The sequence below is a fragment of the Pseudomonas borbori genome (assembly GCF_900115555.1).
GTDB lineage: Bacteria > Pseudomonadota > Gammaproteobacteria > Pseudomonadales > Pseudomonadaceae > Aquipseudomonas > Aquipseudomonas borbori.
Map to the genome: position 1 here is coordinate 1 of NZ_FOWX01000027.1, position 57,671 is coordinate 57,671.

46 protein-coding genes (1 of these 46 running past the window's edge) are annotated in these 57,671 nt (G+C 65.0%); 29 read left to right on the forward strand and 17 right to left on the reverse strand.

Annotation, left to right across the window (positions count from 1 at the left end):
- Together BM315_RS17810 and BM315_RS17815 are read right to left on the reverse strand one after the other, a co-directional pair.
- Positions 1-653: carboxyl transferase domain-containing protein (locus tag BM315_RS17810; RefSeq protein WP_280140430.1), on the reverse strand; the 653-nt coding region annotated here is incomplete at its 3' end.
- Positions 654-737: 84 nt separating this feature from the next.
- Entirely contained in the window at positions 738-1,901 is a 1,164-nt protein-coding gene (locus BM315_RS17815; protein ID WP_090503572.1) for an isovaleryl-CoA dehydrogenase, read from the reverse strand.
- Between the two features lie 162 nt (positions 1,902-2,063).
- Between BM315_RS17815 and BM315_RS17820 the strand changes: the two genes are divergently transcribed.
- The 9 genes from BM315_RS17820 to BM315_RS17860 all read left to right on the forward strand — a co-directional run bounded on the left by BM315_RS17820 (position 2,064) and on the right by BM315_RS17860 (position 11,775).
- A complete protein-coding gene (locus BM315_RS17820; protein ID WP_090503575.1) occupies positions 2,064-3,746 on the forward strand; it encodes an AMP-binding protein in 1,683 nt (560 codons plus the stop codon).
- Positions 3,747-3,804: 58 nt separating this feature from the next.
- Complete coding sequence (locus BM315_RS17825) at positions 3,805-4,395, forward strand: peroxidase-related enzyme (protein WP_090503577.1); 591 nt, start codon at positions 3,805-3,807, stop codon at positions 4,393-4,395.
- Positions 4,396-4,774: 379 nt separating this feature from the next.
- Complete coding sequence (locus BM315_RS17830; protein ID WP_090503580.1) at positions 4,775-5,551, forward strand: ABC transporter ATP-binding protein; 777 nt, start codon at positions 4,775-4,777, stop codon at positions 5,549-5,551.
- Positions 5,548-6,270 (forward strand): ABC transporter ATP-binding protein, encoded by a 723-nt coding sequence (locus tag BM315_RS17835; RefSeq protein ID WP_090503582.1) that lies wholly within the window; start codon positions 5,548-5,550, stop codon positions 6,268-6,270. Before BM315_RS17830 ends, BM315_RS17835 begins: the two co-directional genes overlap by 4 nt.
- A gap of 103 nt (positions 6,271-6,373) precedes the next feature.
- Complete coding sequence (locus tag BM315_RS17840; protein WP_090503584.1) at positions 6,374-7,588, forward strand: ABC transporter substrate-binding protein; 1,215 nt, start codon at positions 6,374-6,376, stop codon at positions 7,586-7,588.
- Between the two features lie 73 nt (positions 7,589-7,661).
- Entirely contained in the window at positions 7,662-8,549 is an 888-nt protein-coding gene (locus BM315_RS17845) for a branched-chain amino acid ABC transporter permease (protein WP_090503586.1), read from the forward strand.
- Between the two features lie 2 nt (positions 8,550-8,551).
- Entirely contained in the window at positions 8,552-9,556 is a 1,005-nt protein-coding gene (locus tag BM315_RS17850; RefSeq protein WP_090503589.1) for a branched-chain amino acid ABC transporter permease, read from the forward strand.
- 207 nt (positions 9,557-9,763) lie between these two features.
- Complete coding sequence (locus BM315_RS17855; RefSeq protein WP_212632972.1) at positions 9,764-11,098, forward strand: DcaP family trimeric outer membrane transporter; 1,335 nt, start codon at positions 9,764-9,766, stop codon at positions 11,096-11,098.
- Positions 11,099-11,385: 287 nt separating this feature from the next.
- Positions 11,386-11,775: a MerR family transcriptional regulator gene (locus tag BM315_RS17860; RefSeq protein WP_090503591.1), complete on the forward strand. Its 390-nt coding sequence runs from the start codon at positions 11,386-11,388 to the stop codon at positions 11,773-11,775.
- Positions 11,776-11,793: 18 nt separating this feature from the next.
- Here the strand turns inward: BM315_RS17860 and BM315_RS17865 are convergent, their stop codons facing one another.
- The 7 genes from BM315_RS17865 to BM315_RS17895 form a co-directional block, all read right to left on the reverse strand.
- Positions 11,794-12,396 carry a TetR/AcrR family transcriptional regulator gene (locus tag BM315_RS17865; RefSeq protein WP_090503594.1) on the reverse strand — a complete coding sequence of 201 codons (603 nt, stop codon included), beginning with the start codon at positions 12,394-12,396 and terminating at the stop codon, positions 11,794-11,796.
- 106 nt (positions 12,397-12,502) lie between these two features.
- Positions 12,503-13,654 carry an acyl-CoA dehydrogenase family protein gene (locus BM315_RS17870; RefSeq protein ID WP_090503596.1) on the reverse strand — a complete coding sequence of 384 codons (1,152 nt, stop codon included), beginning with the start codon at positions 13,652-13,654 and terminating at the stop codon, positions 12,503-12,505.
- A gap of 26 nt (positions 13,655-13,680) precedes the next feature.
- Positions 13,681-14,772, reverse strand: coding sequence for an enoyl-CoA hydratase/isomerase family protein (locus tag BM315_RS17875; protein WP_090503599.1), 1,092 nt, complete (start codon positions 14,770-14,772; stop codon positions 13,681-13,683).
- 2 nt (positions 14,773-14,774) lie between these two features.
- Positions 14,775-15,665: a 3-hydroxyisobutyrate dehydrogenase gene (gene mmsB / locus BM315_RS17880; protein ID WP_090503600.1), complete on the reverse strand. Its 891-nt coding sequence runs from the start codon at positions 15,663-15,665 to the stop codon at positions 14,775-14,777.
- A gap of 27 nt (positions 15,666-15,692) precedes the next feature.
- Entirely contained in the window at positions 15,693-16,466 is a 774-nt protein-coding gene (locus BM315_RS17885) for an enoyl-CoA hydratase (RefSeq protein ID WP_090503603.1), read from the reverse strand.
- Positions 16,467-16,509: 43 nt separating this feature from the next.
- Complete coding sequence (locus BM315_RS17890; RefSeq protein ID WP_090503605.1) at positions 16,510-18,021, reverse strand: CoA-acylating methylmalonate-semialdehyde dehydrogenase; 1,512 nt, start codon at positions 18,019-18,021, stop codon at positions 16,510-16,512.
- 93 nt (positions 18,022-18,114) lie between these two features.
- A complete protein-coding gene (locus BM315_RS17895) occupies positions 18,115-19,818 on the reverse strand; it encodes an AMP-binding protein (protein ID WP_090503608.1) in 1,704 nt (567 codons plus the stop codon).
- A gap of 275 nt (positions 19,819-20,093) precedes the next feature.
- On the opposite strand from BM315_RS17895, the gene BM315_RS17900 reads away from it, so the two are divergent.
- The 6 genes from BM315_RS17900 (at position 20,094) to BM315_RS17925 (ending at position 27,062) form a co-directional block, all read left to right on the forward strand.
- Positions 20,094-21,044, forward strand: coding sequence for a LysR family transcriptional regulator (locus BM315_RS17900; protein WP_090503612.1), 951 nt, complete (start codon positions 20,094-20,096; stop codon positions 21,042-21,044).
- Between the two features lie 40 nt (positions 21,045-21,084).
- Entirely contained in the window at positions 21,085-22,107 is a 1,023-nt protein-coding gene (locus BM315_RS17905) for an AraC family transcriptional regulator (RefSeq protein ID WP_090503615.1), read from the forward strand.
- 111 nt (positions 22,108-22,218) lie between these two features.
- Positions 22,219-23,850, forward strand: coding sequence for an acyl-CoA synthetase (locus BM315_RS17910; protein WP_090503617.1), 1,632 nt, complete (start codon positions 22,219-22,221; stop codon positions 23,848-23,850).
- 16 nt (positions 23,851-23,866) lie between these two features.
- Positions 23,867-24,634, forward strand: coding sequence for a 3-hydroxyacyl-CoA dehydrogenase (locus BM315_RS17915; RefSeq protein WP_090503620.1), 768 nt, complete (start codon positions 23,867-23,869; stop codon positions 24,632-24,634).
- A gap of 98 nt (positions 24,635-24,732) precedes the next feature.
- Positions 24,733-25,920 carry an acetyl-CoA C-acyltransferase gene (locus BM315_RS17920; protein WP_170862253.1) on the forward strand — a complete coding sequence of 396 codons (1,188 nt, stop codon included), beginning with the start codon at positions 24,733-24,735 and terminating at the stop codon, positions 25,918-25,920.
- A 14-nt stretch (positions 25,921-25,934) separates the two neighbouring features.
- On the forward strand, positions 25,935-27,062 hold the full coding sequence (locus tag BM315_RS17925; protein ID WP_090503627.1) for an acyl-CoA dehydrogenase family protein: 1,128 nt from the start codon (positions 25,935-25,937) through the stop codon (positions 27,060-27,062).
- A 51-nt stretch (positions 27,063-27,113) separates the two neighbouring features.
- Here BM315_RS17925 and BM315_RS17930 read toward each other — a convergent pair whose 3' ends face one another.
- The 3 genes from BM315_RS17930 to BM315_RS17940 form a co-directional block, all read right to left on the reverse strand.
- Positions 27,114-27,761 (reverse strand): DUF502 domain-containing protein, encoded by a 648-nt coding sequence (locus tag BM315_RS17930; RefSeq protein ID WP_090503630.1) that lies wholly within the window; start codon positions 27,759-27,761, stop codon positions 27,114-27,116.
- Positions 27,762-27,844: 83 nt separating this feature from the next.
- Positions 27,845-28,519: an RES family NAD+ phosphorylase gene (locus BM315_RS17935; RefSeq protein WP_090503633.1), complete on the reverse strand. Its 675-nt coding sequence runs from the start codon at positions 28,517-28,519 to the stop codon at positions 27,845-27,847.
- Positions 28,516-28,920, reverse strand: a complete 405-nt coding sequence (locus BM315_RS17940) for an MbcA/ParS/Xre antitoxin family protein (protein ID WP_090503636.1) — start codon at positions 28,918-28,920, stop codon at positions 28,516-28,518. The genes BM315_RS17935 and BM315_RS17940 overlap by 4 nt, the downstream gene beginning before the upstream one ends.
- 252 nt (positions 28,921-29,172) lie before the next feature.
- Between BM315_RS17940 and BM315_RS17945 the strand changes: the two genes are divergently transcribed.
- The 4 genes from BM315_RS17945 (at position 29,173) to gntR (ending at position 33,837) form a co-directional block, all read left to right on the forward strand.
- Positions 29,173-30,309, forward strand: coding sequence for a gluconokinase, GntK/IdnK-type (locus tag BM315_RS17945; protein WP_244527325.1), 1,137 nt, complete (start codon positions 29,173-29,175; stop codon positions 30,307-30,309).
- Between the two features lie 63 nt (positions 30,310-30,372).
- Positions 30,373-31,650, forward strand: coding sequence for a TRAP transporter large permease subunit (locus BM315_RS17950; RefSeq protein WP_090503638.1), 1,278 nt, complete (start codon positions 30,373-30,375; stop codon positions 31,648-31,650).
- A 73-nt stretch (positions 31,651-31,723) separates the two neighbouring features.
- On the forward strand, positions 31,724-32,737 hold the full coding sequence (locus tag BM315_RS17955; RefSeq protein WP_090503641.1) for a TRAP transporter substrate-binding protein: 1,014 nt from the start codon (positions 31,724-31,726) through the stop codon (positions 32,735-32,737).
- Positions 32,738-32,817: 80 nt separating this feature from the next.
- Positions 32,818-33,837 (forward strand): HTH-type transcriptional regulator GntR, encoded by a 1,020-nt coding sequence (gntR, locus tag BM315_RS17960; RefSeq protein WP_090503643.1) that lies wholly within the window; start codon positions 32,818-32,820, stop codon positions 33,835-33,837.
- Between the two features lie 57 nt (positions 33,838-33,894).
- Here gntR and BM315_RS17965 read toward each other — a convergent pair whose 3' ends face one another.
- Positions 33,895-34,827, reverse strand: coding sequence for a LysR family transcriptional regulator (locus tag BM315_RS17965; RefSeq protein ID WP_090503646.1), 933 nt, complete (start codon positions 34,825-34,827; stop codon positions 33,895-33,897).
- Positions 34,828-34,984: 157 nt separating this feature from the next.
- On the opposite strand from BM315_RS17965, the gene BM315_RS17970 reads away from it, so the two are divergent.
- The gene (locus BM315_RS17970) at positions 34,985-36,193 is read left to right on the forward strand and encodes an acyl-CoA dehydrogenase (protein ID WP_090503649.1); all 1,209 of its coding nucleotides are present in this window, start codon (positions 34,985-34,987) and stop codon (positions 36,191-36,193) included.
- Positions 36,194-36,442: 249 nt separating this feature from the next.
- Complete coding sequence (locus tag BM315_RS17975; RefSeq protein WP_090503651.1) at positions 36,443-39,691, forward strand: DUF1631 family protein; 3,249 nt, start codon at positions 36,443-36,445, stop codon at positions 39,689-39,691.
- A 59-nt stretch (positions 39,692-39,750) separates the two neighbouring features.
- Here the strand turns inward: BM315_RS17975 and BM315_RS17980 are convergent, their stop codons facing one another.
- The 4 genes from BM315_RS17980 to xthA all read right to left on the reverse strand — a co-directional run bounded on the left by BM315_RS17980 (position 39,751) and on the right by xthA (position 43,545).
- Positions 39,751-39,936 carry a hypothetical protein gene (locus BM315_RS17980; RefSeq protein WP_090503654.1) on the reverse strand — a complete coding sequence of 62 codons (186 nt, stop codon included), beginning with the start codon at positions 39,934-39,936 and terminating at the stop codon, positions 39,751-39,753.
- A gap of 14 nt (positions 39,937-39,950) precedes the next feature.
- Complete coding sequence (locus BM315_RS17985) at positions 39,951-40,931, reverse strand: TerC family protein (RefSeq protein WP_090503656.1); 981 nt, start codon at positions 40,929-40,931, stop codon at positions 39,951-39,953.
- Between the two features lie 264 nt (positions 40,932-41,195).
- On the reverse strand, positions 41,196-42,578 hold the full coding sequence (locus BM315_RS17990) for a substrate-binding domain-containing protein (protein ID WP_090503659.1): 1,383 nt from the start codon (positions 42,576-42,578) through the stop codon (positions 41,196-41,198).
- 154 nt (positions 42,579-42,732) lie between these two features.
- Positions 42,733-43,545 (reverse strand): exodeoxyribonuclease III, encoded by an 813-nt coding sequence (gene xthA, locus BM315_RS17995; protein ID WP_090503661.1) that lies wholly within the window; start codon positions 43,543-43,545, stop codon positions 42,733-42,735.
- 145 nt (positions 43,546-43,690) lie between these two features.
- Between xthA and BM315_RS18000 the strand changes: the two genes are divergently transcribed.
- From BM315_RS18000 to BM315_RS18035, 8 genes are all read left to right on the forward strand, one after another.
- Entirely contained in the window at positions 43,691-44,332 is a 642-nt protein-coding gene (locus tag BM315_RS18000) for a GNAT family N-acetyltransferase (protein ID WP_090503665.1), read from the forward strand.
- 160 nt (positions 44,333-44,492) lie between these two features.
- The gene (locus BM315_RS18005) at positions 44,493-46,220 is read left to right on the forward strand and encodes an autotransporter assembly complex protein TamA (RefSeq protein WP_090503668.1); all 1,728 of its coding nucleotides are present in this window, start codon (positions 44,493-44,495) and stop codon (positions 46,218-46,220) included.
- A complete protein-coding gene (locus BM315_RS18010; protein WP_090503670.1) occupies positions 46,217-49,888 on the forward strand; it encodes a translocation/assembly module TamB domain-containing protein in 3,672 nt (1,223 codons plus the stop codon). The genes BM315_RS18005 and BM315_RS18010 overlap by 4 nt, the downstream gene beginning before the upstream one ends.
- Positions 49,889-50,172: 284 nt before the next feature.
- Entirely contained in the window at positions 50,173-51,549 is a 1,377-nt protein-coding gene (locus tag BM315_RS18015; RefSeq protein WP_090503673.1) for an alanine/glycine:cation symporter family protein, read from the forward strand.
- 147 nt (positions 51,550-51,696) lie between these two features.
- Positions 51,697-52,197, forward strand: coding sequence for a thiol peroxidase (tpx, locus tag BM315_RS18020; RefSeq protein ID WP_090503676.1), 501 nt, complete (start codon positions 51,697-51,699; stop codon positions 52,195-52,197).
- A 158-nt stretch (positions 52,198-52,355) separates the two neighbouring features.
- Positions 52,356-53,567: an MdtA/MuxA family multidrug efflux RND transporter periplasmic adaptor subunit gene (locus tag BM315_RS18025; protein WP_090503680.1), complete on the forward strand. Its 1,212-nt coding sequence runs from the start codon at positions 52,356-52,358 to the stop codon at positions 53,565-53,567.
- Entirely contained in the window at positions 53,564-56,656 is a 3,093-nt protein-coding gene (locus tag BM315_RS18030; protein ID WP_090503682.1) for an MdtB/MuxB family multidrug efflux RND transporter permease subunit, read from the forward strand. The genes BM315_RS18025 and BM315_RS18030 overlap by 4 nt, the downstream gene beginning before the upstream one ends.
- 211 nt (positions 56,657-56,867) lie before the next feature.
- Positions 56,868-57,671, forward strand: the beginning of a protein-coding gene (locus tag BM315_RS18035) for an efflux RND transporter permease subunit (RefSeq protein ID WP_090503685.1). 2,304 nt of this gene lie beyond the right edge of the window; the window shows 804 of its 3,108 coding nt (coding positions 1-804); the start codon lies at positions 56,868-56,870; its stop codon lies off the right edge, out of view.

A 57,671-nucleotide genomic window follows, 5' to 3' on the forward strand; every position in this document is an offset into this window, starting at 1 on the left:
AGCGGCGGGCCGGCGAGGAAGATGGTCGCCTGGTTGCGCACCATGATCGCCTCGTCGGCCATGGCCGGCACATAGGCGCCGCCGGCGGTGCAGGAGCCCATGACCACGGCGATCTGCGGGATGCCCATCGCGGACATATTGGCCTGGTTGAAGAAGATCCGGCCGAAGTGCTCGCGGTCGGGGAACACCTCGTCCTGACGCGGCAGGTTGGCGCCGCCGGAATCGACCAGGTAGATGCACGGCAGGCGGTTCTGCTGGGCGATGGCCTGGGCGCGCAGGTGCTTCTTCACCGTCAGCGGGTAGTAGCTGCCGCCTTTTACCGTGGCGTCGTTGGCCACGATCATGCACTCGACACCCTCGACCCGGCCGATGCCGGCGATCACCCCGGCCGCGGGCACCTCTTCGCTGTAGACGCCATGGGCGGCCAGTTGGCCGATCTCGAGGAACGGCGAGCCGAGATCCAGCAGGCGGTTGATGCGTTCGCGCGGCAGCAGCTTGCCGCGCGAGCAATGCCGATGCTGGGCCTTCTCGCCGCCGCCTTCATGGACGCGGGCGAGCAGGGCGCGCAGGTCGCCCACCTGGGCGAGCATGGCCGCGCTGTTGGCGGCGAACTCCGGTGAGCGGGTGTTGATCTGGGTGTGCAGGGTGGTCATGGTTGCTTCCTGTAGGGTGCGCCGTGCGCACCATGGCGATATTTGCGGTGCGCGCGGCCTAGGCGGCCCCGCACACCCTACGGGTCACTTGGTTTCGTTGAACAGCTCGCGGCCGATCAGCATGCGCCTGATCTCGCTGGTACCGGCGCCGATCTCGTAGAGCTTGGCGTCGCGCAGCAAACGGCCGGTGGGGAATTCATTGATGTAGCCATTGCCGCCGAGGATCTGGATCGCCTCCAGGGCCATCTGGGTGGCACGCTCGGCGCTGTAGAGGATCACCCCGGCGGCGTCCTTGCGCGTGGTCTCGCCGCGGTCGCAGGCCTGGGCCACGGCATACAGGTAGGCGCGGCTGGCGTTGAGCTGGGTGTACATGTCGGCGACCTTGCCCTGGATCATCTGGAACTCGCCGATGCTCTGGCCGAACTGCTTGCGGTCGTGGATATAGGGCAGCACCACGTCCAGGCAGGCCTGCATGATGCCGATCGGCCCGCCGGCGAGGACCACGCGTTCGTAGTCGAGGCCGCTCATCAGCACCTTCACTCCGCCGTTTTCCTTGCCGAGGATGTTCTCTTCCGGCACCTCGACGTCATCGAAGAACAGTTCGCAGGTGTTGGAGCCGCGCATGCCCAGTTTGTCGAACTTGCTGCCGCGGGAAAATCCCTTCCAGTCGCGCTCGACTATAAAGGCGGTGATGCCGTGCGCGCCCTTGTCCAGGTCGGTCTTGGCGTAGATCACATAGGTGTTGGCGTCCGGACCGTTGGTGATCCAGGTCTTGCTGCCGTTGAGCACGAAGCGGTCGCCGCGGCGCTCGGCGCGCAGTTTCATCGACACCACATCGGAGCCGGCGTTCGGCTCGCTCATGGCCAGGGCGCCGACGTGCTCGCCGCTGATCAGCTTGGGCAGGTACTTGGCCTTCTGCGCGGCCGTGCCGTTGCGGTTGATCTGGTTGACGCAGAGGTTGGAGTGGGCGCCGTAGGACAGGCCGACCGACGCCGAGGCGCGGCTGATCTCCTCGATGGCGACCACGTGGGCCAGGTAGCCGAGGCCGGCGCCGCCGTATTCCTCGGACACGGTGACGCCGAGCAGGCCCATGTCGCCGAACTTCTTCCACATGTCGGCGGGGAACAGGTTGTCGCTGTCGATGGCGGCGGCGCGCGGCGTCAGCTCGGCGGCGACGAAGGCCTGGACCTGCTCGCGCAGCATGTCGATGGTTTCGCCGAGGGCGAAGTTGAGGGACGGATAGCTCATGGGGGCACCTTGTTGTCGTTGTCGTGGCAGGTTTGGGTGGAGGCTTGTCAGTCTGCATACCTTTACGTTAACGTAAAGCTGGCTTAGCGCGCTGTCAAGTCTCCGATAGCGGGCGCAGCCCGGACGCCAGACCTCAGAACAAGCAAAAGAATCGAGGAACTCATGACATCACCTAGTTACACACGCGGATTGCAGGACAAGCCCCTGTTGGCCATGACCATAGGCGCGGCGTTCGATCAGGCGGTGGCGCGTTTCGCCGGGCGCGAGGCGCTCGTCGTTCGTCATCAACACCTACGTTATAGCTGGGGCGAGCTGGGCGAGGCGGTGGATCGCTGTGCCCGTGCCTTGTTGGCCATCGGCATGCAGCCTGGCGAACGCCTCGGCATCTGGGCGCCGAACTGTGCCCAGTGGTGCATCGCCCAGTTCGCCAGCGCCAAGGTTGGTGTGGTGCTGGTCAATATCAATCCGGCCTACCGCCTCAGCGAACTCGAGTATGCGCTCAAGCACTCCGGCTGCCGCTGGCTGATCTGCGCCGATGCGTTCAAGAGCAGCGACTACCACGCGATGCTCGGTGAACTGTTGCCGGAGCTCGCCGGCTGCGCCGTCGGTGCACTGCAAAGCCGCCTGCTGCCCGAGTTGCGTGGGGTGATCAGCCTCGGCCAGCAACCGCCCGTGGGTATGTTCGACTGGTCGGCGTTCCTGACCAGGGCGGATGAGGTCGGTCCGGAGCAGTTGCGCGCCTGCAGTGCCCAGCTGCAGTTCGACGACCCGATCAACATCCAGTACACCTCGGGCACCACCGGCTTCCCCAAGGGCGCGACCCTCAGTCACTACAACATCCTCAACAACGGCTATATGGTCGGCGAGAGCCTGGGCCTGACCGAGCATGATCGGCTGGTGATCCCGGTGCCGCTGTACCACTGCTTCGGCATGGTCATGGGTAACCTCGGCTGCGTGACCCATGGCAGCACCATGATCTATCCGGGCGCCGCCTTCGAACCGCTGGCCACGCTGCAGGCGGTAGCCGAGGAGCGGGCCACGGTGCTCTACGGCGTGCCGACCATGTTCATCGCCGAGCTGGATCTGCCGGAGCGCGCCGACCTGGACCTGTCCAGCCTGCGCAGCGGAATCATGGCCGGCGCCACCTGCCCGATCGAGGTGATGAAGCGGGTGATCGGCGAGATGCACATGGCCGAGGTGCAGATCGCCTACGGCATGACCGAGACCAGCCCGGTGTCGACCCAGACGGCCGGCGATGACGATCTGCAATGCCGGGTCAGCAGTGTCGGCCGGACCCAGCCGCATCTGGAGAGCAAGGTGATCGACGAGCAGGGCCGTATCGTCCCGCGCGGGCAGGTCGGCGAGCTGTGCACCCGCGGCTACAGCGTGATGCTCGGCTACTGGAACAACCCGGCGGCCACCGCCGAGGCCCTCGATCCGGCGCGCTGGATGCACACCGGCGACCTGGCGGTGATGAACGAACAGGGCTACCTGAGCATCGTCGGGCGCAACAAGGACATGATCATCCGCGGTGGCGAGAACGTCTATCCACGGGAGATCGAGGAGTTCCTGTTCAATCATCCGGCGGTGGCCGACGTGCAGGTGGTGGGTATTCCCGACGACAAGTACGGCGAGGAGATCGTCGCCTGGGTCAAGTGCCACCCTGGCCACCAGGTGGCTGCGGCGGAACTGGCCGAGTTTTGCAAGGGACGCATCGCCCATTTCAAGGTGCCGCGCCATTTCCTCCTGGTCGACGAGTTCCCCATGACGGTAACCGGCAAGGTGCAGAAATTTCGCATGCGCGAACTCAGCATCGAGCAGCTGGCACTCACCGCGAAACCCTAGGCTTTGGCACCTGCGGCGTCCGTCAGTCGGGCGCCGCCGCAGATCATGGAGTAATCCGATGTCCCAGCAGATCAGCCGTTTTGCACTGCCCGACAACCTCGAACAATTACCTGACGACCTGCGCCAGCGGATACTCGCGGTGCAGGAGAAGGCCGGCTTCGTGCCCCATGTGTTCCTCATGCTGGCCCACCGTCCGGACGAGTTTCGCGCCTTCTTCGCCTACCACGATGCCCTGATGGAGCGCGAATCCGACAGCCTGACGCCGGCGGAAAAGGAGATGATCGTGGTCGCCACCAGTGCCCGCCACGGCTGCCTGTATTGCGTGGTAGCGCATGGCGCGGTGTTGCGCATCTACAGCAAGGATCCGCTGCTCGCCGACCAGGTGGCGGTCAACCACCGCACGGCGCCGATCGGCGTGCGCCAGCGCCTGATGCTCGACTTCGCCTTTCACGTCGGGCTCGAGCGTGGCGGCCTGGATGCTGACTGGCAGGCACGCCTGCAGGCGGTCGGCTTCAGCCTCGACGACATCTGGGACATCGGCGCCATCACCGCGTTCTTCAGTTTGTCCAACCGCCTGGTATCGCTGGCCGGCACGCCACCCAATGCCGAGTTCTATCTGATGGGTCGCGTGCCCAGGGCGGCACGTTGAAGCTGCGCCGATAGCTGCAGCGCAAGCTCCCCTGGTCATGCCGCTGGAGCCGGGCATGACTTCTTCGCACGTCCAGGGGGCGGGCAGGGCTGTGCGCGGCGAATGCGGCGCTTCCCAGTGGTGCGATATTTATGCATAACGCACCTGATTTATTGCTCGTTATTATTTTATTAACGCATGCATATACTCGATTTCAGCGCAGTGACCGGAGGCAGCGGGCAAGCAAGGCCTGACATCATTCAGGCGGATCTCGCATTTTCAGTCGGATTGCGGCTAGTCAGTCGAAATTAGACTTTTGTATAGTGTTGTCGTTTACGTAAAGGTAATAGTGTCAGCAGCGCCATAACCAATAACAACAAACAAGGTTAGAGGGCTCCACATGTCACCCGAATTCGTGTTGGAAACACGCGGATTGACCAAGGAATTTCGCGGCTTCACCGCAGTGGATTCGGTCGATCTCCGTGTGCAGAAGGGGCATATCCATGCCTTGATCGGGCCCAACGGGGCCGGCAAGACCACGGTGTTCAACCTGCTCAGCAAGTTCCTCGCACCCAGCAGTGGCGAGATCATCTACCAGGGCAAACCCATCACCGGCCTGCAGCCGAACCAGATCGCCCGACTCGGTCTGGTGCGTTCCTTCCAGATTTCCGCGGTCTTCGGCCACATGAGCGTGCTGGAGAACGTGCGTGTGGCGCTGCAGCGCAAGCTGGGCAACTCCTTTCACTTCTGGAAGTCCGAGCGCAGCCTCGAGGCCCTCAACGAGCGCGCCCTGCAGATGCTCGATGAGGTGGGCCTGCTCGAATTCGCCGACACCCTGACCATCGAGCTGCCCTACGGCCGCAAACGCGCGCTGGAGCTGGCCACCACCCTGGCGCTGGACCCGGCCGTGCTGCTGCTCGACGAGCCGACCCAGGGCATGGGCGGCGAGGACGTGGAGATGGTCATCGGCCTGGTGCGCCGCGCTGCGGTGGGGCGCACGGTGCTGATGGTCGAGCACAACCTCAGTGTGGTCAGCCAGCTGTGCGACCGCATCACCGTGCTGGCTCGCGGCGCGATTCTCGCCGAGGGCGACTACGCCAGCGTGTCCGCCAACCCCCTGGTGCGCGAGGCCTACCTGGGCAGCGAAGCGGCCGTCCTCGAGGAGGGCCACGCATGACCAGCCTACACTCCCCGGATTACGAACAGCTGCGGGTCAGCGACCTGCACGCCTTCTACGGCGAATCGCACATTCTGCACGGCATCGACCTGCTGGTTCGGCGTGGCGAACTGGTGACCCTGCTTGGGCGCAACGGCTCGGGACGCTCCACCACCCTGCGCGCGATCATGAACATGGTGGGTCGGCGTACCGGCTCGATCGTGATCAACGGCAACGAGACCCTGGGTATCGCCGCGCACCTGATCCCGCGTCTGGGCGTCGGTTTCTGCCCCGAAGAGCGCGGCATCTTCGCCAGCCTCAACGTCGAGGAGAACCTGCTGCTGCCGCCGATGGTGCGTAGCGGCGGCATGAGCCTCGATGAAATCTACGAGATGTTCCCCAACCTCTATGAGCGGCGTTTCAGCCAGGGCACCCGGTTGTCCGGCGGCGAGCAGCAGATGCTGGCCATGGCGCGCATCCTGCGCACCGGCGCCAACCTGCTGCTGCTCGACGAGATCACCGAGGGCCTGGCCCCGGTGATCGTGCAGAAGCTCGCCGAGGTACTGATCAAGCTCAAGAACAAGGGCCTGACCATCGTGTTGGTGGAACAGAACTTCCGCTTCGCCGCACCGCTGGCCGATCGGCACTACCTGATGGATCACGGCCAGATTGTCGAGGAAATCGGCGCCGCCGAGCTGTCGTCCAAGCAGGAACTGCTGCACCGCTGCTTAGGCGTTTAAACCGGGTTTCACCCCTCGCAACATGCAGTACGACGTGGCCCAGGTCCGTCGTGTCGGGATTGCTTTGCCCGCTACAACAACAATAACTGTGGAAGGTAACGAGATGAATCTGTTCCAGAAGACTGCAAGCACCATCTTTGCCACCAGCCTGATCGCCAGCGCCGCCCAGGCGCAGTTCAGCGACGATGAAATCCGTATCGGCTACCTGGCCGACATGTCCGGCACTTACCGCGACCTTTCCGGCCCGGGTGGCCTTGAAGCGCTGAAAATGGCGGTCGAGGACTTCGGTGGCCAGGTCGATGGCAAGAAAATCGTCATCTTCAGTGCCGATGACCTGAACAAGCCGGATGTCGGTGCCAATACCGTGCGTCAGTGGGTCGATGAGCGCAACGTCGACATGGTTACCGGCATGGTCGCCTCTTCGGTGGTACTGGCGGCGAGCAAGGTGGTGGAGCAGGCCGGCAAGCTGGCGCTGATTTCCGGTGCGGCGGCCTCCAGCCTGACCAACGAATACTGCTCGCCCAATCATATCCACTGGACTTACGACTCCTACGCCCTGGCCAACGGCACGGCCAAGGCGGTGCTGGCCAATGGCGGCAAGAGCTGGTTCATCCTCACCGCCGACTATGCCTTTGGCCACGCGATGGAAGCGGACATCACCAAGGTGGTCGAGGCCGATGGTGGCAGCGTCGTCAGCAAGGTTCGCCACCCGTTCCCCAGCAGCGACTTCTCGTCCTACATCTTGCAGGCTCAGGGTTCCGGTGCCGATGTGATCGCCCTGGCCAACGCCGGTGCCGATACGGTGAACTCGCTGATGACCGCCAGCCAGTTCGGTGTCGCCCAGTCCGGGCAGCAGCTGGCCGGCATGGTGGTATTCCTCAACGACATCCACGCCCTGGGCCTGGACGTGACACAGGGGCTGATGCTCACCACCGGCTGGTACTGGGACATGAACGAAGACGCCCGCGCCTGGGCCCAGCGCTACCACGCGCGCTTCGGCAAGATGCCGGGCATGGTGCCGGCGGGCATCTACTCGGCCACCATGCACTACCTCAACGCGATCAAGGCCAGCGGCAGCGACGACGCGCAGACCGTGCGTGCGCAGATGATGGCCACCCCGGTCAACGACATGTTCGCCAAGAACGGCAGCATCCGCGCCGACGGGCGCATGGTCCACGACATGTACCTGGCCCAGGTCAAGACCCCGGCCGAGTCGAAGGGGGAGTGGGACCTGTACAAGATCGTGCGCACCATCCCCGGGAACGAGGCCTTCCGCCCGCTGGCCGCGAGCCAGTGCTCGCTGCTGTCGCAGAACTGATCGGCAATCAACCCCAGCTATTCACCCGGCCGCGCACGGCCGGGTGTCACGGACTTTCAGCGGGTGGTAAATCATGACTATGCTATTCGGCATTCCCCTGAGCGTGCTGTTCGGCCAGTTGCTCCTGGGTCTGATCAACGGGGCTTTCTATGCCTTGCTCAGCCTGGGCCTGGCGATCATCTTCGGCCTGCTGCGGATCATCAACTTCGCCCATGGCGCGCAGTACATGCTCGGCGCCTTCGCCGCGGTGCTCGGCCTCAACTACCTGGGCGTCAACTACTGGGTCGCGCTGGTGCTGGCTCCGTTGCTGGTCGGCGCCCTCGGCATGCTGATCGAGCGGGGTCTGCTGCGGCGCATTGCCGGCGAGGATCACCTCTACGGCCTGCTACTGACCTTCGGCCTGGCGCTGATCGTCGAGGGCAGCTTCGTCAAGCTGTTCGGTGTGTCGGGCCTGTCCTACCCGATGCCGGAGCAGCTCAAGGGCGGCTACAACCTCGGCTTCATGTTCCTGCCCACCTACCGCGCCTGGGTGGTGGTGGCCGCACTGGTGGTGTGCCTGGCCACCTGGTTCATGATCGAGCGCACCCGACTCGGTTCCTACCTGCGTGCCGGCACCGAAAACCCCAGGCTGATGCAGGCCTTCGGCATCAACGTGCCGCTGCTGATCACCCTGACCTACGGCTACGGCGCGGCCCTGGCGGCCTTCGCCGGCGTGCTGGCGGCACCGATCTACTCGGTGACGCCGACCATGGGTGCCAACCTGCTGATCGTGGTGTTCGCCGTAGTGGTCATCGGCGGCATGGGTTCGATCATGGGGGCCATCGTCACCGGCCTGGCCATGGGCCTGATCGAGGGGCTGACCAAGGTGTTCTACCCCGAGGCGGCCAACACCGTGGTGTTTCTGGTCATGGTGATCGTGCTGCTGGTCCGTCCCGCGGGACTCTTCGGTAAGGAGGCATAAAGATGACGAGTCTGGAAATCAAAGCCGGGGCCCGGGTCCTGCAAACGCAGGTGGTGCAGCAGCGCGAGCAAGCCGCCGTAAGGCGCAAGCGCTGGTTCTACCTGGCCCTGTTCGGCGTGGCGCTGGTCGCGCCGTTGGCGGTGTATCCGGTATTCCTGATGAAGCTGCTGTGCTTCGCCCTGTTCGCCTGCGCCTTCAACCTGTTGCTTGGCTACGCGGGGCTGCTGTCGTTCGGTCACGCGGCCTTCCTCGCCACCGGCGGCTATGTCACCGGCTTTCTGCTCAGTCACTACAGTGGCCTGGGCACCGAACTGGGGATTCTCGCCGGTACCCTGGCCTCAACCCTGCTGGGGCTGGGCTTCGGCCTGCTGGCGATCCGCCGTCAGGGTATCTATTTCGCCATGATCACCCTGGCGTTGGCCCAGCTGGTGTTCTTCATCTATATGCAGGCACCGTTCACCGGTGGTGAGGATGGGCTGCACGGTGTGCCCCGTGGTCAGTTGCTCGGCCTGTTCGACCTGAACGACAACCTGACCCTGTACTACTTCGTCCTCGCGGTGTTCATGCTCGGCTTCGCCATGATCCAGCGCACCATCCACTCGCCCTATGGGCAGGTGCTCAAGGCGATTCGCGAGAACGAGCCGCGGGCCATCTCCCTCGGTTACAACGTCGATGCGCACAAGTTGCTGGCCTTCGTCATCTCGGCGGCACTGACCGGCCTGGCCGGCTCGACCAAGACCGTGGTGTTCCAGTTGGCCTCGTTGACCGACGCCCATTGGCACATGTCCGGCGAGGTGATCCTGATGACCCTGCTCGGCGGGGTCGGCACCGTGATCGGTCCGTTCGTTGGCGCCACCGTGGTGGTCACCCTGCAGAGCTATCTGTCCAACGGCCCGCTGGGCGAGTGGGTACACGTGATACTCGGCGTGATCTTCGTCCTCTGTGTGTTGCTGTTCCGGGTTGGCATCGTCGGCTGGGTGCTCAAGCTGGCGCGACGCAACTTCTAACCCCCCCCTTAGTCGCTCACGGCGCGGACCTCGGTCCGCGGCGCGGGTTGCTGTTTGCCAAATTCACCCTGCCGAGTCGGCAGGGGTGTCTAGCACCCACGGGAAATCCTGTGGGGAACTGGCCGGTTGTGCCGGCCTTCGCCGGGTATTGCGCCGCAGTGGGCTGTTTGGGGTTGGTGCATTACCCACCTACAAGAAGAGAGACCTATGTACGTTGAACACTCGACCACCAAGCCGGTCAAGGCCAAAGTCCTATGCGTGGCAATCGCCGCCAGCCTTGCGGGCTTCATGGCGCCCGCCAGCGCCGACACCGCGTCCGACCTGGAGGCGTTGAAGGCGCAGATCGCAGCGCTGCAGAAGAGCATTGCGGCGCTCGAGCAGAAACAGAGCGAAACCGCCAAGGCCGTCGCGCCTGCCAATACCGTGACCGCGGGCACCAGCCCGGGTTCGTTCAAGCTGCCCGGCTCCAATACCTCGGTCAAGTTCGGCGGTTACGTCAAGGCCGACCTGCTGTTCAGCGACAGCAGCGCAGGCGCAGGCAGCACGGCTGACCAGTTGCTCCTGCCGGGTTCGATTGCCCTGGACAACGACACCGAAGACGGTCAGGTAACCCTCCATGCCCGCCAGACCCGTCTGAACTTCGCCACCAGCACCCCGACCGCCTGGGGCGAACTCAAGACTTTCGTCGAGGCCGACTTCTTCGGCTCGAACGGCAACGAGGTCGTCAGCAACTCCAACGGCCCGCGCACTCGCCACGCCTTCGGCAGCCTCGGCGGCCTGCTCGCTGGCCAGACCTGGTCCACCTTCATGGACGCGGGCTCCCTGCCCGAGACCCTGGACTTCGGCGGGCCGGTCGGTGAACTCTTCATCCGCCAGACCCAGGTGCGCTGGACCGAGGGCTTCGACGGCGGCTCCTGGTCGATCGCGGCGGAAAGCCCCGAGTCCTTCCTGACCACCGCCGATGCACAAGGTGGTGCGAACAGCGTGACCGATGACGACAAGGTGCCCGATCTGGTTGCCCGACTGGATTTCAACACCTCCGCCGGCCGCTATGCCCTGGCGGCGATGGCGCGCGACATTCGCGTCGATAAGGACACGGGGGCCGACAACCAGTGGGGGGGCGCGCTCGCCGCTTATGGCGTGGTGCCGACCGTCGGCAAGGACACCTTCCAGTTCTCGCTCACCGCCGGCAACGCGCTCGGCCGCTACATGGGCCAGGCCGTGTTCTCCGACGGCACCGTCGATACCTCTGGTGAACTCGAGCTGAACAACCAGTGGGGCGCGATCCTCGCCTACCGCCACTTCTGGAGGGACGACCTGCGCTCCACGCTGGCGCTGTCGACCGCCCGCGCGAGCAACCAGAGCGATGCGACGACGGCGAACATGAACGAAAGCGCCGACACCGCTCACCTGAACCTGTTGTGGAGCCCGGTCGCCAACACGACCTTCGGCTTCGAACTGATTCACGCCCGGCGTGAAACGGAAGATGGCCGCAAAGGCGAGTTGAACCGCTTGCAGACCTCGGCGCAGTACAACTTCTGATCGCCCGTGTCGTCTGACGGGCTACCCGCTTAATCCGATTGCTCTGTGGTGTGAAGTTTGCCGGGCCCCGTGGCCCGGCTTTTTTATCCTCCGTCCACGCGTAGCTCCGAGCGCATAGCGCCAGGCCATTGCCATGTCTGGCGGACGGCCGTTCATGTGGGCATGGGCGAGCTGCTGCGTTGACGTTAACGTAATGAGTTGTTAGCGTTCCCAGGCTAATAGCCATGAACCCATGCCGTGCGAGACCCGCGCGGGGTTGCTTGTGGCAACCAGACCAAGGATCAAGCATGACCGCCAAGACCTACAGCATTTCCGAGCTGGCGCGCGAGCTGGATGTGACCACCCGCACCATTCGTTTTTATGAAGAGCAGGGCATGCTGTTACCGACCCGTCGCGGTCAGGAGCGGATCTACACGGCCAAGGACCGGGTCGCGCTAAAGCTGATCCTGCGCGGCAAACGCATTGGTTTCTCCCTGGCCGAATGCAAGACCCTGATCGAGTTGTACGACCCGCAGGGCGACAACCGTAATCAGCTCGAGATCATGCTGGGCAAGATCGCCGAACGGCGTCTGCAGCTGGAGCAACAGTTGCTCGATATCCAGCAGATGCAACTGGAGCTGGACACGGCCGAAGAGCGTTGCCGCGCCGCCTTGCTGGAAGTCCCCGAAACCCGTTGAAGCCCTGGCCGCCGTCGCTCAATCCGGGAGCGCGCGCAAGGCGCTCTGCAGGGTGCTCAACACCATGTCGCGTAACAAGTCGAGGCGTGCCGGGGCGCTAAGCTGCGGCGTCTCGACCCAGGCTGGCAACTGGTTGAGCAGGGTAACGATGCCACTCAAGGCCGCGCGCTGGCTGTTGCCGACCGGCTGGCCGGTGAAGCACTCGACGCATGCCACCAGCTGCTGTTCATAGCGAGCGCGAAGTTCGCGGATTTGCGCCTGTTGCTCGCTGGTCAGGCAGTGGCTGTCGTACTCGGCAAGACGGAAATGCGCGGCCATGCTCGCGTGCAGGCGCAGGTGCGCATCGAGCAGCCCGTGCAGGCGCTCGGCTGGCGTCACAGCCTGCCGACAGACTTGGCGGGCACCATGCAACAATTCGTCGTAGAGCTCTTCGATCAACTCGAACAGCAGCGCTTCCTTGCTCTCTATGTGGTTGTAGATCGACCCGGGCCTGATGCCCAGGTAGTCGGCCAGCTCACGCATGCTGACCCGGCTGAAACCGCGCTCGGCGAACAGGCGCAGGGCCTGGTTGCGGGTGGACTGATAGCGTGATGGGTCGGAGCAGGGCAGGGTGGCGGGCATGGCGGTGTTCGGCACGTGGTGGGCGAGCGCCGAGCATGGCGCCCCGGGCGATGAAAACCCAGGTCGCCAGCGCTCGGTTAACCTGAGCGATTTGGCCAATGGCCGTCTACAGCGGGTAGTGCGCCAGCTCGCGGGCGATCAGCAGGCGCTGGATTTCGCTGGAGCCTTCGTAGATCTGGGTGATGCGCGCGTCACGGTAATAGCGCTCTACCGGGTAGTCCTCCAGGTAGCCGTAGCCGCCGTGGATCTGCACGGCCTTGGAGCACACGCGCTCGGCCATCTCCGAGGCGAACAGCTTGGCCTGCGAGGCCTCCGACAGACAGGGATGTCCGGCGCTCTTCAGGCGCGCGGCGTGCAGGATCAGCAGGCGCGCGGCATTCAGCTGGGTGTGCATGTCGGCGAGCAGGTTGGCGATGCTCTGGTGCTCGCCAATCGGTTTGCCGAACTGCACGCGCTCGCGGGAATAACCCAGGGCGGCGTCGAAGGCCGCGCGGGCGATGCCCAGGGCCTGGGCGGCGATGCCGATGCGCCCGCCTTCCAGGTTGGACAGGGCGATGGCCAGCCCCTTGCCACGCTCGCCGAGCAGGTTCTCGGCGGGGATGCGGCAATCGCTGAGGGTCACCGCGCAGGTATCGGAGGCGCGGATGCCCATCTTGTGTTCGCTGCGGTCGACGGTGAAACCCGGGGTGTCGGTCGGCACCAGGAAGGCCGACAGGCCCTTCTTGCCCAGCTGCGGATCGGTGACGGCGAAGACGATGGCCAGCTTGGCGCGTTTGCCGTTGCTGACGAACTGCTTGGCGCCATTCAGCACCCATTGGCCATCGCGCAGTTCGGCACGGGTGCGCAGGTTGTTGGCTTCGGAGCCAGCCTGTGGCTCGGTCAGGCAGAAGCAGCCAAGCGCCTGGCCGCTGGCCAGATCCGCCAGCCAGAAATCCTTCTGCGCCTGGCTGCCGAAGTTCAGGATCGGACCGCAACCCACTGAGTTATGAATACTCATCAGCGCACCGACGGCGCCGTCGCCGGCGGAGATTTCTTCCACGGCCAGGGCATAGGCGACGTAATCGATGTAGCTGCCGCCCCATTCTTCGGGCACCACCATGCCGAGCAGCCCCAGCTCGCCCATCTGCGCCACCAGGGCGTCATCGATCCAGCCGTCCTTCTCCATGGCCTGGGCCTTGGGCGCGATCTCGCGACGGGCGAAGTCGCGAGCCAGGTCGCGGATCATGCGTTGCTCTTCACTCAGTTGGAGGTCGTGCATCGGGCATCTCTCTTGTGCTGTTGGGCTCAGGCGCTGAGGGTGCGCCGGGATTTAGCGGCAGGCTTGAAGCCGGCGAAGAAGGCCTGCACCCGCGCCGGGTCGAGTTCCGCCAGGGTCGCCGGGTTCCAGCGTGGCTTCTTGTCCTTGTCGATGATCAGCGCGCGCACGCCTTCCATCAGGTCGCCCTTGGCGAACCACTGGTAGTCCAGGTGCAGTTCCTGGGCGAAGCAGTCGGCCAGCGGCAGGTTGCGGCCGCGGCGCAGCAGTTTCAGGGTCACGGCCATGGCCAGCGGCGAGCGGCTGTCGAGCACCTTGACGGTTTCCTCGGCCCAGTCCTGAAACTGCGGACGGCTTTCTGCCAGCAGCGCCGCGCGTATCGACGCCAGGTCGGGCAGGGCGAAATGCGCGTCGATGGCCGGACGCATCGCCTTCAGCTCCGAGCCCGGTAGTGTGCTCACCGCGAGGGTGGCGAGCAGGGTGCGCAAGGCTTCCCGGGGATGGCTGGTCCAGCTCATGCGGTCGAGGCAGCGATCCAGTTCGGCGATCTGCTCGCTCGGCAGGCACCAATCCGCGAGCTGCGCATAGAGCGCATCGGCAGCGCGTACCTGCAGGCCGCTGACGCCCAGGTAGATGCCCAGCTCGCCCGGCAGACGCGGCAGAAAATAGCTGCCGGCGACATCCGGGTAGAAGCCGATGGCCACTTCCGGCATGCCCATGCGCGTGCGTTCGGTGATCACCCGTAGCGTGGCACCCTGCGCCAGGCCCATGCCGCCGCCGAGGACGAAACCGTCCATCAGCGCCATGATCGGTTTCGGATAGGTGTGGATGTATTCGTCGAGGGCATATTCCTCTTCGAGGAATATCTCGTGCTGGTTGCTGCCCGACTGGTGGCTGTCGTAGAGCATGCGGATGTCGCCACCGGCGCAGAAGGCTTTCTCGCCGCTGGCGCGCAACACCACGGCGAGGATCTGCGGATCCTGTTCCCAGGCATGCAACTGCTGCAGGAGCAGGCGCACCATGGGCAGGGTCAGGGCATTCAGGCCAGCCGGACGATTCAGGGTCAGGTGGCCGATGCGGTTGCGCACGGCCGCCAGAACGGGCGCTTCGACATCGCTCATGCTCAGGCGTCCTTGCGGTACAGGTTGATGATCGCGGAGAAGTCCAGGCCGCCATTGCCCTGGGCACTGAAGCTCTGGTAGAGCTGCTGGGCGAGAGCGCCGAGGATCACCGGCTGACCGACCTGCTTGGCCGCTTCGCTGGCCAGGCCGAGGTCCTTGAGCATCAGGTCGGTACCGAATCCACCGCTGTAGCCCCGCGACGCCGGTGCGGTTTCCAGCACGCCAGGGAAGGGGTTGTAAGTGTCCGAACTCCAGCAGCGGCCGCTCGAGGTATTGATGATGCCGGCCAGTACGCCGGCATCCATCCCCAGGGACACGCCGAGGGCCATGGCTTCGGATACCCCGATCATGGAGATGCCGAGCAGCATGTTGTTGGCGACCTTGGCCACCTGGCCGTTGCCGCTGTCGCCGCAGTGCACGATGTTCTTGCCCATGGCGGCGAGAACCGGCTGGGCGCGGTCGAAGTCGGCGAGCGAGCCACCGACCATGAAGGTCAGGGTGCCGGCAGTCGCGCCGCCGGTGCCGCCGGAAACCGGGGCGTCGAGCATGGGGTTGCCGTGTTCGGCGGCGGCCTTGGCCACTTCGCGGGCGCTGAGCGGGTCGATGGTCGAGCAGTCGATCAGCAGGACGCCGGGCTGGACATGGGCCAGCAGGCCGTTGTCGCCCAGGTACACGGACTTCACGTGCGTGGCGGCGGGCAGCATGCTGATGATCAGCTCGGCGTTGCCCTGGGCGATGGCGGCCGGCGATGCGGCGGCGCTGGCGCCGGCCTCGACCAGGCGCGCCAGGGAGGTCGGCGACAGGTCGAACACGGTCAGGCTGTGGCCGGCCTTGAGCAGGTTGAGGGCCATCGGACCGCCCATGTTGCCGAGACCAAGAAAACCTATGTGCATGGTGAATACCTCTGTGATTTTTGGGGCTCAGCGGTGCTGAAACTGCGGTTGGCGTTTTTCCACGAAGGCGCGCATGCCTTCCTTCTGGTCGTGACTGGCGAACAGCGAATGGAACACCCGGCGTTCGAAACGCACCCCCTCACTGAGGCCGAGTTCGAAGGCGCGGTTGACGCATTCCTTGACCAGCAGGCTGGCGGGCAGCGATTTGGCGGCGATACCCTCGGCCACCTTCAGGGTCTGCTGCAGCAGCTCGGCGGCAGGGAACACCCGGGCCACCAGGCCGGCGCGCTCGGCTTCTTCGGCAGCCAGCTGGCGGCCGGTCAGGCACAGCTCCATGGCCTTGGCCTTGCCCAGGGCGTGGGTCAGGCGTTGGGTGCCGCCGATGCCGGGGGTCACCCCCAGGGCCAGTTCCGGCAGGCCGAACTTGGCGTTGTCGGCGGCGTAGATAAAGTCGCACATCAGTGCCAGCTCGCAGCCGCCGCCCAGGGCATAGCCGGCCACCGCGGCGATCAGCGGCTTGCGCCGGTTGCCGATGCGATCCGCCGCGGCGAAGAAGTCGTCCAGATAGATCTGCGGGTAGCCCAGCTCGAGCATTTCCTTGATGTCGGCACCGGCGGCGAAGGCCTTGGCCGAACCGGTGATGACGATGCAGCCGATGCCCGCATCGGCCTCCAGGCGGTCGAGGGCCAGGTTGAGCTCGTCGATCAGCTGGCTGTTCAGCGCATTGAGCGCCTGCGGGCGGTTGAGGGTGATCAGACCGACCCGTTCGCGCACCTCGACCAGCAGGGTTTGATAATCCATGGCGATGCCTCCCAGGGGCCGGCGCAAGGCCGGCCCGTCAGTCTTACTTGAGGGTGATGGTGGTGTTGACCGGACCACCGGCTTCGTCTTCGTCGAACCAGCGCTGGGTGACGGTCTTGGTCTGGGTGTAGAACTGCACCACCTGCTTGCCGTACGGGCCCAGATCGCCGAGCTTGGAGGCGCGCGAACCGGTGAAGGAGAACAGCGGCACCGGCACCGGGATCGGCACGTTGATGCCCACCTGGCCGACGTCGATGTCTTCCTGGAAGCGCCGTGCGGCGGCACCGGAGCGGGTAAACAGGGCGGTGCCGTTGCCGTTGGGGTTGGCGTTGATCAGGGCGATGGCCTCGTCCAGGGTCTTGGCCGGCATCACGCACAGCACCGGGCCGAAGATCTCTTCGCGGTAGATGCTCATGGTGGGGGTGACGCCGGCGAAGATGGTCGGGCCGACGAAGTTGCCGTCCTGGTAGCCCGGAACCTGCGGGTTGCGCCCATCCAGCAGCAGCTCGGCCCCTTCCTCGACTCCGCGGGCGATCAGGCCGCTGACGCGGTCCAGGGCGGCGCAGGAAACCACCGGACCGATATCGGTGCCCGGTTCGGCACCGGCATTGATCTTCAAGGTCCTGGTCTTCTCGATCAGTTCGGGCAGCCACTGTTGTGCCTCGCCGACCAGGATCACCACCGAGAGCGCCATGCAGCGCTGGCCGGCGGCACCGAAGGCGGCGCCGAGCAGGTTGTTGAGGGTCTGCTGGCGGTTGGCGTCGGGCAGCACGATGGCGTGGTTCTTAGCTCCCATCATGCACTGCGCACGCTTGCCGTTGGCGGTGGCGCGGTTGTAGACGTGGGTGCCGACCTTGGTCGAGCCGACGAAGGACACCGCCTTGATATCCGGGTGATCGCAGAGCAGGTTGACCGCCTCGGCGCCGCCGTGAATGACGTTGAGCACGCCCTTGGGCACGCCGGCCTGCATGGCCAGTTCGGCCAGGCGCATGGTCACCAGCGGGTCCTGTTCGGACGGCTTGAGGACGAAGGTGTTGCCGGTGGCGATGGCCATCGGGAACATCCACAGCGGAATCATCGCCGGGAAGTTGAACGGGGTGATACCGGCGCACACGCCCAGCGGCTGATGCAGGGTGTAGGTGTCGACGCCGCCGGCGACGTTGTTGGCCAGCTCGCCCATCTGCAGGTTGCCGATATTGGCGGCGTGCTCGACCACCTCCAGGCCGCGGAAGATGTCGCCCTCGGCGTCCGGCAGGGTCTTGCCCTGTTCGGCGGTGAGCAGCGCGGCCAGCTCTTTCATGTTCTCGCGGATCAGTTGCTGGTACTTGAGGAAGATCCGTGCGCGGGCGCCGATCGGCGTCTTGCGCCAGGTCTTGAAGGCTTCGGCGGCGCTGGCCACCGCGGCGTTCATTTCCTCGGCAGTGGCGAAGGGCACGCGGGCCAGCACTTGCTGGGTGGCCGGGTTGACCACGTCGCGCCATTGAGTGGTTTTGGATTCGACGAGTTCGCCATCGATCAGCAGTTTCACGTTGGGAACGGAGGAGTGAGCGGTCATCTGGGGTTCCTGCCTGGTTTTAGTGAGTCGAACGGGGCCCCGCGGCAGCATGGCCGCGTGGGATTTGTCGGGGGAGAGCGCGGCGGCTGCGGGTCAGCCCTTGAGCTGGGGGAAATCTTCCTCGAAGAACTCCAGTGCGGCGCGGCCGTCGCCCTGACGGCGCTGCACTTCGAGCTGGCGCAGCTCGACGCGGCGGATCTTGCCGGAGATGGTCTTGGGCAGCTCAGAGACGAACTCGATGCGTCGCACCCGCTTGTAGGGCGCCAGGTGCTCGCGGGCGAAGACGAAGATCTGCCCGGCCAGGGCGGCGTCACCGGTCTGATCCTGGGTGAGGATGACGAAGGCCTTGGGCACCGCCAGGCGCAGCGGGTCCGGGCTGGGCACCACGGCCACTTCCATCACCGCCGGGTGCTCGATCAGCGCGCTCTCCAGTTCGAAGGGGCTGATGCGGTAATCGGAGGCCTTGAACACGTCGTCGGCGCGGCCGACGAAGGTGATATAGCCGTCGGCGTCGATGGCCGCGGTGTCGCCGGTGCGGTAATAGCCGTCACGCATCACCTCGGCGGTCTTCTCTGGACTGTCCTCGTAGCCGAGCATCAGCCCCAGCGGCTGCGGATCCAGTGGCAGTGCGACTTCGCCTTCGCTGGCCGGCAGGCCGTCGGGGTCGAGCATGCACACCCTGTAGCCGGGTAACGGACGGCCCATGGAGCCGGGCTTGAGCGGCTGGCCGGGGGTGTTGCCAACCAGCGCGGTGGTTTCCGACTGGCCGAAGCCGTCGCGCAACGGCAGGCCCCAGGCCTCCTGGATTTGCTCGATGATCTCCGGGTTGAGCGGCTCGCCGGCACCGACCAGTTCGCGCAGGCGCAGACGCTCGCGGCAGCCGGCCAGGTCTTCCTGGATCAGCATGCGCCACACCGTGGGCGGCGCGCACAGGCTGGTGATGCCGTAGCGCTCCAGCACCTCGAGCAAGGCCTTGGCGCTGAAGCGCGCAGTGTTATGGATGAACACACAGGCACCGGCGTTCCACGGGGCGAAGAAGCAGCTCCAGGCATGCTTGGCCCAGCCCGGCGAGGAAATGTTCAGGTGCAGGTCGCCCGGCTGCAGGCCGATCCAGTACATGGTGGACAGATGGCCAACCGGGTAGCTCTGGTGACTGTGCAGCACCATCTTCGGCTTGCTGGTGGTGCCGGAGGTGAAATACAGCAGCAACGGGTCACTGGCCTTGGTCAGGCCAACGGCGTGGAACTGGCTGGGATAGTCGGCGGCGCTGGCGTGATCGATCCAGCCGCTGACTGCCTCGCCGACACAAATGCGTGTGCAGCCCAGGGCTTGGTCAGCGAACTTGTCGGTATGGCTGCTGCCCACCACCAGGTGGCGCACACCTCCGCGCTCGATGCGATCGCGCAGATCCTCGCTGGTGAGCAGGGCGGTGGCCGGAATCACCACGGCGCCGAGCTTGAAGGCCGCGAGCATGGTTTCCCACAGGGCGATATGGTTGCCCAGCATCAGCAGGATGCGCTCGCCGCGGCGCACGCCCAGCTCGCGCAGGTGGTTGGCCACGCGATTGGAGCGCTCGGCCAGCTCGGCGAAGCTGTAACGCTGCTCGCTGCCGTCCTCCTCGACTATCCACAGCGCCGGGGCCTGGTTGCCCGCGGCCATGGCGTCGAAGTAATCCAGCGCCCAGTTGAAGGTGTCGAGCTGCGGCCAGCGGAAGTCGCGCACCGCGGTGGCGTAGTCGCTGCGCTGGGCCAGCAGGAAGTCGCGGGCGGCGAGAAAGGTGTGGTAGTTGCTGTTCATGGTTCCGGCCCTGTCTTGTTGTTGTGGGGGGTACGGCGCAATCAAGCTGTGGCTCGAGTATAGATAGGCGTTTGCGCAACAAGAAGGTGCAAAAAATCCGGATCGATATGCAAAAAAGTCCTTGTTGTGCGAAAGCCTCCGGCGTTGCGAGGTGCGCAGTAAAGTGCTCGCTAGCGTCAGCATGCACCCACCCCCATGAGGCTGGTCAGGGCACGAGCCATGGCGTATACCTATGCGGGATTGCGTCAGGCATAACCACAAAAGCACGGACTGATATGCAAAAAGGCACGATGGGCGACAAACTCAACTGGGACGACCTGCGTTTCTTCCTCGAAGTGGCGCGTACCCGCACCGCCAGCGCCGCCGCGCGTCGTCTGGGGGTGGACTACACCACGGTGTCGCGGCGCATTCGTGCCCTGGAACAGAGCCTGGGGGCGCTGCTGTTCGAGAAGTCGCGCGCCGCCGGCTTCGCCCTCACCGTCGAGGGCCAGCGCCTGCTGGGCCATGCCGAAACGCTGGAAAGCACCCTGCAGGCCGCCTGCGAGCAGGTCTCCGGCACCAGCCTGGGGCTCTCCGGGCACCTGCGTATCGCCAGCACCGAAGCCTTCGGCTGCTGCTTCGTCAGTGCGCAGATGAGCGGCTTCCTCGAACGCTACCCGCATATTTCCCTCGACATCCTGCCAGTGCCGCACTTCGTCAGCCTGTCGCGACGCGAGGCGGATATCGCCATCACCCTGGAGCGCCCGGAGCGCGGGCCCTATGTCTGCTTCAAGCTGTGCGATTACCGCCTGCGCCTGTATGCCACCCCCGAGTACCTGGCCAGCCATGCGCCGATCCGCACGCGCGACGATCTGGCCGGCCACCCCTTCGTCACCTACGTCGACGACCTGGCGTTCAGCTCCAAGCTGCTCTACCTCAACGACCTGCTGCCGGGGGCCATCAGCCACCTGCGCAGCACCAGCGTGATCGCCCAGTATCACGCTGCGCTGCAGGGCCGGGCGATGGCCATCCTGCCGAGTTTCCTGGCCGGCCCGGACCCGCGTCTGTGCGAGGTGCTGCCGGGCGAGGTGGACGTGATCCGCCAGTTCTGGCTGTCCTACAGCGAGGACTTGCGCAGGCTCAAGCGGGTCACCCTGGCGGCCGAATACCTGCGCGCCTGCACCGAGATCAACCAGTCGCTGTTGATGGGCGAATCTCGCGAGATGCGCTATCTGCCATGTGCATGATCGAGGCGCGCCGGACTCTGAGCAACTGGCAGGCAATGCCATGACCACTAGCACGAGCGAGAAGGGCACCATCTCAGTCCAGCTGGTGGCAGAGGCGTTGCTCGAATTTCGCCGCCAGGGCCTGCCCGATGCACCGCTGCTGGAGCAGGCCGGGATCGCCCCGGCATTGCTGCAGCGGCCCTACGCGCGGGTGTCGGCGCAGGCCTATGCACGGTTGTGGCGGGCTATCGCCGCAGCGGCTGACGACGAATTCTTCGGCATGGATGGGCGGCGCATGAAGTCCGGTAGCTTCGCCTATATGGCCCATGCCGCGCTGCAGGAGGCGGACGTGGGCCGCGCGCTGGAGAGCATGCTGAGCTTTCTCGGCCTGATCTTCGACGGCCTGCAGCCGCGCCTGGAGCGCCAGGGCAGCCTGGCGCAGATCGTGCTCGACGAGAAGGGCGGGCCCGCGTGCCGGGCCTTCGCCTGCTTCACCCTGTGGCTGATGCTGCACGGCCTGGCCTGCTGGCTGGCCGGGCGGCGCATCGCCATTCTCGGCGTCGAGCTGCGCTGCGCCGCCCCGGATTATTGCGGCGACTACCGGGTGATGTTCAGCGACAACCTGCGTTTCGAGCGTCCGCATAACCGCCTGCTGTTCAACGCCGACTGCCTGGCCCTGCCGGTGCGGCGCAGCGAGCGCGAACTCAAGCGTTTCCTGGCCGGCGCGCCGGGCAATATCCTGGTGCGCTACCGCGACCCGCAGAGTCTGGGGGCACGGATCAAGGCCTACCTGCGCAGCCTCAAGCCGGAACGCTGGCCCGATTTCGACGCCCTGTCCGGGCATTTCTACATGGCCCCCTCGACCCTGCGGCGCAAGCTGGCCGGGGAGGGGCAGTCCTATCAGGGGCTCAAGGATCAGGTGCGCAGCGACCTGGCCATCGCCCGTCTGGACAGCGGTGCCAGCAACTTCAGCGAACTGGCCTTCGACCTCGGTTTCGCCGACACCAGCGCCTTCTACAAGGCGTTCAAGAAGTGGACCGGTACCACCCCGGGGCAGTACCGCGCCCTGCATGGCCCGGACTGAGCGGCGCTGTCCAAAACGCTCGGATCGATCGACGGCTTTCGACATTGCCGGCTGCGCTGGCCGGCGCGACTATTCCCGGCACTCCACACAACAACAAGCCGGGAGCCCACCATGCGCGATTACCTCACCGCCGCCCAGAGCTTCGACCTCGACCAGGCGCTGGCCAGCGTCCTGTCCGGGCATGCCGATGCCCTGAACGCCTGCATCGAATGCTGCGACCGTCACGCCGACGCCGGGCGTGTGGCCCTGTACTGGGAGGGACGCGACGGTAGCAGCGCCACCTGGACCTTCGCCCAGTTGCAGCAGGCCGCGGCGCGCTTCGCCAACCTCCTGCACAGCCGTGGCGTGCGCCCCGGCGACTGCGTGGCCGGCATGCTGCCGCGCACCCCCGAGCTGTTGATCACCATTCTCGGCACCTGGCGTCTGGGCGCGGTCTACCAGCCGCTGTTCACCGCCTTCGGGCCCAAGGCCATCGAGCACCGCGTGGCCAGCGCCGGCACCCGCCTGGTGGTGGTGGACGCCGCCAATCGCGCCAAGCTGGATGAGGTGGGCGCTGCGCCGCCGCTGCTGACGCTGAACGCCAGCGCCGGTGAGGCGGACTTCTGGACCGAGCTGGAGTCTCAGTCCGACAGCTTCGAACCGGTGCTGCGCACGGCTTCCGACGCCTTCCTGATGATGTTCACCTCCGGGACCACCGGGCTGGCCAAGCCGGTACCGGTGCCGCTCAAGGCCATCGCCGCCTTCGTCGGCTATCTGCGCGATGCTGTGGACCTGCGCGAGGACGAGGCGTTCTGGAACCTGGCCGACCCGGGCTGGGCCTATGGCCTCTACTACGCGGTGACCGGTCCGCTGGCCATGGGCCACGCCACCACCTTCTACGAGGGGGCTTTCAGTGTCGAGAGCACCTGCCGGGTAATCCGCAAGTACGACATCCGCAACCTGGCCGGCTCGCCTACGGCCTACCGTCTGCTGCTGGCCGCCAGGGACGAGGTGCAGGCTCAGCTCAAAGGCCAGTTGCGCGCGGTGAGCAGCGCCGGCGAGCCGCTGACCCCGGAGGTGATCCGCTGGTTTGCCGAGGGCCTGCACTGCACCATTCACGACCACTACGGCCAGACCGAGCTGGGCATGGTGCTGTGCAATCACCATGGGCTGGAGCATCCGGTACGCCTCGGGGCCGCCGGCTATGCCGTGCCCGGCCACCGCGTGGTGGTGCTGGACGAACAGGGCCGCGAGCTGCCAGCCGGCCAGCCCGGCGTGCTGGCAGTGGATCGGCGGCGCTCGCCGCTGTTCTGGTTTCCCGGCTACCTGGGCATGGCCACCCAGGCCTTCGTCGGCGATTACTACCTGAGCGGCGATACCGTCGAGCTCAACGAGGATGGCAGCATCAGCTTCGTCGGCCGTGCCGATGACGTGATCACCACTAGCGGCTATCGGGTCGGTCCCTTCGATGTGGAGAGCGCGTTGATCGAGCACCCCGCGGTGATCGAGGCGGCGGTGATCGGCAAGCCGGACCCGGAACGCACCGAACTGGTCAAGGCCTTCGTCGTGCTGCACATGGACCTGAACGGCTCAGCGGAACTGGCCGAGGAGCTCAAGCAACATGTGCGCAAGCGCCTGTCGGCGCATGCCTACCCGCGCGAGGTGGAATTCGTCGCCGAGCTGCCCAAGACCCCCAGCGGCAAGATCCAGCGTTTTCTCCTGCGCAATCAGGAAATCGCCAAGGCCCAGGCGTGCGTTAACTGAACAAGGAACCACAAGCATGCGTATCGAAGACCGGGTATTTCTAATCACGGGCGCCAGTTCCGGCCTCGGCCTGGCCACCGCCCGCGCGCTGGTCGAGGCGGGCGGCAAGGTGCTGCTGGCCGACATCAACGCCGAGGCCGGTGCGGCGCGGGCCGCGGAGCTGGGCTGCAATGCCCGCTTCGTGCACACCGACATCAGCCGCGAGGAGGACGGTCGCCGCGCGGTGGCCGCGGCCCTGGAAGCGTTCGGCGGCCTGCACGGGCTGATCAACTGCGCCGGCGTGGCGCCGGCGGAGAAGGTCCTGGGGCGCAATGGCGCCCATGGCCTGGACAGCTTCGGCCGGGTGATCCAGATCAACCTGATCGGCAGTTTCAACATGCTGCGCCTGGCCGCGGAGGCCATGGCCCGGGGTGAACCGAACGAAGAGGGCGAGCGCGGGGTGATCGTCAACACCGCCTCGGTCGCCGCCTTCGACGGGCAGATGGGCCAGGCCGCCTATGCCGCCTCCAAGGGCGGCGTGGCCGCCCTGACCCTGCCGGCGGCGCGTGATCTGGCGCGTTCGGGGATCCGCGTGATGTGCATCGCCCCGGGCATCTTCGAGACGCCGATGATGGCCGGCATGCCGCAGGAGGTGCGCGATTCGCTGGCGGCAGGCGTGCCGTTTCCGCCGCGCCTGGGCCGCCCCGAGGAATACGCCGCGCTGGTGCGGCATATCGTCGAGAACCCGATGCTCAACGGCGAGGTGATCCGCCTGGATGGCGCCTTGCGCATGGCGGCGAAATAATGCGGTCCAATGGGTAGCCCGGATGTAATCCGGGACAGGGCTTCCCCGGGTTGCACCCGGGCTACAGTGATTTGCTTATGAGGAGTAGCGACATGAACATGAAATCCGATCCGGTAGTCATCGTCAGCGCTGCACGCACGCCCATGGGCGGCTTTCTCGGCGACTTCAAGGAAGTCACGGCCGCGCAGCTGGGCGCCGCGGCGATTCGCGCCACTCTGGAACGAGCAGGCCTGGCCAGCGATGCGGTGGACGAGGTGATCATGGGCTGCGTACTGCAGGCCGGCCAGGGTCAGGCCCCGGCGCGCCAGGCGGCGCTGGGCGCGGGCCTGGCGCAGGGCACGGTGTGCTCGACGGTGAACAAGATGTGCGGCTCGGGGATGAAGGCGGCGATGTTCGGCCACGACCTGCTGCTGGCCGGCAGCGCCGAGGCGGTGGTCGCCGGCGGCATGGAGAGCATGTCCAACGCGCCCTATCTGCTGGAGCGCGCACGCAGCGGTTACCGCATGGGCCACGGCCGGGTGCTCGACCACATGTTCCTCGACGGTCTGGAAGATGCCTACGACAAGGGCCGGCTGATGGGCACCTTTGCCGAGGACTGCGCCCAGGCCTACGGCTTCAGCCGCGAGCAGCAGGACGCCTTCGCCATCGCCTCGCTGACCCGTGCGCAGCAGGCCATGGCCGAGGGCCGCTTCGCCGGCGAGATAGTTGCGGTCGAGGCCAGGACCGGCCGCGAGCTGCGCCTGATCGACAGCGACGAGCAACCGCCGAAGGCGCGGCTGGACAAGATCCCCACCCTCAAACCGGCCTTCCGCGAGGGCGGCACGGTGACCGCGGCCAACGCCAGCTCGATCTCCGACGGCGCCGCCGCGCTGCTGCTGATGCGCTTGTCCGAAGCCGAGAAACGCGGCCTGACCCCGCTGGCGGCGATCCGCGGCCACGCGACTTTCGCCCATGCGCCGAACCTGTTCGCCACCGCGCCGGTCGGCGCCCTGCAACGCTTGATGATGCGCACCGGCTGGGAAATCGGCGAGGTCGACCTGTTCGAGATCAACGAGGCCTTCGCCGTGGTGCCGATGGCGGCCATGCGCGACCTCGATATCCCCCACGACAAGCTCAACGTGCATGGCGGCGCCTGCGCCCTCGGCCATCCGATCGGTGCCTCTGGCGCGCGGGTGCTGGTGACCCTGCTCAGTGCCCTGCGCCAGTACGACCTCAAGCGCGGCGTCGCCTCGCTGTGCATCGGCGGCGGCGAGGCCACGGCCATGGCCGTCGAGCTGCTCAACTGAACCGGGAGAGCCCCATGATTCCATCCGAACAAGATCTGCAGATCCGTGACATGGCCCGCCAGTTCGCCCAGGAACGACTGAAACCCTTCGCCGCCGACTGGGATCGCGAGCACCGGTTCCCCGCCGAGGCCATCGCCGAGATGGGCGAGCTGGGCTTCATGGGCATGCTGGTGCCGGAAGACTGGGGCGGCGCGCAGACCGGCCACCTGGCCTACGCCATGGCCCTGGAGGAAGTCGCCGCCGGCGATGGTGCCTGCTCGACCATCATGAGCGTGCACAACTCGGTGGGCTGCATGCCGATCCTCAAGTACGGCAGCGAGGAGCAGAAACAGCGCTTCCTCCGCCCGCTGGCCGAGGGGAGGATGCTCGGCGCCTTCGCCCTCACCGAACCCCAGGCCGGCTCGGATGCCAGCGACCTGCGCAGCCGTGCCCGGCGCGACGGCGAGCACTATGTACTCAACGGCAGCAAGCAGTTCATCACCTCCGGCAGCCACGCCGGGATGGTGATCGTCTTCGCCGTGACCGATCCGGCGGCCGGCAAGAAGGGCATCAGCGCCTTTATCGTGCCCACCGATACGCCCGGCTACTCGGTGGTGCGCGTCGAGGACAAGCTCGGCCAGCACGCCTCCGACACCTGCCAGATCCAGCTCGACGAGCTGCGCATCCCGGCCGGCCTACGGTTGGGCGAGGAGGGCCAGGGCTATCGCATTGCCCTGGGCAACCTGGAGGGCGGACGCATCGGCATCGCCGCCCAGGCGGTGGGCATGGCTCGCGCGGCCTTCGAGGCGGCGCGCGATTACGCCCATGAGCGGCAGACCTTCGGCAAGCCGATCATCGAGCATCAGGCGGTGGCCTTTCGTCTGGCCGACATGGCCACCCAGATCGCCGTGGCGCGGCAGATGGTGCATCACGCCGCCAGCCTGCGCGAAGCCGGCCTGGCCTGCCTGACCGAGGCCTCGATGGCCAAGCTGTTCGCCTCGGAGATGGCCGAACGGGTCTGCTCGGCGGCGCTGCAGACCCTCGGCGGCTACGGCTACCTCAAGGACTTCCCGCTGGAGCGCATCTATCGCGACGTGCGCGTGTGCCAGATCTACGAAGGCACCAGCGACGTGCAGCGGCTGGTGATTGCACGCAGTTTCTAGATCCCCTGCAAGTCGCCTCGTGCGCGCAAAGGCGCCGCACGGGGTGACTGGCTAGACTGTGCGCGGGCGCTGTGGCGGTGGGTTGATGCCCATGGACAGATAAATGCTGGTGAAGGCATCGACGCCGATATTGGCTGGCTTGACCCATTCCACTGGCACATACAGCAGGCCGCCGCCGATGGGGATGGGCGCGGTGGGCACCAGCACGGCGTAATAGCTGCGGCCATCGATATCAATCGGGTTGGGGTTGGGCATCAGCGCCAGCACGGCGGCACCGTCACCACCGAACAGGCACCACACGGGGCTCATGGCGTTGATGTCGGCCCCTTCCTTTTTCTCCAGCAAGGCGACAAAGCGATCCGCCAGGTTGTACAGCTTGCCGAACAGCGGGATGCGCCGCAGGGTCAGGTCGGTCAGCCATTGCAGCGGACGGCGCAGCCCGAGCTGCACGCCCAGGCCCAGGGCATAGATGCCCATCAGCAGCGCCGCAGTACCCAGGGTGTACGCCAGGTAGGCGTTACTGGCGTATGGCTGGCCCATGCTGGAAAACACCTGGCCGATGTAGCTGGATGGCCCGATTGCCTGGTTCAACAGGCCGACTATCCAGGTCAGCAGCGTCAGGCTCAGGGCCAGCGGCAGCAAGACGATCAAGCCGGTTAGCCAGGTCGCGAGGAGGGCGTTGATGCTTTTCTTGAACATATGGACGGGATCCGGTCGAGTGGCGGTATCAGGCAGGCAGTTGTTCGGGACACTTGCGTGGACTGTTACGCAGTGTCGGGCATTCAGGCGATGGTTTTAAGGGTGAAGACTTCGGTGATCCGCTGCAGCTTGCCATCCCAGACGTAGCGCAGATGCACGCCCTGATGCGGAATGCTCGCCGCCGGCGGGCGGAACAGGGCGGCGCATTCGCCTGCGGGGTGGCGCACGCTGCGGTAGAGCAGGCCCCAGGAACCCTGCTTGCGTCGTTCGGCGGCGAAGCGCTGGGCGATCGGGTAGGCGGCCGGATCCGGATCGTGCAGGTGCTCATGATCCTGGCGTATGTCGTCCAGCGCTTTGACTACCCGGCAGACGTAGGCGCGCAGGGTCAGTTCCAGGCTCGGTTCCCGGGTCGCGCGCAGGAAGCGCTCGCGGTGGTAGCGGGTTTCCGCCACCGCGGTGTGCAGGCTGTCGCCACAGTAATAGACGCCATACTGGCCCGCAGTGAAGCGGCTGATCGCGCCGACATGGGTGAAGGCGGCCATCAGCGGCGACGAGCCGGGGCCGCTGACCCGGTCTTCCGGTGCCACATGAGCGAGCAGGCCGGCTTCTTCGCGCAGGCGGTCGTTGGTCAGGCCCTCGATCAGGAAGGCCTGCTCGAGGTCGGCGGCATCCAGCACGTCCTCGAACACCGAGATCGGCGGAAAGGCGCTGGAAACCAGGCGATAGGCCCGCAGCCAGGCGGGCAGGGTCTGCCTCAACCCCTGACACCGTCGAGGTAGCGACGCACGTCGGCGAGGTCGACCACACCGCCGGCGAGCATCAGCTCGAGTGCGCTGTTGCCATTGAATGGCGCCTCGCTGTTGGCTTTTCTCACCCACTCATAGGTCGAGGGTTTGTCGCCGAACAGGATGCGCAGGGACTTGTGGATGCCCATCAGGTAGGACACCCGTTCCATGGTGTCGCGGGGCAGGCGTACTTCCGGCAGTTGCCGGTATTTGTACAGGGTGCTGCGGCCGATCGAACCCAGCAGGACCATCTGTTCCTCGACCGAGCAATGCCATTTGTCCATCAGGTTGAAGAAGAATTTCAGCGCGACCTGACCCGCCTTGGGCGAGTCAATGTCGAACTCTGGGGCGTTGCGATGCGCGCTAGCAGTCATGCTCGTTCATCCATATATGGACTTTAGTTGAAGATTAGTCTTCATTTGGATTCGATGCAATGGCTCGGAGGGAGGCACCGATCAGGGTTGCCGACACTGGCCGGGTTCGCCGATACCTGTAGTAATCGCCAGAAAGTACCGTTTGGCAGTTTTTCGTCGATTACCAGGGGGAGGCTTGTCGATTAACTTGGTTAGCGCTAACATCGGCTCAAACAACAAACGGCCCCGCCCCATGGGTGCCCTGGAGAACCCATGCAGACAGTCAATCCTGCCCCCGCCGTCATTGCGGCACGCCGTACCCTGGTGGTCATGGGCGTCAGTGGCTCCGGCAAGAGCGAGATCAGCCAAGCCGTGGCCAGCGAACTTGCCTGGCGGCATATCGAAGCCGACCATTTCCATCCCGAGGCTAACGTCGAGCGGATGCGCGCCGGCACTGCCCTCACCGACGACGACCGCATTCACTGGCTGGATGCGCTGATCGTCGAGATGCAGGCCGCGCAGGCCGCGGGAGAGGGATTCGTGCTCGCCTGTTCGGCACTCAAGCGCAGCTACCGCGAACGCCTGCGCGCCGCCGTGCCGGGCTTGCAGTTCGCTCATCTGGATATCGATCGGGCCACCGCCTTGCAGCGGGTAGGTGCAAGGCCCGGGCATTTCATGCCGATCTCGCTGGTCGACAGCCAGTTCACCACCCTCGAGTCGCCCAACGGCGAACCCCATGTGTTCAGCCTCAGTGCCGCGCAGAGCCGCGCAGAGGTGGTTGCGCAAATCTGTGCCTGGGTGCGCCGCGATGCCACGGGTGAGGAGATCGAGGCGCAGGTGGATCTTTCTGCGCAGCCGTTTGATAGCGCTAACCATGGCCCGCAACTGACTGCCGAACCTATCTACAGCGGTGGCCTGGCGCAGCTGTTCGACCGCCTCACCGACGGCCTGATGGCCGGGTTGATGGCCTTCATGGTGGCCGCCGTCTTCATCAACGTGGTGTTGCGCTATGCCTTCGGCACCGGCTGGGCCGGCGTCGAGGAGTTGTCGCGGCTGGCCTTCGTCTGGCTGGTGTTCGTCGGTGTGGCGTCGAGCATGCGCCGCGGCGAACTGATGACCTTTCGCATGATCCGCGACCGCTTCCCCCATGCCGCTCGCCGCCTGATCGACTCGGTCAGCTGGCTGCTGGTGATAGTCGCCAGCCTGCTCTCGGCCCTGGGTGCCTGGAGCCAGGTGCAATACGGCTGGGGCAACCACAGCACGGTGGTCGGCTACCCGGTGGTGCTGGCGATGGTGCCGGTGTTGGCCAGCATGGCGGTGCTCGCGCTGTTGGCGCTGGTGCAGCTCGTCAACGTCTGGCGCCGACCGCGCGAGCAGGCTGCGGCGCTGGCCAATGTTACGGCCGACTGAGCAGATGTTCGCGTTGCATTCTTTCCATAACAAGATCGGGCACTGCCCACCGAGGACCCGCTGATGACCGTCGCTGTCTTCCTTGCTTCACTGCTGGGTTTCATGTCCTTCGGCATGCCCATCGCCTTCGCCCTGATTCTCACCGGCGCGGTGCTGATGTGGTATCTGCAGTTCTGGGACGTGCAACTGCTGGCGCAGAACCTGCTCGCCGGCGCCGACAGCTTTCCGCTGCTGGCCGTGCCCTTCTTCATCCTGGCCGGTGAGCTGATGAACGCCGGCGGCATCTCCAGGCGCATCATCGCCATGGCCCAGGCCTACTTCGGCCACCTGCGCGGCGGTCTCGGCTACGTGGCGATCGCCGCGGCGGTGCTGCTGGCGAGCATGTCCGGCTCGGCCCTGGCCGACACTGCGGCGCTGGCCACCCTGTTGCTGCCGATGATGCGTCAGCGTGGTTACCCGCTGCATTCCTCGGCCGGCCTGGTGGCGGCCGGCGGCATCATCGCGCCGATCATTCCGCCGTCGATGCCCTTCGTGATCTATGGCGTGGTGACCAATACCTCGATCAGCCAGCTGTTCATGGCCGGTCTGGTGCCGGGCCTGATCATGGGCGTCGGCCTGATCTTCGCCTGGACCCTGATCGCCCGCGGCTTCACCGAGCCGACCCCGCCCAAGGCGAGCAAGGCCGAACGCCGCCGCGTGCTGGTGGATGGCGCCGCGGCGCTGATGTTGCCGGTGATCATCGTCGGCGGCCTGCGCTTCGGCATCTTCACCCCGACCGAGGCGGCGGTGGTGGCGGCGGTCTATGCCCTGGCGGTGTCGACCCTGCTCTATCGCGAGCTGAGCTGGGCGGCGCTGAGCGAGACCCTGACCCGCGCTAGCCGCACCACCGCCTCGGTGATGTTCCTCTGCGCCGCGGCCACGGTATCGGCCTATATGGTCACTCTGGCCCAGTTGCCGGAGGAAATCGGCGCCATGCTCGGCCCGCTGCTCGACCATCCGCATCTGCTGATGCTGGCGATCATGCTGCTGATGATCGCGGTGGGCATGGTCCTCGACCTGACCCCGACCATCCTGATTCTGGCGCCGGTGCTGGCGCCTATTGCGATCAAGGCCGGCATCGATCCGGTGTACTTCGGCGTGATGTTCGTGCTCATCGGCTCCATCGGCCTGATCACCCCGCCGGTGGGCACGGTGCTCAACGTGGTCGGCGGTATCGGCAGGCTGCGCATGGAAATCCTGGTGCGCGGGGTGATGCCGTTCTTCTACATCTACCTGGGCATTGTCGCGCTGCTGATTGCCTTCCCGGCCATCGTCACGGTGCCGCTGGCATGGTTGCGCTGATGTTTTCCACGTCCGGCAGCAGGCTGCCGGGCACCCCCGTTGTATCTTCCACAACAATAAGAGGCACTTGCTGATGAAACGTCCACTGATCACCGTTCTGGCTGCGGCCATGCTGTTCAGCCCGCTGGCCACGCTCACCGCCCAGGCCGATGAAGTCCGTTCGCGGATGATTCGCTTCGGCTACGGGCTCAACGAACAGAGCAACCAGGGCCGGGCGGCCAAGCTGCTGGCCGAGGAAGTCGCCAAGGCCTCCGCAGGAAAATTGAAGATGCGCACCTATGCCGCGGCCAGCCTGGGTTCGGACGACCAGATGCAGAACGCGCTGATTGGCGGCGCCCAGGAAATGATGGTCGGCTCCACCGCTACCCTGGTCGGCATCAGCAAGGAAATGGCGGTGTGGGACACGCCGTTCCTGTTCACCCGCGAGCAGCAGGCCGATGCGGTGCTGGATGGCCCGGTCGGGCGTCAGGTGATGGACAAGCTGGAAGAGAAGGGCCTGGTCGGCCTGGTCTACTGGGAGAACGGTTTCCGCAACATGACCAACAACGTCCGGCCGATCAGCAAACTGGAGGATTTCTCCGGGATCAAGCTGCGGGTGATGCCCAACCCGGTATTCCTCGAGACCTTCAAACTGATGGGCGCCAACGCCGTGCCGCTGCCGTTCTCCGAGTTGTTCACCGCGCTGGAGACCAAGGCGGTGGATGGCCAGGAAAATCCCTTCAACACCATCCTCTCGTCGAAGTTCTTCGAGGTGCAGAAGTACCTGACGGTGACCAACCACGTCTACAGCCCGTGGATCGTCACCGCGTCCAAGCGCTGGTGGGACGGCCTGTCGCAGACCGAACAGGGCATCATCCTGGAGGCGGCGAAGAAGGCCCGCGACTTCGAGCGTCAGGACACCCGCGCCGAGGCGGCCAAGGCCCTGGCCCAGCTCAAGGACAACGGCATGCAGGTCAACCAGGTCAGCGACGCCGAGCTGCAGCGCATGCGCGAGCAGGCCCAGCCGGCGATTCAGCAGGTGATCGATACGGTCGGTCAACCGCTGTTCGATCAGGTGCAGGCCGAGTTGGCCAAGGTGCCGGAATAAGGTCCCTGCATGGCGGTCGGCCGATGTCGGGCTGACCGCCGCGCCTGCTAGAATCGCCTGCCTTTTCCAGGGAAGTAGTCATGAGCCCACGTCGTCGTCGCTCCGCCGAACGCGTCACCCTGTCCGATGTGGCCAAGGCCGCCGGTTGCTCGCTGATGTCCGCCTCGCGCGCCTTGTCGCAGCCGGAACGGGTTTCCGATGCGCTGCGCGCGCAGGTCATGCAGGCGGCCAAGGCGCTGGGCTACGTGGCCAATCCGGCGGCGCGGGCGCTGGCCAGTTCCAAGTCGAACCTGGTGGCGGTGCTGATTCCGTCGCTGTCCAACTCGGTATTCGTCGACACCGTCGAGGCGATCCAGCGGGTGCTGATGCCCGCTGGCTTCGAGATGATGATCGGGGTCAGCCACTATCGCCCCGAGGAAGACGAGCGTCTGCTGCGCTCCTACCTGGCGCATCAGCCGGCCGGCCTGTTGCTCACCGGTTTCGAGCGCAGCGACACGGCGCGGGAGATTCTCGGAGGTTGCCGCGGGCCCATCGTCACCATGATGGAGCTGAGCGATGACGAGGACGAGTACTGCGTCGGCTTCTCGCAACTGGATGCCGGCGCGGCCATGACCGGCGCGCTGATCGAGCGCGGCTACCGGCATATCGCCTTCGCCGCCGCCCAGTTGGACCCGCGCACCCTGCAGCGTGCCGAGGGCTACCGGCAGTGCATGCGGGTGCACGGCCGTTACAACCCGAGCCTGGAACTGCTCACCCCAGAGCTGTCCTCGATCGGCCTGGGCGCCAATCTACTCGACCGCCTGCTGGCCCAGCACCCGGAAATCGACGCGGTGTTCTTCAACAACGACGACCTGGCCCTGGGCGCACTGTTTCGCGCTCGTCAGCTCGATCTGGCGGTGCCGCAACGGCTGGCCATCGCCGGCTTCAACGACCTGCCGGCCGCCGCCTGGGTGCATCCGGCGCTGACCACGGTGCGCACCATCCGCGGGCGCATCGGCCAGTTGGCCGGGGAAATGCTGCTGACCCTGATGCGCGGCGAACAGCCGGCCGCGCACTGCATCGACGTGGGTTTCGAACTGGTGCTGCGCGACAGCGCTTGAGCTGCCTGGCCATGAAAAATATCCGAAATTTTGGCTTTTTATCAAGGTCTTACCGCGCTAACTTGAAGCTTTATCGAGTTTCTTTTCCTGGGCGATGACGTGCTGGCAGATCTCGATGATCTGCTCGCGCATCCAGCGGTTGGCCGGATCCTGGTCGGTGCTCTCGTGCCAGTACAGGTGGGTTTCCAGGGCCGGCATGTCGCTGACCGGCAACTCCATGTAATGCAGGTCGTTACGCCGGGCGAAGCGCTCCGGTACGGTGATTGCCATGTCGGTGCTGTGCAGCACGGTGGAGGCCATCAGGTAATGCTGCGAACGCAGGGCAACCCGGCGTTTCAGGCCCATCTTGCCCAGCGACAGGTCGATATAGCCTAGGCCGCTGCGGCGGCTGGAAATCTGGATGTGGGTCAGCGACAGGTATTCGTCCAGGCTGATCTTGTCCTTGGCCAGCGGGTGGCCCCTGCGCATGGCGCAGACGTAGCGGTCTTCCATCATCTTGACGTGCCGCACCTGGGGATCGGTGTTGAGCGGCGCGTCGACGGCGAAGTCGAGCCGGCCCGCGGCCAGTTCCTTGGTGGTTTCGCGGCGGCGGGCGAGCATGCTTTCGAGGCTGACATTCGGTGCCAGGCGGCGCAGGCGCTGGAACAGGGAGGGCAGCACCAGCGCCTCGGTGAGGTCGGTCATGCTGATGCGGTAGGTCTTGTTGGCCTCTGCCGGATTGAAGATGCGGCTTTCCTGCACCGAGATGCGCAATTGCTGCAGGGCACTGCGTACCGGTGCGATGATGTTCTGCGCCATGGGTGTGGGCACCATGCCCTGAGCGGTGCGCACGAACAAGGGGTCGTTGAAGGTCTCGCGCAGGCGGGCGAGGGCATTGGACACGGCCGGCTGGGTGATGCCGACGATCTGCCCGGCACGGGTCAGATTGGCCTCGGTGTAGATGGCATCGAAGACGATAAAGAGGTTGAGATCGACCTTGTTCAGATTCATTGCGCGCTCGCTCCGAGGGTTGTCGGTATCAGTTGATCATATATCGGTGATGAATGTTTATACACGGCGAGAATAGATTAGATAAATCTTAGGGCCTGTTCTAGCATCATTTTCAGATCGAACACCTCACCAAATCAGCCCGCAGAAGGTAGCTCCCATGGATTTCGCCTACTCCCCCAAGGTTCAGGAACTGCGTGAGCGCGTCAGCGCGTTTATGCAGTCCCACGTCTATCCGGCCGAGGCCGTGTTCGAGCAGCAGGTCAATCAAGGCGACCGCTGGCAGCCCACCGCGATCATGGAAGAGCTGAAGGCCAAGGCCAAGGCCGAAGGCTTGTGGAACCTGTTCCTGCCGGAGTCGGAACTGGGTGCCGGCCTGACCAACACCGAATACGCGCCGCTCGCGGAAATCATGGGTAGCTCGCTGATCGGTGCCGAGCCATTCAACTGCGCAGCGCCGGATACCGGCAACATGGAAGTGCTGGTGCGCTACGCCAACGAGGCGCAGAAGGAGCAATGGCTCAAGCCGCTGCTGGCCGGGGAGATCCGCTCGGCCTTCGCCATGACCGAGCCGGGCGTGGCCTCATCCGATGCCACCAACATGGAGGCCCGCGCCGTGCGCGAGGGGGACGAGTGGGTGATCAACGGGCGCAAGTGGTGGACCTCCGGCGCCTGCGATCCGCGCTGCAAGATCATGGTCTTCATGGGCCTGACCAATCCCGACGCGCCGCGCCACCAGCAGCATTCGATGATCCTGGTGCCGATGGATACCCCCGGAGTGAAGATGCTGCGCCCGCTGCCGGTATTCGGCTACGACGACGCGCCCCATGGCCATGCCGAAGTGCTGTTCGAGAACGTACGGGTGCCCTACGAGAACGTGCTGCTCGGCGAGGGCCGCGGCTTCGAGATCGCCCAGGGCCGCCTTGGCCCGGGTCGTATCCACCACTGCATGCGCTCGATCGGCATGGCCGAACGCGCACTGAAACTGATGTGCGAGCGTTCGATCAACCGCACCGCCTTCGGCAGGCCGCTGGCGCGCCTGGGCGGCAACATCGACCACATCGCCGATTCGCGCATGGAGATCAACATGGCGCGCCTGTTGACCCTGAATGCGGCCTATATGATGGACACCGTCGGCAACAAGATCGCCGCCAGCGAAATCGCCCAGATCAAGGTGGTGGCGCCGAACGTCGCGCTCAAGGTGATCGACCGCGCCATCCAGATCCACGGCGGCGCCGGGGTTTCCAACGACTTCCCGCTGGCCTATTGGTACGCCATGCAGCGCACCCTGCGCCTGGCCGACGGCCCGGACGAAGTACACCGCATGGCCGTCGGCAAGTTCGAGATTGGCAAGTACATGGCGAAGTAACCGCATTGCACCGCAGCGCTCACCGACGCTGCCAAGGAAATGACGACAAGGCCCGCCAAGCATGCGGGCCTTGTCGTTGCTGCGTCAGCGCCCACGCATGGCTGCGGATCGTCATGGCTGCGGATGGTCATAAAAGAACGCCTGAAATGCAACGAGGCGTCGGTCGAATTCAATCCTGAGGTATATAGTTGATCTGTGGCAGCGGAAGCCTGTCGCGCTAGGGGAAAGACAACGCGTTGGGGGGGAGGGATGCAGACGCAGCAGTTGCCAGTGATCGAGGCCTTGGGGCAGTCGTTGAATAGCTACCTGCCCCACTGCCTGGAAGGGGTGTTCGACGCCACCATTCGGCTCTTGAATGAACAGCGCCTGTCGGCGCGCAGCAACAAGGAGGCCCTGGGCTGCGAGGAATTTCTGCGCCTGTGCATATCCCTGCGCGAGCAGGTCATCGGCGCAACGGTCAAGACCATCCGGGGCGTGCTGCCTGTCGGCATTATTGCGCAGGCGCAGGCGCAGACCGATGCCACCCAGTGGCAACTGGTCGATGATGACGAAGTGGAAGAAATGCTTGAGGCGCGCCGCCTGGTGCGTCAGTTGCGCGAACCCTTGGGGAGCTTGGAATGGCGTAGTTGCGCCAAGCTGAATGCAGTCACCGGCGTGCACGCGAAAGATCGGGAAAGCCCGTTGTCACTGGAGTTCATGGTGCGCACGCTGCAGGGGCAACTGCAGCTGCGCGAGCAATTGCCGCTGGTCCGCGAGTTGTTCTACGCGGCAGCAGCGCCGGTGCTGGCCAGTGATCTGAAGGTTTACTTCGAGCAATTGGACCAGGTTTTCGAGCGTTTCAAGATAGAGCCGCTGATCGATCCGCTGGTACTCCCCGCTCAGGAACGACGCCGTGCGCCGCCCAGCGCGGCGCCGGATGCGCCTTACCGGGCAATCGAGCATTTGCGCGAGGCCGGGGCGGATGCTGCGGCTGGCGCCCGTACCGCAGGTGACGCTTGTACCGTGGTGGAGGCGGCAGATGCCTCCCGGCTGCAGGCGGCGCTAGGCAAGCTGCAACGGCTCACTCCGCCGGAACAAGGCTGGTCGCCGGACACTTTTCTGCAGGAGTTGAGCGCGGCCGGAGCCGTGCTGTCGCCGCGCCAGAGTGCGGATGCCGGGGTGGTGGCCGAGCTGTTCCAGCACATCGAGCTGGAAACGACGATTGCCCGCAATGTCAAACCAGCCCTGCGCCGGCTCATGGTGCCAGTCGTTCAGGCTTCCATGCTCGACCCCGCAGCCTTTGCCGATTCGACCCATCCGGTCCGCGCCACCTTGGACAAGTTGATGCGGCTCAGTGATTTTTCCGAGTCCCCCAACCATGCTCTCGAAGAGCGTGTCCAGCAGTTGATCGACGGCATCGTCGCCGACTACAGCGGTGACAGCAGCGTGTTCATCCGCTGCGATCAGGAGCTCGAGCAGCTGCTGGCGGTGCAACAGCGCGCCTACAGCAATAACGCCGATCGCGTGCGCCAGTACATCCGCGGACGAGATGTGCTCGAGCAAGCCAGGCAGCATGTCGCTCGTGAACTATACGAATTGCTTGGCCGCCGGGCGCCGCAGGTGCTGCTCGACTGGCTGGACATCGGCTGGCGCGAATTGCTGGTGCATGAGCTGATCCGCCAGGGCGAAGAGAGCTTTGAATGGCTGGATGATCTGGCCGTGTTGCGTCAGCTCAATGGCTGGCTACAGGCCGATACCGATGCCTGGGGCTACAGCGCCAGCCGGGTCGAGCGGGCGTTCGAAACCGAGCCGGTGCTGGAATTGCTGCGCAAACGCATGGAAAGCTTTCTGCCCGGGCAATTTCGTCACACCCCGGTGCTCAAGCAATTGCAGGCGCAACTGGTCGGCGATCAGCCGGTCGAACTGGTCAACCTGCCTGCGCCCATTGCGACGCCTCCCATGCTACGTCACTCGCCGGCCCAGCAACGCTGGCGCGAGCGGGTGCAACAGCTCACGGCCGGCGACTGGTTGGTGACCCGCGATGGTCAGTATCTGCAACTGGTCTGGGCCAATTCGGTCACCGACCACTACATTCTGGTCGACCGCCAGGGCCGCGAAGCCGACAGCCTCACCAGCGACGAATTGATCGACAAGTTCGCCTCCGGCAGGCTGGGGGTTGCGACCCCGGAAATGCACGACGGCGGAGTGATTCAGAAGCACCTGGAAGATATCGTCGGCAACTTGTACCGCGATATCGCCCATGCCCGCAGCCACGACGAGCTCACCGGCTTGCTCAACCGTCGCAGTTTCGAGACGGCGATCGCCCAAGCCCTGGCGTCCCGGGAGAAGAATGCCTTTATCTATGGGCACATCGACCAGTTCGGCCTGTTGAACGCCCGTCTGGGCCACGTCGCCGGCGATGCCTACCTCAAACAGATCGCCGAATTGCTGGCGGCCCAGTTGCCCGCGACTGCGACCTTGGCGCGCATCGGGGGGGCGGATTTCGCCGTGGCCCTGAGCGAGTCGGATGAACCCCGGGCCGGCCAGTTGGCCGAACGCCTGCGGGCCGTCACCGAGGCCAAGGTATTCGAATGGGAAGGGCATTCGCACGCGGCCACCATGAGTATTGGCATTGTCCTGATGAGCGAGCGCCACGATGTGATCAATCTGTTTCGCGATCTGCAAAGCGCATGCGCCACCGCGAAGGACTCGGGGCGCAACTGTGTGCACACCTACAACGATGAGATCGATGGCGTGCACACCGGACTGATGGCCATAGCCGGGCGGGTAGACGACATTATCGAGCGCGGCGAACTCAGTCTGCGTGCGCAGCAAATTGCCCCTGCCGGAGGCTTGCACGACCAGTTGCCACATTATGAAGTGTTGTTGGTCATGGAGAATGAAGTCACGTTGCTCGACTTCATTACGGCTGCCGAGCGCTATAACCGCATGACCAAGGTCGACCGCTGGGTGCTCAAACGGGTGTTCAGTAAGTTGGCGCAACATCCGGAGTTCTGGACATATGCAAGCGGGGTATCGATCAATTTATCCGGCAGCAGCCTGAATGACGACAAGCTGCTGCACTTCATCGAAACCCTGTTCGAGGATTACCCGGTGCCGCCGCAGCGAATCCGTTTCGAAATTACCGAAACCGCTGCGGTGGCCAACCTGACCAAAACCGCCGATCTGGTGCGTTACCTGCAACGCCTGGGCTGCACCTTCGCCATCGACGATTTTGGTACCGGTTTTTCCTCCTACGAGTATCTCAAGCGACTGCCCGTGGATTTCGTCAAGATCGATGGCGGCTTCGTCAAGGAGATCGAACGCTCGCCAAGCGATCTGGCGATGGTCAAGTCGATCAATGAGATCGCGCATTTGCTCGGCCGCAAGACGATTGCCGAGTACGTCGAAACCGTCAGTATTCGCGAGTGTTTGGCCGAGTTGGGCGTTGACTATGTGCAAGGCTATGGTGTCGAGCACCCGCGGCCCTTGAACGAGTGCCTTGCCGGGGTGAAGTGAGCAGGCGCGAAAGGATGATGCCTGCGCTGGCTCGTGCACTTGAGTGCCACGCGCCTGCTTCAGCGCGGCGGATAGGCGCCGTGGTCGTATTCGGCCTGCTCGCGCAGCCAGAGCAGACGTTGATGCAACTGGGCGGCGAAGGTGCGGGCCGCCAGTTCTTCATGAAAGGTTACGCCGCGCGGGCCCATGCGCACTTGCCAGAGCGTGCGGCCCTGGCGTTGCAGGTTTTCGATCCGTACATCCATCCTGCTTCCCCCTCTTATGCCGACTCGCTTCGGGTTTTCAAAAGGGACAACAACACCCCGCCGGCCAGCAGGCAGAAGGTTACGCTAAGTGACACCAATGCTGGAATCTTGCCAATGAAACCGTGCAGGAAAATTTTCCCGCCGATAAAGATCAGCACCAGGGCCAACGCGTATTTCAGGTAGATGAAGCGGTGCATCAGCGCGGCCAGGGCGAAGTACAGGGCGCGCAACCCGAGGATCGCGAAGATATTCGAGGTGTAGACGATAAACGGATCCTGAGTGATGGCGAATACCGCGGGCACGCTGTCCACGGCGAATACCAGATCGGCCAGTTCGATCAGCACCAGTGCCAGCAGCAGGGGGGTGGCGTAGCGCACCAGCTTGCCGCTGGCCGGGTCGCGCAGGCGCACGAGGAAGCGTCCCTCATGCACCTCATCGGTGACGCGGATGTGCCGGCGCAAGAATTTCAGCAGCGGGTTTTGCGCCAGATCCGGATGGTGCAGTTCGCGGCTGAACAGCATTTTCACCCCGGTCAGCAGCAAAAAGGCGCCGAATACATAGAGAACCCAGTCGAAGCGCTGCACCAGCGCGGTGCCCAGACCGATCATGATCGCGCGCAACACTATGACCCCGAGGATGCCCCAGAACAACACCCTGTGCTGGTAGCGCCGGGGAATGCCGAAGAATCCGAGGATCATCGCCATGACGAACACGTTGTCCATCGACAGCGATTGCTCGACCAAAAAGCCGGTGTAGAACTCCAGCGCCTTGTTGGCCCCTAGTTGCCACCAGATCCAGCCGCCGAACAGCAAGCCGACACTGAAGTAGCCGCTGTACAGCAGCAGGCTCTCGCGCATTTCGATTTCGTGTTGGTCGCGATGCAGCACGCCGAGGTCGAACACCAGTAGCGCCAGGACGATGGCGATAAAGGCCAGCCAGAACCAACCGGGGGTGCCGAGAAAGGAGGCGGTAAAAAAACTCTGCAGAGCGTTCATGAGCCCTCCCTGCTATCAGCCTAAGTTGAGTATCAACTTAGTGACTCCGACATCACGGTGAGGACATCACCGCCAGAGGGGCCCGGTGTCACATAGGACTTAGGCTAGAAGCTGCGAGCGCCGCCTGCAAGCGACCGGCAAGCACGTCGCCACTCCCGTCGGCGCGGTCGATGCCTGCGAGGGGCGCCGACGCACAAGTTTCGCGAGCATGGCCGCTCTACATTAATAGCGCGAGCCTGAACGAGCCATTGGCCAGACCCGGCGCTAGTACACCCAGACCTCGACCCGACGGTTCTTGATTCGCCCTTCGTCGGCGTCGTTGGCGGCGACCGGCAGCTCGTCGCCGAGCCCGGTGATCTCGCGGAATATCACCCCGTGCCTGGCCAGTTCGCGACGCACGGCCATGGCGCGCAGCTTGGACAGCAGTTCGGCGCGGGCCGGGTCGGCCTTGGGGTCGCCGAAGCCGACCAGCACGACTTTCTGACGCAGCTTGTCCTGGCTCTGCAGGTAGGCGAGTACCCGTTCGATGTCGCGCTGGGCCTTGTTGTCCAGGCTGGCGCTGCCTTGCTGAAAGCGGAAGTTCACCGACAGGCGTTGCGCCTCGCGGGCCAGTGTCTGGTAGGACGCCGGCATGGCGCTGTTGGCGGCGACTTTTACCGCCTGCACGGTCTGCGCGATGAAACCGTTCTGATCGACGATGGCCTGGCCGCGCGGGCTATGGGCGAAGCGTACCAGGGCCTTGACCCAGGGGTTGTGCATCTCCGGCTGGTTGTACAGGAACAGCCGCCGCGACAGCGGATAATCCTCGGTGGCGATCAGGGTCACGCTCGGCAGCATCGCCTGCGAGTCGCCGGCTGCGATGGCCACAGCCTTGGCCTGACGGATATAGGGCAGGCCGATGAAACCGATGCCCTGGGGGTCCTGGCTGACCGCGTCGGAGAGTTTTTCGCTGGACTCGAAACGCCTGGCGTTGTTCGCCAGGGTCTTGCCGTTGGCGCTCAGCACCAGCTCCTTGAAGGTGTCGTAGGTGCCGGAATTGTCGTCGCGGGCATACAGGTTGATCGACCCGCGGGAGCCGCCCAGTTGCGCCCAGTCCTGCACCTCACCGGCGAAGATCTGCGCCAACTGGTCGATGCGCAGGGCAGCCAGGGGATTGCTCGGATGGAGGATGATCGCCAGACCGTCGATGGCAATGATCTGTTCGGCGCCGGGGCTCTTCATATCGCCCAGGCCGACCAGGGCGCTGGCTTCGCCGTCCTTGATCGGGCGCGACGAGGCGGCCAGGTCGGCGTTGCCGCCTTGCAGCGCGCTGAAGCCGGTGGCGGAACCATGGGCGGCGACTTCGATGACCAGGCGACGGCCGTCGGCGCTGGTGCCGATGACCTTCTGCTCGTTCTCGGCGTCACCGGCCTGCAGGCGAATCGCCGTGAAGCCCTGTTCCTCGAGCAGGCCCTTGACCAGGGCGGGACCGAGTTTGGCGCCGATGGTGTTGGAGCCCTGAATGCGCAGGGCGCTGCTGCCGTCCGCGGGGATCGGCAAGGCGGCGAATACCGACCAGGGCAGGGCGTAACAGATAAAACCGAGCAGCAGGGCGGCGCAGGTACTGCTCCAGGTGGACTGAGTACAAGCAGGCAGGGCGCGCGGCATGCGGTGGACACCTTGTTGAGGCAATTGAAGGTGCCGCGACGGTAAGACAAAAAGATGAATGCAATATGACAGCGGGGCGTTGGCCGGGGAGGGGGCTAGGCGCCCCCAGGCTGAGCGCTGCGACGCCCGACCTGGCTCCGGGACTTCGCCCTGCTCAGCTCAGCTCCAGCCAGATCGGCGCATGATCCGAGGGTTTCTCCATGCCGCGCAACTCGTAGTCGATCCCCGCATCCTTGAAGCGCGCTTGCAGCGGCTGCGAGGCCAGGATCACATCGATGCGCAGGCCGCGCTTGGGCTCGTCTTCGAAACCGCGGCTGCGGTAGTCGAACCAGCTGAAGCGATCGTTCACCGCGGGGTTGAGGTGGCGGAAGCTGTCGACCAGGCCCCAGTTCTTCAGGCTGGCCAGCCACTCGCGCTCCTCCGGGAGAAAGCTGCATTTGCCGGTTCTGAGCCAGCGTTTGCGGTTCTCTTCGCCAATGCCGATGTCGCAGTCTTCCGGCGAAATATTGATATCGCCCATCACCAGCAGCGCCTGTTCTGGCTGGAACTGCTTGAGCAACAGTTGCTGCAGGTCGGCGTAGAAGCGTTGCTTGGCGGGGAACTTGATCGGGTGGTCGCGGCTTTCGCCCTGCGGGAAATAGCCGTTCATCACGGTCACCGGGTTGCCCTGCGCGTCGGCGAAGGTGCCATAGATAAAGCGCCGTTGGCTGTCCTCGCCATCGTCGGGGAAGCCCTTGTGCAGCGCCAAGGGCTCCTGGCGCGAAAGCAGGGCGACGCCGTAATGGCCTTTCTGGCCGTGGTAGTGCACGTGGTAGCCGAGGTTGCGGATGTCCGCCTCGGGGAATTGCTCGTCGGCGACTTTGGTTTCCTGCAGGCCGATCACGTCCGGCTGGTGTTTCTCGATCAAGGCCGCCAGTTGATGTGGGCGCGCACGCAGGCCGTTGATATTGAAGGAGACGATCTTCATGGGCGGCAAGTCCTGGGGTCGTTATAGCAAAGCTGCGATGCTAGCCGATCCGGCGGCCATACGGCCAGTTCTGGCTGTCGCCAGCTTGCACTGCTAGTGTGGTTACAGGCCACGCAGATCAAGAACAAACCAGAGGTCGCACTCTATGCCGAACAGTCCTGCCGAAGTCCGTATGCTCGATGGCGGTTATGCCCGCGAAGCACGCTCGCTGCTGTACCACGCCTATCGCCATGAGCCGACCTTTTCCTATCTCTTCGAAGCCGAACGCCCGGGTTATGATCAGCGCGTGCGCGCCACCGTACGGGAATTGGTGCAACAACACTTCAACGAGGAGCTGCCGGCGATTGGCTTGCTGGTCGATGACCGCCTGATCGGCATGGCGCTGATCGCCCCCCCGCAGCGCCGCCTGGATATCACCGAGAGCTGGAGTTGGCGCATGCGCATGCTGCTGACCACCGGTTTTCGTTGTACCAAACGCTATCTGGCCTACCACGATGCCATTCTCGCCTGCCTGCCGCCCGGGCCTTACCATGTGCTGCCCTTGCTTGGCGTTCACCCCGAGTTCCAGGGCCAGCGCCTCGGCGAGCAGTTGCTCGAAGCCCTGCACAACTGGTGCGCCGAGGATGCCGGTTCGCTCGGCGTGGTGCTGGATACGGGCAATCCGCATTACCTGGACTTCTACAAGCGTCATGGCTACGAAGAAATCGGCGAAGTGGCGGTTGGCCCGATCATCGAACACGTGTTCTTCCATCCCAACCCGCAGCAGGCGGTCCAAGCCAGCGCCTGACGGCGTGCCGGCCAGCCTGTGCAGGCTGACATTCCCGCGTCGGTGGGCTGAATCGCCCACCCGTGGGGCTGGGGTGCAGCAATAAAGCGTTACCGCATAGTCGACGAGAACCCAGCCAGACGCTCTAGGCTGCGGTGCGGCACATGCTAGCATCCGCTTCATGAGAACCTTTCCCACATTCTGCGCCGGATTGGCGCTGTTCCTGTTGAGCACTTCGCTACTGGCCGAGGCGCGCCTGGTGGTCAGGGTGCAGCCTGCCAATGCCGCGCTCAAGGAGAATGTGGAAAGCTATATCGGTAGCCTGGGCGAGCGCGATCTCGACGCCTTGCAGCGTTTTCGCCGGGTGGCCGAGGCGCAGGCAGAGCAAGCCGCGCAGGCCCTGGGTTACTACCAGGCGCAGATCGTCAGCGAGGTGAGCGAGGGCGACCCGTTGCGCCTGACCATCCGCATCGTTCCCGGCGAGCCGGTCCGGCTGCGTGAGGTAATCCTGCGCATCGACGGACCGGCCAACCAGATGCGCGCGTTTCGTCTGCCCAGCGACCCGCCGCTGAAAGTTGGCGAGGTACTCAATCACGGCCGTTACGACGCGGCCAAGCGGCAGATCCAGAACCAGGCCTCGCGCTATGGCTTTTTCGCTGGGCGTTTCACCCGTCAACGCCTGCGTATCGACCCGCGTGCCGGGGTCGCCGACATCGAACTGATCTACGACAGTGGTCCGCGCTACCTGCTGGGTGCGGTGAGTTTCGAAGGCGATGCGCCCTTCGAGGCACAACTGCTGCAACGCATGGTGCCCTTTGCCGGCGACACGCCCTATGACTCCGAGCTGATCGCCGAGCTGTACCAGGCGCTGCGTTCCAGCGGTTATTTCGAGACGGTGAGCGTCGACGCCAACCCGAGTGCCGCCGAGCAGCAGCGGATTCCAGTCAACGTCCGGCTGCAAGCGCGCAAGCCCCGCAGTATGGGGTTGGGCCTGGGTTATTCCACCGATGTCGGCCCCCGTGGTCGGGCCAACTGGACGCGCCATTGGGCCAACCCGCAAGGCCACAGTTACGGCGCCGAGATGGAGTTGTCGGCGCCGCGGCAGAACGTCGGCCTGTGGTACGACGTACCCGGCGATCCACCGCTGACCGACAAGCTGCGCTATGCCGGCGGTTACCAATATGAAGAGCTGGCCGACACCGACAGCCTCAGCCGCTTGCTGACGGTGGGGCCGGAGTGGCACAGCAAGCTGGACAGCGGCTGGCAGCGGGTCATCTCGTTGAAGTGGCAGCATGAGCAGTACGAGCTCGGCGACGACTCCGGGTTGAGCACCTTGCTGCTGCCGGGTATCAGCTACGCCTACCTGCGCAGCGACAATCAGGTCGATCCGCAGCATGGCTATCGCCTGCAATTCGATCTGTCGGCGGCCAAGAACGGCCTGCTCTCCGACGCCGACGTACTGCACGCCAAGGTCCTGCTCAAAGGCTTGACCACCCTGGCGGACAAGCATCGCTTGCTCGGCCGGGTGCAGTTCGGCGGCACCGAGTCCGGTGGTTTTTCCGCGGTACCGCCGTCGTTGCGCTTCTTCGCCGGCGGCGATCAGAGCGTGCGCGGTTACGACTACCAGAGCCTGTCACCGGAAAATGCCCAGGGCGATAAAATCGGCGGCCATTATCTGTTCGCCGCCAGCGCCGAGTATCAGTACCTTGTGGCCGAGCGCTGGCGCGTGGCGACCTTTGTCGATCAGGGCAACAGCTTCAACTCGCTGGACTTTCCCTCCTTGAAAAGCGCCGTCGGCATCGGCCTGCGCTGGGTCTCGCCGGTCGGTCCGCTGCGCCTCGACCTGGCTCATCCGCTGGATGACCAGGGCGGGGTGCGGGTGCATTTCTCCATGGGGCCGGAACTGTGAGGCGCGGGCTGAAATACGGCCTCTATGGTCTGCTGGGCGTCCTGTTAGCGCTGGTGCTGGCACTGACCTGGGTACTTGCCAGCACTGCCGGCAGCCGCTGGGCGCTGGCCCGGGTGCCGGGCTTGCAGGTGAGTAATTTCAGCGGCCAGCTGGGCGGACAGTGGCGTGCCGAGCAGCTGCGCTGGCAGCAGGGCGAGCATCTGGTGGACGTTCGTCTGGCCGAGATGGTCTGGTCGCCGCTGTGTCTGTTACGCCTGACCCTGTGTGTCGAGCGCCTGCAGAGCGAGCGCATCGAGTTGCGCTTGCCGCCAGGCGAAGATGAAGAGGGCGACACACCATGGCGCCTGCCGCAGCTGCAGCTGCCATTGGCTGTGCAACTGGGCGAGGTGCGCATCGGCAGCCTGCAACTCAATGGTGCCGAACAGTTGCAAGGCCTGCAACTAGCGGCACGTTGGACCCGCGAAGGTGTGCAGATCGACAGCCTGCGCGTGCAGCGCGGCGACTTTGCCCTGGATCTGAGCGGCCAGCTGCGCCCCAGCGGTGACTGGCCCCTGAGTCTTGCCGGCCAGGTGCAGCTACCGGCGCCCGAGCAACAGGACTGGCAGCTTGCCATACAGATCACCGGTGATGTGCAGCAGAGCCTGCAGGTCACGGCCGCTAGCACCGGCTACCTCACCGGGCGTTTGCATGGTGAGGTGCAGCCGCTGACGGATAATCTCCCGGCCAGCCTGCAGTTGCATGCCGATGGCTTCAAGGCCAACAGCGAGCTGCCGGATACCTTGCGCCTGAACAAGATAGAGCTGACGGCCAGCGGCGATTTGGCCGACGGTTACCGGGTCAGTGGCAACGCCGAGTTGCCGGGCGAGGGCGGGCCACTGGAGTTGACCCTGCAAGGGCTGCTCAAGGCTGACGGCGCCGAGATTGCCAGGTTGAGTCTGAGTGCCAGTGCCGAGCAGCAGCTGCGCCTCAGTGGCCAGTTGGACTGGCGCGAGGGGTTCGGCCTGGACAGCCGTTTCGACTGGCAGGACTTTCCCTGGCAGCGCCTGTATCCCGATGTGGAACAAGCGCCTGTGGCATTGCGCCGGCTCAGCGGCGAGCTGGCCTATCGCGACGGCAACTACCTGGGCCACTTCGCCGCCGCGCTGGATGGCCCGGCCGGGGCGTTCAGCCTGGAGAGTCCGCTCAGTGGCGATTTGCAGCAGCTACACCTGCCCGATCTGCAACTGCGCGCCGGCCAAGGGCGGGCCGATGGCCAGCTGACCCTGGGCTTTACCGATGGCCTGCGCTGGGATGCGCGCTTGCAGCTGCACGACCTGGATCCGGCCTACTGGCTGGCGGAACTGCCGGGTACCCTGGGCGGGCCGCTGCACAGCCAGGGCGAGCTGGCCGATCAGCACCTGAGCCTGAATGCCCAGATCGACCTCAACGGCCGTTTGCGTGGCCAGCCGGCGCAGTTCCAGGCCGAGGCCACTGGCAGCGGCGAGCACTGGGCGCTGCAGCGTCTGGCTCTGCGTCTGGGCGACAATCGCATCGCCGGCAGTGGCGAGCTGAATCAGCGCCTGAGCGGACAGTTGCGCGTCAACCTGCCGCGCCTAGGCCAGCTCTGGCCGCACTTGCAGGGGCAGCTCCAGGGCCAGCTCGACTTGGCGGGCAGCCTGCAGGCGCCACAAGGCCAGCTGAGCCTGCAGGGACAGCGCCTGGCCTACACCGACCAGCGTCTGCAGCGCCTGCAACTCGATGCGGCGCTCGATAGTGCCCAGCAGGCGCGGGTCGAACTGGACGCCCAGGGCATTGTTCTGGGGGAAACCGAGCTGGGCCGCTTGACGGCCAGCGGGCAGGGCGATCGGCGCCAGCAGCGACTGCAGCTCAAGCTCGACGGACCCTTGCTGCAGAGCGCCCTGGCCATTGCCGGCCGCCTGGACAACGACGCCTGGCGCGGGCAACTGAGCAGCGCCGAGGTACAGAGCGGCGGCCAGGACTGGCGCTTGCAGCAGCCTGCCGGCCTGGTGCGCCTGGGCAACGGCCAACTCAGCCTCGCGGCGCACTGCTGGCGTTCCGCCGCGGCCAGCCTGTGCGGCGAGGATCAACGCCTGCTGCCCGAGCCCAGGTTGCGCTATCGCCTGCGCGACTTTCCCCTCGACAGCCTGGCGCCCTGGCTGCCCAGGGACTTCGCCTGGCAAGGCCTGCTGAATGCCGAGGTGCAACTCAACGTGCCGGCCGCGGGGCCGAGTGGTCGGGTCGTGCTGGATGCCGGCAGCGGCACCTGGCGCATGCGCGATCGGGACCAGTGGCTGGACTTCGCCTACGACAGCCTGCGCCTGGAGAGCCAGCTGAGTCCGCAGCGAATCGATAGCCGGCTGAACCTGCGCGGGCCGAAAATCGGCGAGCTGTCGCTGCAGGCGCGTCTCGACCCGCGTCCGGCGAGCAAGCCACTGGCCGGCGATTTCCATTTGAGCGGGCTGGATCTGGCGCTGGCGCGGCCGTTCCTGCCGATGGTCGAGCACCTGGCGGGCCGGCTCGACGGCACTGGCAAGCTGTCCGGCAGCTTGCTGGCGCCGCACGTCGATGGCCGCTTGCAGCTCAGCGGGGGCCAACTGTCCGGCGACCAACTGCCCATGACGGTCGAGGCGTTGCAGGTGGACGCGCGGATTGCCGGGGAAAGCCTGCAGCTCAGCGGCGGCTGGCGCAGTGGCGAGCGGGGCCAGGCCAGCCTGGCCGGCGAGCTGTCCTGGCGCACCGGGCTGCAGGGCGAGTTGCGCCTGCGCGGCAGTCACCTGCCGGTCGACATCGAACCCTATGCGCAGCTGCAGGTCGAGCCGGATCTGGCCCTGCGCATCGCTGCCGAGCAGTTGTCGATAGCCGGCAAAGTGCTGATCCCGCGCGGCAAGATCGTCATCCGCGAGTTGCCGCCTTCGACGGTCAAGGTCTCCGACGATGCGCTGATTGTCGGCAGCGAAAGCGTCGAGCAGCAGCCGCTGGCGATCGCCATGGACATCGATGTCGAAGTGGGGCAGGAACGCCTGAGCTTCAGTGGCTTCGGCCTCAATGCCGATCTGGCCGGACGCGTGCATGTCGGCAATGACCTCGACACCCGCGGCGAATTGAGCCTGAACAATGGCCGTTATCGTGCCTATGGCCAGCGCTTGACCATCCGCCGTGCGCGCTTGCTGTTCGCCGGCCCCATCGATCAGCCCTACCTGGATGTCGAGGCAATTCGCCGGGTCGATTCGGTGGTCGCCGGCCTGCGCCTGAGCGGCAATGCCGAACAGCCCACCAGCGAGGTGTTTTCCGAGCCGGCCATGAGTCAGCAGCAGGCGCTGTCCTACCTGGTGCTGGGACGGCCGTTGGGACAGAGCAGCGGCGACAACAACCTGCTGGCCCAGGCGGCGCTCGCCATGGGGCTGGCCGGCAGCGCACCCCTGACCGGCGGCCTGGCCCAGGGATTGGGCATCAAGGATTTCCAGCTGGACACCGCAGGTAGCGGATCGAGCACCAGCGTGGTGGCCAGCGGCAGCCTGTCGGAGCGCCTGAGCTTGCGTTACGGGGTCGGCGTGTTCGAGCCGGCGAACACCATCGCGTTGCGCTACGAGCTGAGCAAGCGGCTCTATCTCGAGGCGGCCAGCGGCCTGGCCAGTTCTCTGGACCTGTTCTACCGACGCGATTTCTAGTGACTCCGGGGCGTGGCGAACTTTCGCTGGCAATCGAGGTGCTGAGGTAGTTGTTGAATGTGCGGTGGCTCAGCGAAATTTGGCTATTTATATCTGGTTTATTCGGCTAATAGCGGCAATAACAGCTAAGCATTGTATTTTAAATAGCTAATTTGACTGCTCGTCTCTTCATATACTGGCGCCCTTGCCGGATGCGTAGCTGATGGCGTCACGCTGCCTACCCGGCGGTCGAGCATGCGAAGGGTACCCAACCTCGCGACTACTACAAGAATAAGGAACCTTAGATGGAAACCCTCAACACTCTGGTCAATCAACTCAATGGTCTCGTCTGGGGCCCGCCGATGCTGGTGATGATCCTCGGCACCGGGCTGTTCCTGATGCTGCGCCTGAAATTCATGCCACTGAGCAAGATCGGCGCCGGTTTCCAACTGATGTGGCAAGGGCGCAAGAAAGGCGATGCGGAAAGCGGCGAGATCACTCCGTTTCAGGCCTTGATGACCTGTCTGGCGGCCACTGTCGGTACCGGCAATATCGCCGGTGTCGCCACGGCGATCTTCCTCGGTGGTCCCGGCGCCCTGTTCTGGATGTGGTGCACCGCCCTGGTCGGCATGGCCACCAAGTACGCTGAAGTGGTGCTGGCGGTGCATTACCGCGAGAAGGACGAGCGCGGCGAGCATGTTGGCGGGCCGATGTACGCGATCAAGAACGGCCTGGGCAAGAAGTGGCTGTGGCTGGGTACTGCGTTCGCCATCTTCGGCGGCTTCGCCGGGTTCGGCATCGGCAACATGGTTCAGGTCAACAGCATGGCCGCGGCCCTCGAGGCGACTTTCGCCGTGCCGCTGTGGCTGACCGGTCTGGTCACCATGCTCTTCGTCGGCATGGTCATCCTCGGTGGCATCAAGCGTATCGGTAAGGTTGCCGCTACCCTGGTGCCCTTCATGTGCGTGGCCTACATCATCGCCGCCATCGTGGTGCTGGTGGTCAACGCGGCGCAGATTCCCGCCGCCTTCGAGATGATCTTCACCTATGCCTTCACCCCTGTTGCAGCAACTGGCGGTTTCGCCGGAGCGGCGGTCATGGCTGCGATCCGCTTCGGTGTGGCGCGCGGCATCTTCTCCAACGAAGCAGGCCTGGGCACCGCCGGTATCGCCCAGGCGGCCGGTACCACCAACAGCGCGGTGCGCTCGGGCATGATCGGCATGCTCGGCACCTTTATCGACACCATCGTCATCTGCAGCCTGACTGGCCTGGCGATCATCTGTTCCGGCGTCTGGACCGGAGGCCTCAGCGGTGCGGCACTCTCGGCGGCGGCCTTCGAGTCGGCCATGCCGGGTGTCGGTGGTTATGTTCTGACCATCGCCCTGGTGGTATTCGCCTTCACCACCATCCTCGGCTGGAGCTACTTCGGCGAGAAATGCTGGGAGTTCATGGTCGGCACCAAGGCCATCCTGCCGTTCCGCATCCTCTGGGTTCTGGCCGTGCCGTTCGGCGCTGTCGCCCAGCTGGACTTCGCCTGGCTGGTTGCCGACACCCTCAACGGCCTGATGGCAATCCCCAACCTGTTGTCGCTGTTGCTGCTCAGTCCGGTGGTGGTCAAGCTGACCCGCGACCACTTTGCCCGTGATGTTCGCGTGGGTGGCATCGAAAGCCTGCAGCGTTAAGCCGTACCGGTTGATCGAGTCGCCTGAGATAGGCGCCAGTTATCTGCCGTAATGAAAAAGCCCCGGATTTCGGGGCTTTTTCATGGGCGTCATGCTTAAATCTGGCTTGGCATTTTCGCTTACATTCCCAGCAAGAGGACACTTCCGATGGCACAAGTAACCCTGCATGGTTCCCCGGTACAAGTCGATGGCCAGCTGCCGCAGGTCGGTCAGCAAGCCCCGGCCTTCTCCCTGGTCGGCACCGGTCTGGCCGATGTCAGCCTGGCCAGCCTGGCGGGCAAGCGCAAGGTGTTGAATATTTTTCCCAGCATCGATACCCCGACCTGTGCGACCTCGGTGCGCACCTTCAATGCCAGTGCCAGCAAACTGGATAACACCGTGGTGCTGTGCATTTCCGCCGACCTGCCGTTCGCCCAGGCGCGCTTCTGCGGTGCCGAAGGCCTGGACAACGTGGTTAACCTGTCGACCATGCGCGGTGCCGGCTTTCTCAAGGACTACGGCGTGGCCATCGCCGACGGCCCGCTGACCGGCGTCGCCGCCCGCGCCGTGGTGGTGCTGGACGAGCACGACAAGGTCCTGCACAGCGAACTGGTCGGCGAGATCGGCGACGAGCCGAATTACGAGGCGGCCCTGGCTGCACTCAAGTAACACCTGGCAACACTCCCGACGGCCTCCCTTGGAGGCCGTTTCCATTTATGGCTCAGTGGCTTAGCTACCTCAGCCGGAAGTAAATAGCCGGTAAAGAGGCTTTGCTTCGAGCCTGACACTGCTTATCGTTCAGGCATTCCAAGGAAGCTATCCCCGCCATGCCTGAGACAACCGCAATGCCCCATGCTACGAAGCAGTCGCGCCAATGGCTGATTGGCCTGATTCTATTAGCGCTGCTGCTCATCCTGATCTGGTGGTTCTGGCCGGCCAAGCCGGAGGCACCCTCTGCTGGTCGCTGGCGCGATGGAGGGCCGGTGCCGGTGCGGGTGGCGACTGTCACGCAGGGCGATTTTCCGGTCGAGCTGAAGGCCCTGGGTACGGTGACCGCCTACAACACGGTCAATGTGCGTGGCCGGGTGGACGGCGAGCTGGTCAAGCTGCTGTTCGAGGACGGCCAGCGAGTCGAGGCCGGTGATCTGCTCGCGGTGATCGATCCGCGACCCTATGAAGTGGCCCTGCAGCAGGCCCTCGGGGTGCAACAGGAAAATCAGGCGCAGTTGCGCAATGCCGAGGCGGACCTGGCGCGTTACCGTGGCCTGTACGCCGAAGACTCGATCGCCAAACAGACCCTCGACACCCAGCAGGCCCTGGTCAACCAGTACCGCGGCACCCTCAAGAGCAATCAGGCCGCGGTCGCCGAGGCGCGCCTCAATCTCGACTTCACGCAGGTGCGCGCGCCCATCAGCGGACGGCTCGGTCTGCGTCAGGTGGATCTCGGTAACCTGGTCAGTTCCGGCGATGCGCTGCCGCTGGTGGTGATTACCCAGACCCTGCCGATTGCCCTGATGTTCACCTTGCCCGAAGCCGAGTTGCCGGCGGTGCTGCGCCCGTTCAGGGCGGGGCAGACCTTGCGCGTCGAGGCCTGGGATCGCAGCGAGAAACTCAAACTGGCCGAGGGGAGGCTCGAGAGCCTGGATAACCTGATCGATACCGCCACCGGTACGGTCAAGCTCAAGGCGCGCTTCGAGAATGCCGAAGAGCTGCTGTTTCCCAATCAGTTCGTCAACGTCCGCCTGCTGGTGGAAACCCGCGAGCAGGCCCTGCTGATTCCCGCGGCGGCCCTGCAGTTCGGTACGCGCGGTACCTTCGTCTATGTGATCGATGAGCACGACAAGGTGCAGGTGCGATCGATAGTGGCGGGGCCGAGCAATGGCCGGATGACGCTGGTCGAGGAGGGCGTCGCCGTTGGCGAGCGCCTGGTGCTGGAGGGCACCGACCGCCTGCGTGACGGCAGTCTGGTCGAGGTGGTCGGCGAAGGCCAGGCACCCACCGTCAAGCAAACCAGCGTACGGACACCGGCGGACGCATGAACGCTTCCCGCCTGTTCATCCTGCGCCCGGTCGCCACCACCCTGATCATGCTGGCGATCTTCCTCAGCGGCCTGATCGCCTATCGCCTGCTGCCGGTGTCGGCGCTGCCCGAGGTGGATTACCCGACCATTCGCGTCATGACCCTCTATCCCGGCGCCAGCCCGGATGTGATGACCAGTGCGGTGACCGCGCCGCTGGAACGCCAGTTCGGCCAGATGGCCGGCTTGCAGCAGATGTCCTCGAGCAGTTCCGCTGGCGCCTCGGTGATCACCCTGCGCTTCAATCTGAACGTGCACCTGGATGTCGCCGAGCAGGAAGTGCAGGCGGCGATCAACGGGGCGAGCAACCTGCTGCCCGGCGATCTGCCGGCGCCGCCGGTGTACAACAAGGTCAACCCGGCGGACACCCCGGTGCTGACCCTGGCGATTCGTTCGGACAATTTGCCGTTGCCGCAGGTCTTCGACCTGGTCGATACCCGTCTGGCGCAGAAACTGGCGCAAACCAGCGGTGTCGGCCTGGTTACCCTGGCCGGTGGCCAACGCCCGGCGGTGCGTATCCGGGTCAATCCACAAGCCCTGGCCGCCTATGGCCTGAACCTCGCGGATGTACGCAGCCTGATCACCGCGAGCAACGTCAATCAGCCCAAGGGCAACTTCGACGGCCCGACCCGGGTCTCGCAACTGGATGCCAACGATCAGCTCAAATCCCCGGATGAATACCGCGAGCTGATCCTCAGTTACCAGGACGGCGCGGCGCTGCGCCTGAAGGATGTCGCCGAGATCATCGACGGTGCGGAAAACAATCGCCTGGCGGCCTGGGCCAATCGCAACGAAGCGGTGCTGGTCAATGTGCAGCGCCAGCCCGGCGCTAACGTGATCGAGGTGGTCGACCGCATCCAGGCCTTGCTGCCCACTCTCACCGAAGGCTTGCCGGCCAATGTCGAGGTCAGCGTGCTGACCGACCGCACCCAGACCATCCGCGCCGCGGTGACGGACGTGCAGCACGAGTTGCTGCTGGCGGTGCTGCTGGTGGTGCTGGTGACCTTCCTGTTCCTGCGCAAGCTGTCGGCAACCATCATTCCGTCGATCGTCGTGCCGCTGTCGCTGATCGGCACCTTCGGCGTGATGTACCTGGCCGGTTTCACCATCAACAACCTGACCCTGATGGCGCTGACCATCGCCACCGGTTTCGTGGTCGACGACGCCATCGTCATGCTGGAAAACATCGCCCGCCACCTGGAAGCCGGGGAAACCCCGCTGAATGCGGCGCTCAAGGGCGCCAAGCAGATCGGCTTCACCCTGATCTCGCTGACCATCTCGCTGATCGCGGTGCTGATTCCGCTGTTGTTCATGGCCGATGTGGTGGGCCGGCTGTTCCGCGAGTTCGCCATCACCCTGGCGGTGGCGATCCTGATTTCCCTGGTGGTTTCACTGACGCTGACGCCGATGATGTGCGCGCGCCTGCTCAAGGCCGAGAGGCCGGAGCAGGAGGGGCGCTTCTACCGGGCCAGTGGAGCCTTTATCGACGCCATGATCGCCCGCTACGGCATCTGGCTGCAGTGGGTGCTCAGGCGGCAGCCGCTGACCCTGCTGGTGGCCATCGCCACCCTGGTCCTGACCGTGCTGCTCTACCTGGCCGTGCCGAAGGGTTTCTTTCCGGTGCAGGACACCGGGGTGATCCAGGGTATTTCCGAGGCGCCGCAGTCGATTTCCTTCGCCGCCATGAGCGAGCGCCAGCAGCGCCTGGCCGAGGTGATTCTGCAGGATCCGGCGGTGGTCAGCCTGTCGTCCTACATCGGCGTGGATGGCGACAACCCGACCCTCAACAGCGGGCGCCTGCTGATCAACCTCAAGCCGCATGCCGAGCGCGACGTGACCGCCAGCCAGGTGATCGAACGGCTGCGTCCGCAATTGGCCGGTCTGACCGGCATCGAGCTGTACCTGCAGCCGGTGCAGGACCTGACCATCGAGGATCGGGTCAGCCGTACCCAGTTCCAGTTCAGCCTGGAGTCGCCGGAGCAGGCGCTGTTGGAGGAATGGGTGCCCAAGCTGGTCGCCGCGCTGCGGCAACAGCCGCAACTGCGTGATGTCGCCAGCGACCTGCAAAGTCGCGGCCTGCAGGTATTCCTGCAGATCGACCGGGACATCGCCGGGCGCCTCGGCGTGAGCATCGCCGACATCGACGACGCGCTCTACGACGCCTTCGGCCAACGGCAGATCTCCACCATCTATACCCAGGCCAGCCAGTACCGGGTGGTGCTGGAAAGCCAGAACGCCGGCAGCATCGGCCCGGCCGCGCTGGGACAGATCCATGTGGCGACGGCTGCAGGCGGACAAATCCCCTTGTCGTCGCTGGCGCGCATCGACGAGCGCGCCGCCAGCCTGCTGATCAACCATATCGGTCAGTTCCCGGCGGCGACCCTGTCGTTCAACCTGGCCGCAGGGGTTGCCCTCGGCGAGGCGGTGGCGGCGATCGAACGGGTGCAGCAGAACATCGGTCTGCCGGGCGGGGTGCAAATCCGGTTCCAGGGTGCGGCCGAGGCCTTCCGTGCCTCCCTGTCGAGCACCCTGCTGCTGATCCTGGCGGCGATCGTCACCATGTACATCGTCCTCGGCGTGCTCTACGAGAGCTACATCCACCCGATCACCATCCTCTCGACCCTGCCCTCGGCCGGGGTCGGCGCGCTGCTGGCGTTGCTCTTGAGCGGCAACGACCTGGGCCTGATCGCGATCATCGGCATCATCCTGTTGATCGGTATCGTCAAGAAGAACGCGATCATGATGATCGACTTCGCCCTCGACGCCGAACGCAACCAGGGCATGCAGCCTGAGGCGGCGATCTATCAGGCGGCGCTGTTGCGTTTCCGGCCCATTCTGATGACCACCCTGGCCGCGCTGTTCGGCGCCATCCCGCTGATGCTGGCCTCGGGTTCCGGCGCCGAGCTGCGCCAGCCGCTGGGTCTGGTGATGGTCGGCGGCCTGCTGCTGAGTCAGGTGCTGACCCTGTTCACCACGCCGGTGATCTACCTGTACTTCGACCGCCTGTCGCGGCGCCTGAGTGGACGCAGCGCGGCGGGGGTGGCGGTATGAAGGCTTTGTGTAGGAGCGAGCTTGCTCGCGATCAGCGGCGCTACAGAAGCATCGCCGGAACGCCGGGCGGCAGCACGCCCACTCTTGCCAAACAAGAAATAACTCGTTGTTTTATATATAAAAATTTAATCAGAACCAAGACCTGTAGGAGCGGGCCATGCCCGCGAAACGCATCGCGGCCATGGGCCGCTCCTACAGGTAGTCAGCGCCCATGAACCTCTCCGCGCCCTTTATCCGCCGGCCGGTGGCGACCCTGCTGCTGAGCCTGGCGATCCTCCTGCTCGGCGGCGTCAGCTTCGGCCTGTTACCGGTGGCGCCGCTGCCGCAGATGGATTTCCCCACCATCACGGTACAGGCCAGCCTGCCCGGTGCCAGCCCGCAGATCATGGCATCGAGCGTGGCCACGCCGCTGGAGCGCTCGCTCGGCACCATCGCCGGGATCAGCCAGATGAACAGCCGCAGCAGTCAGGGCAACACGCGGATCATGCTGCAGTTCGAGCTGGACAAGGACATCAACGCCGCCGCCCGCGAGGTGCAGGCGGCGATCAATGCCGCGCGCGAGCTGTTGCCCAGCGGCATGCGCGCGATGCCGACCTATCGCAAGGTCAACCCGTCGCAGGCGCCGATCATGGTGCTGTCGCTGACCAGCGAGGTGCTCGACAAGGGCCAGCTGTATGACCTGGCTTCGACCATCCTGGCGCAGAAACTGGCGCAGGTGAGCGGCGTTGGCGAGGTGACCATCGGCGGCAGTTCGCTGCCGGCGGTGCGCGTGGCCCTGGAGCCGCGCCTGCTCGACCAGTACGGCATCGCCCTGGACGAGGTGCGCCAGACGATCACCGCGGCCAACGCCAAGCGGCCCAAGGGGGTGGTGGAACAGGGCGACCGCCATTGGCAGGTGCAGGCCAGCGACCAGCTGGAGCAAGCCTCCGATTACCTGCCGCTGATCATCCGCTACCAGGATGGCGCCGCCGTGCGCCTGGGCGATGTGGCGACGGTCAGCGATGGGGTGGAGGAT

Bases quoted from the DNA above. Each gene is read 5' to 3' on its own strand.
- BM315_RS17840 (WP_090503584.1), top strand. From the start codon at position 6,374: ATGAATCTGTTCCAGAAGACTGCAAGCACCATCTTTGCCACCAGCCTG.
- BM315_RS17845 (WP_090503586.1), top strand. From the start codon at position 7,662: ATGACTATGCTATTCGGCATTCCCCTGAGCGTGCTGTTCGGCCAGTTG.
- BM315_RS17970 (WP_090503649.1), top strand. From the start codon at position 34,985: ATGGATTTCGCCTACTCCCCCAAGGTTCAGGAACTGCGTGAGCGCGTC.
- BM315_RS17940 (WP_090503636.1), bottom strand. From the start codon at position 28,920: ATGACTGCTAGCGCGCATCGCAACGCCCCAGAGTTCGACATTGACTCG.
- BM315_RS17850 (WP_090503589.1), top strand. From the start codon at position 8,552: ATGACGAGTCTGGAAATCAAAGCCGGGGCCCGGGTCCTGCAAACGCAG.
- BM315_RS17825 (WP_090503577.1), top strand. From the start codon at position 3,805: ATGTCCCAGCAGATCAGCCGTTTTGCACTGCCCGACAACCTCGAACAA.
- BM315_RS17890 (WP_090503605.1), bottom strand. From the start codon at position 18,021: ATGACCGCTCACTCCTCCGTTCCCAACGTGAAACTGCTGATCGATGGC.
- BM315_RS17870 (WP_090503596.1), bottom strand. From the start codon at position 13,654: ATGCACGACCTCCAACTGAGTGAAGAGCAACGCATGATCCGCGACCTG.
- xthA (WP_090503661.1), bottom strand. From the start codon at position 43,545: ATGAAGATCGTCTCCTTCAATATCAACGGCCTGCGTGCGCGCCCACAT.
- BM315_RS17905 (WP_090503615.1), top strand. From the start codon at position 21,085: ATGACCACTAGCACGAGCGAGAAGGGCACCATCTCAGTCCAGCTGGTG.
- BM315_RS18025 (WP_090503680.1), top strand. From the start codon at position 52,356: ATGCCTGAGACAACCGCAATGCCCCATGCTACGAAGCAGTCGCGCCAA.
- BM315_RS17855 (WP_212632972.1), top strand. From the start codon at position 9,764: ATGTACGTTGAACACTCGACCACCAAGCCGGTCAAGGCCAAAGTCCTA.
- gntR (WP_090503643.1), top strand. From the start codon at position 32,818: ATGAGCCCACGTCGTCGTCGCTCCGCCGAACGCGTCACCCTGTCCGAT.
- BM315_RS17920 (WP_170862253.1), top strand. From the start codon at position 24,733: ATGAAATCCGATCCGGTAGTCATCGTCAGCGCTGCACGCACGCCCATG.
- BM315_RS17950 (WP_090503638.1), top strand. From the start codon at position 30,373: ATGACCGTCGCTGTCTTCCTTGCTTCACTGCTGGGTTTCATGTCCTTC.
- BM315_RS18000 (WP_090503665.1), top strand. From the start codon at position 43,691: ATGCCGAACAGTCCTGCCGAAGTCCGTATGCTCGATGGCGGTTATGCC.
- BM315_RS17925 (WP_090503627.1), top strand. From the start codon at position 25,935: ATGATTCCATCCGAACAAGATCTGCAGATCCGTGACATGGCCCGCCAG.
- BM315_RS17985 (WP_090503656.1), bottom strand. From the start codon at position 40,931: ATGAACGCTCTGCAGAGTTTTTTTACCGCCTCCTTTCTCGGCACCCCC.
- BM315_RS17915 (WP_090503620.1), top strand. From the start codon at position 23,867: ATGCGTATCGAAGACCGGGTATTTCTAATCACGGGCGCCAGTTCCGGC.
- BM315_RS17830 (WP_090503580.1), top strand. From the start codon at position 4,775: ATGTCACCCGAATTCGTGTTGGAAACACGCGGATTGACCAAGGAATTT.
- BM315_RS17865 (WP_090503594.1), bottom strand. From the start codon at position 12,396: ATGCCCGCCACCCTGCCCTGCTCCGACCCATCACGCTATCAGTCCACC.
- BM315_RS17945 (WP_244527325.1), top strand. From the start codon at position 29,173: ATGCAGACAGTCAATCCTGCCCCCGCCGTCATTGCGGCACGCCGTACC.
- BM315_RS18015 (WP_090503673.1), top strand. From the start codon at position 50,173: ATGGAAACCCTCAACACTCTGGTCAATCAACTCAATGGTCTCGTCTGG.
- BM315_RS17835 (WP_090503582.1), top strand. From the start codon at position 5,548: ATGACCAGCCTACACTCCCCGGATTACGAACAGCTGCGGGTCAGCGAC.
- BM315_RS17895 (WP_090503608.1), bottom strand. From the start codon at position 19,818: ATGAACAGCAACTACCACACCTTTCTCGCCGCCCGCGACTTCCTGCTG.
- BM315_RS17860 (WP_090503591.1), top strand. From the start codon at position 11,386: ATGACCGCCAAGACCTACAGCATTTCCGAGCTGGCGCGCGAGCTGGAT.
- BM315_RS18005 (WP_090503668.1), top strand. From the start codon at position 44,493: ATGAGAACCTTTCCCACATTCTGCGCCGGATTGGCGCTGTTCCTGTTG.
- BM315_RS17965 (WP_090503646.1), bottom strand. From the start codon at position 34,827: ATGAATCTGAACAAGGTCGATCTCAACCTCTTTATCGTCTTCGATGCC.
- BM315_RS17975 (WP_090503651.1), top strand. From the start codon at position 36,443: ATGCAGACGCAGCAGTTGCCAGTGATCGAGGCCTTGGGGCAGTCGTTG.
- BM315_RS17930 (WP_090503630.1), bottom strand. From the start codon at position 27,761: ATGTTCAAGAAAAGCATCAACGCCCTCCTCGCGACCTGGCTAACCGGC.
- BM315_RS17885 (WP_090503603.1), bottom strand. From the start codon at position 16,466: ATGGATTATCAAACCCTGCTGGTCGAGGTGCGCGAACGGGTCGGTCTG.
- BM315_RS17900 (WP_090503612.1), top strand. From the start codon at position 20,094: ATGCAAAAAGGCACGATGGGCGACAAACTCAACTGGGACGACCTGCGT.
- tpx (WP_090503676.1), top strand. From the start codon at position 51,697: ATGGCACAAGTAACCCTGCATGGTTCCCCGGTACAAGTCGATGGCCAG.
- mmsB (WP_090503600.1), bottom strand. From the start codon at position 15,665: ATGCACATAGGTTTTCTTGGTCTCGGCAACATGGGCGGTCCGATGGCC.
- BM315_RS18030 (WP_090503682.1), top strand. From the start codon at position 53,564: ATGAACGCTTCCCGCCTGTTCATCCTGCGCCCGGTCGCCACCACCCTG.
- BM315_RS17815 (WP_090503572.1), bottom strand. From the start codon at position 1,901: ATGAGCTATCCGTCCCTCAACTTCGCCCTCGGCGAAACCATCGACATG.
- BM315_RS17875 (WP_090503599.1), bottom strand. From the start codon at position 14,772: ATGAGCGATGTCGAAGCGCCCGTTCTGGCGGCCGTGCGCAACCGCATC.
- BM315_RS17955 (WP_090503641.1), top strand. From the start codon at position 31,724: ATGAAACGTCCACTGATCACCGTTCTGGCTGCGGCCATGCTGTTCAGC.
- BM315_RS17990 (WP_090503659.1), bottom strand. From the start codon at position 42,578: ATGCCGCGCGCCCTGCCTGCTTGTACTCAGTCCACCTGGAGCAGTACC.
- BM315_RS17820 (WP_090503575.1), top strand. From the start codon at position 2,064: ATGACATCACCTAGTTACACACGCGGATTGCAGGACAAGCCCCTGTTG.
- BM315_RS17980 (WP_090503654.1), bottom strand. From the start codon at position 39,936: ATGGATGTACGGATCGAAAACCTGCAACGCCAGGGCCGCACGCTCTGG.
- BM315_RS17910 (WP_090503617.1), top strand. From the start codon at position 22,219: ATGCGCGATTACCTCACCGCCGCCCAGAGCTTCGACCTCGACCAGGCG.